This is a genomic window from Marinobacter sp. 3-2, assembly GCF_003751355.1.
GTDB lineage: Bacteria > Pseudomonadota > Gammaproteobacteria > Pseudomonadales > Oleiphilaceae > Marinobacter > Marinobacter adhaerens.
Genome location: NZ_RJUQ01000019.1, coordinates 57672 through 115342, shown reverse-complemented (window position 1 = coordinate 115342; position 57671 = coordinate 57672). Strand labels below are relative to the sequence as shown.

Below are 57671 nucleotides of genomic sequence, written 5' to 3'. Positions count from 1 at the left end.
GCCCTCGAAGAAGGGTGGTTCGAGCTCTGGCTGTCCGAAATGGAAGAGGCTGCTGCCGCCGACTGGCTCAAATCACGGGGCTATGAAGACCCCGGTGCTACGTTGGCGGAGCTGGCTGAACTTCGTGAAAACAGGACTGTTCAGAATCTACAGACCCAGGGGCGCCGGCGACTCAATCAGTTCATGCCAATGCTGCTAGAGGCGCTCACCCAGGTTGATAACCCGTCCGAGACCCTGTCCAGAGTGTTGCAGTTGGTGGAAGCCATACTGCGTCGCACGGCCTACATGGTGTTGCTACTGGAAAATCCGGGCGCCTGTACTCAACTGGTGCGGTTGTGCAGTGAAAGCCCCTGGATTGCCAGGCAGCTGGCGGAAACACCGCTCCTGCTGGATGAGCTGTTGAACGCCGAGAGCCTGTACAGCCCACCCGCGAAAGCAGAATTGCAGGATGATTTGCGCCAGCAGATGCTTCGGATTCCGTTTGAGGATCTGGAAGAGCAGATGGAGTCACTGCGGCATTTCAAGAAAGCCCATATCCTGCGGGTTGCGGCGTCCGAACTGAAAGGCACATTGCCGTTGATGAAGGTCAGTGACTACCTCACCTGGATCGCCGAGGTTGTTCTGGATCATGTGGTGGACGTAGCCTTCGCCAACCTGGTCAGCCGCCACGGCTATCCGCGCCGGGAAGATGGCTCCGCCTGTGAAACCGATTTTGCCATCATTGGCTATGGCAAGCTGGGCGGGATCGAACTGGGCTATACCTCCGATCTTGACCTGGTGTTTGTGCACAAAGCTGATCCGGAGCTGGCCACCGACGGTGAAAAGCCCATCGACAATGCGGTTTTTTACACGCGGCTTGGGCAAAGGATCGTCCACATCCTCAACACCCAGACGCCCTCGGGGCAGCTTTATGAGGTTGATATGCGCTTGAGGCCGTCCGGTAACTCCGGGCTGCTGGTCAGTACTTTGCAGGCTTTCGAAAAATATCAGCGCGAGGACGCCTGGACCTGGGAGCATCAGGCGCTTGCCCGGGCCCGGGGTGTTGCCGGATGCACGGAGACCCTTGAAGCTTTTGAATCCATACGCCACGAGATCCTTTGTCAGCCCCGTGACCGTGAGAAACTCCGGAACGAGGTGGTTGAAATGAGGGAGAAGATGCGGGCTAGTCTGGCCACGCCGGAAAGCCGGCAGGACGAGGTGTTTCATATCAAGCATGATACCGGCGGCATCGTTGATATCGAGTTTATCGTCCAGTACCTGATGCTGGCGTGGTCCGCTGAGCACCCGGAGCTGACCCAGTGGTCCGATAACATTCGCCAGATGGAGGAGCTGGGGCGCGCCGGGGTGATGGCTGTGGAAGATGCCGAAAAACTCAGGGAAACCTTCATCGCCCTGCGTTCCACGATTCACCGGCGGGCGCTTCAGAACCTCAATAGTCAGGTGGAAGGTGATGCCTTCTCACAAGAGCGTGACTACATCCGCGCCATGTGGAAAAAAGTGATGATTGAGGCCTGAGGCAAATTCAATTCCGGCAGATTTTCCTGCTAGAATGCCGGTTCCCCCGAAAAACGCTTTTTTAGGAGCAATGAAGAATGTCGATGGCTGATCGCGATGGCGTTATCTGGATGGATGGTGAAATGGTTCCCTGGCGGGATGCCAAGACCCACGTCCTGACTCACACCCTGCATTACGGCCTGGGCTGTTTTGAAGGTGTGCGGGCCTACAACACCGCGAATGGCCCGGCCATTTTCCGCCTTAAAGAGCACACGGATCGTCTTTTCCGTTCCGCCCACATCCTGAACATGAAAATGCCGTTCAGCAAGGACGAGATCAACGAAGCCCAGCGTGCGGCGGTCCGGGAAAACAATCTTGACGAAGCCTACCTGCGCCCAATGGCGTTTCTCGGTTCCGAGGGTATGGGGCTCAGGGCTGATAACCTGAAGGTGCACGTAATGGTTGCGGCCTGGAGCTGGCCTTCCTACATGTCACCGGAAGCGAAGGAAATGGGGATCAAGGTGCGCACGTCCTCCTACACGCGTCACCACGTCAATATCACCATGTGCAAGGCCAAGGCGAACGGCAACTACATTAACTCGATGCTGGCCCTGAACGAGGCCATTTCCGGTGGTGCCGAGGAAGCCCTGCTGCTGGACAACGAAGGTTACGTTGCCGAAGGCTCCGGAGAAAACATTTTCATCATGCGTGATGGTGTGCTGCATACGCCTGAACTCACCTCCTGCCTGGAGGGTATTACCCGTGCCACGATCATGGATTTTGCGCGCGAGCTCAACATTCCGATCAAGGAGCGCCGGATTACCCGCGATGAGGTCTACATCGCCGATGAAGCCTTCTTCACAGGCACAGCGGCCGAGGTGCTGCCGATCCGCGAACTGGATGGCCGTGTGATCGGTGCCGGCAAGCGTGGCCCGGTGACCGAGAAGCTTCAGGCTATGTACTTTGATGCAGTCAAGGGCAAGCTGGCTGAGCACAGCGGTTGGCTGACCCACGTAAAAGGCTGATTCCATAATAATCGTAGGCCGCCGTTTGCTGTTTCAGCCCGGCGGCTTTGTTGTTTAACACACCCTGTTTACTGGCGGGACGAGCAAATGGCAGACGTTATCAAGGTACCGGTATCTTTTGGCGAGGTGCTGGACAAAATCACCATTCTCGAAATCAAGTCCGAGCGCATCAAGGATGAAACGAAGGTCAAGAATGTCCGGCTTGAGCTTGATGAGCTGAGCGCTACCTGGGACGAGGCGTTAAAGGACAAGGCTGCTGAAATCGCCGATCTCCGCAAGCAGCTGAAAGCGGTCAATGAAGAGCTGTGGGTGATTGAAGACGATATTCGGGATCAGGAAGCCGCCCAGGACTTTGGCGCGAGATTTATTGAGCTGGCACGCGCTGTATACGTCACCAATGACAAGCGCGCTGCGATCAAAAAAGAGGTCAACCTGGCCCTGGGGTCTCGTTTCGTGGAAGAGAAGTCCTACCAGGACTACACCGCACGGAAGTGAAAATTTGGGTCAGATGAACGCTTTCATCTGACCCAGCTTTCAGCTTTGGCCGCCGGGTTAACTTCAACCCACCGATCCAGCATATTCGTGGCATCTGCAACCGTGATCAGCTCCATCGCCCCCTCGAACTCTGCTTTCGCCCCCCACCGGGCCTGTTCCACCGTTTTGCCGGTAAACTTCTCCAGTGCTTCAGGATACCGGTTCACACACCAGTCCAGAGAATTATAGGGCCCGGAGCGGTAAGGATTGCTTGCGGCAAACAACCCAAGGACATCGGTGCCCACCGCACTGGCGATATGTGCCGGCCCAGTATCGGGCGCTACCACGAGGTCGGCATGGGTCATTAACGCTGTCAGTTGCTTCAGGGTGTCCTTGCCGCAGATGTTGTGCGCTTTTTCCTTCATTGCGGCTTCGATGGCGGCGCAGTACTCGGCCTCGAACGGGGCGGGGCTGCCCACCAGAATCACCTTCATACCGTGCTTCTGAATCGCGTGATCAGCCAGCTGTGCGTAACGCTCAGCGGGCCAGTTACGCAGTGTGTGGCTGGCACACGGACTTATTACAAGGTTTTTGCGGTCATTAGCCAGTTGCTCACGCGCAAACTCATGGTCTGAATCCTTCAACGGAATCTGCCAGCGCGGCGGCGCGGCCTTGAGGTCCAAAGGTTCGAGGAAGCTGGCAAGGCAGTCTCGCACGTGCTGCTTCGGTGCCGGTTTGATCCGGTGGTTGATAAACAGGCTGTGAAGATCCTTGCTGCGGGCCTTGTCATAGCCAATCCTGACTCTGGCCGGAATGCAGGCAGCGGCGAGGTTGGCTCGGAAAGCCACCTGCATGTGAAGCAGCGCGTCAAACTTGCGACCCGTCATTTGTCTGCGAAGCTCAGCGTAGCCTTTGCGACCGGCCTTTTTGTCGAAAATAATGAATTCAACGCCGGGCAGATCGCCAACCAGCTTGGCTTCGATCTTGCCGATAACCCAGGTAATCTTCACGCCGGGAAGCTGCTCCTGGAGGCTCAGCACGACAGGTATTACGTGAGTCACGTCGCCGATGGCGGACAGGCGAAGAATGCAGATGGAGTTCATCAGGTATTGATCCGGTTCAGGTTGTGGCCTGGTGCTGTGGAGCTTTGTCGGCAATCATTGGTAAACTGGCCGCCATTCTAACTTACTCGCGCGTTTCCGTCCCGGCGTGAGTGGGTAGTACGTGCCTTCTTTCAATTTCGGTGACCGGGAACCCAGCATGGTGGAGTCTGAAATCTGTATCCGGGAAAGGGCTTCGGCAATGCTGATTCACCCGGATTACGAGGGCAGAGTTACCGAGGACTGGTTCAATTCCGCCTCTTGGGGCAATCAAGCCCGCCCGGTAAGCAGCGGGGGCCGCGGCGGCGCGTGGTTTTTGCAGGACGGTGAGGACAGACTGGTGCTTCGAGAATATCGCCGGGGCGGGTTTATGGCGAAATTTGCGCGATACGCCTATGCCTTCACCGGCGAGGAGCATGTGCGGTCCTTTGCAGAGTTCCGGTTGCTCAACAAGCTGGTTAGTCAGGGGCTTCCCGTACCCTGTCCTGTTGCGGCCTGGTATCGGAAACTGTCGCCAATTCAGTATCGGGCCGCCATCATCATTGAACGGTTGGAGAACACCACGCCCCTGGCTGACCTTATCTCGGAGCTGGACAATGAGGCGTGGACGTCCATTGGAGAAACCATTCGTCGATTTCACGACGCCGGCGTCATGCATGCGGACCTGAACTGCTTCAATGTACTGGTCCGGGGCAACGAATACTTTCTGATTGATTTCGACAAGAGCAGGTTGATGACTGGCAGTGCCCCGGCGCGCTGGAAAGAGGCCAATCTTGATCGCTTCTCGCGATCGCTGGTAAAGGTGGCCGGAGAAGACGCACGGGCAAAAGCCTGGAGTTATTTCATGAACGGATACAACAGGGGAATGGCCACTTGACCAATCCACAACAGGGCGGATCGCTTCCGTCGATACTTTGTCTTACGGATGCCTGTGATCGTCCGGAGACTGAACTCTTTATCGGGCTCAGAAAGGCCGGGTTCGACGTCGACGTCATGTGTAACCCCAAGGGCCGGAACTATCAGCGTCTGGTCGACGAGGGCATGGTTGCCTGCCCCATGGCCTTGAAGAACCGCTTTGACAAAGAGGGCACCGAGTCCATCCGCCAACAACTGGCCAAGAAAAACTACGAGGTCATTCATGCTTATAATCCCCGGGCCCTGGCCTGCGGACTACGGGCTTCCCGGGGCACGGATATCAAGATCGTCGCCTATCGTGGTGTGATCGGTAACATCAGTTTTCTCAATCCGGAATCCTGGATTACCTTCCTGCATCCTCGCGTCAGCAAGATTGTCTGTGTCGCTGATGCCATCAAGGATTACCTGGCCAGCCTCCGGTTTCTGTGGATGCACATTCCTGAACGGAAGCTTCAGAGAATCTACAAAGGGCACGACCTGGACTGGTATCAATCGCCCAAGGCCGACCTGACACAGTTTGGTGTTCCGGAAGATGCCTTCGTGGTGTGCTGCACCGGGAGAAATACCCCGAGAAAAGGCTTCGATGACCTGATTGAAGCGATCGATAAGCTGCCTGAGGATGTAGATATACATTTGCTGCTGGTGGGAGACGTTATTGATAACGAAGAGATTCAGGCGCAGGCCGCTGCCACTTCTCACCCCGAGCGGATTCACTTTACAGGTTACCGCAACGATGCGCCGGCCATAGCGGCGGCCAGTGATGTGTTTGTGCTTCCCTCGAAGGAAAGGGAAGGACTGCCCCGTGCCGTCATCGAGGCGATGGTCTACGGAGTGACGCCGGTAGTGACCAGTGTTGGCGGTATGCCGGAGCTGGTGGAAGATGGCGTCAGCGGTATTGTGGTTGAACCGAAAAATGCTCCCGGGCTTTCAGCGGCTATTGAGCGGCTTTACCGAGATCGTGAATTGGCGGCCTCTCTTGGGCAGGCTGCGAGGCAACGGATAGCCCGGCATTTTCACACCTCACAGACCGTCACTGAGACGGGTGAGCTATACAAATCGCTGACGGGCAGGGCTTGAATGCGCCGGTACCTGTTTTTTGTAAACCAACCCTATTCCTATTCAATACTGCGACCGCTGCAGGAAGAGATACGTCGCCGGGGCGATGAGGCTGCCTGGTTCGTCGCCGGGTGCTCAACAGCTCCACTTCAGGCCGATGAGCGCCGTCTCGTTTCCGTAAAAGAGGTCATGGACTACAACGCGGATGCGACCTTCGTTCCCGGTGATTGGGTGCCCTACTTTTTTCCCGGAATCAAGGTTGAGGTATTCCATGGCATGGCGCGCAACAAAAGGGGCCATAGCAGCGAAGATGAAAGTGACCATTACCGAATTCGGGGATGGTTTGATCTTTACTGTACGCATGCCCTTAAAGACACGGAAAAGTTCCGTGAACTGGCCGAGCGGTACCAGCATTTCGGGGTTGCTCACACAGGTTGGCCAAAGCTCGATCCATTGCTGTCGCGGAATGAAATAGGGAAGAGAAACCGTCTGGAAAATGAGTTGCCGGTTGTTTTTTACGCTTCAACGTTCAGCCGGTCCGTTACGTCAGCTCCGGATTTGGTGGAGAAGATCGGCGAGCTCTCCAGAAGTGGTCGCTGGAAGTTCATTGTAACGCTTCATCCGAAAATGGATCCCGCGGTAGTGGATCAGTATCGCAAGCTGAGTGGCGAGAACCTTCGCTTTGTCGAAAGCGATGAGGATTTGCTGCCCCTGCTTCCTGAGGCGGATGTGATGCTTTGCGATACTTCGTCCATCATGTTCGAGTTCATGTTCCTGGATCGCCCGGTGGTCACATTCAGAACCAAAATGCCGGGGCCCTATCTGATTGATGTCCAGGAAGTGGCGAACGTTGAGAAAGCTCTGGAAGAGGCGGTGCAGTATCCCGATCTGCTGATGAAAGAAACGCGAGCTCTTTGCGACCAGTTGCACAGTTTCCGGGATGGTCGTTCCAGCAAGCGAGTTCTTGATGCGGTCGAGGATTTCCTGATCAACAAGCGTAGCCAACTCAAGCCAAAGCCGATAAACCTGTTGCGCAAACTGAAAGTCCGGCGCCGGTTGCGGAAGGAACTTGCACGCATGGCACCTGAAAGCTCAGGATAGACCAAGCGAAGATCCCGACCAGGAAACGAACGATTTGATCAGCGCCGCAAGCCCAATCAATGTCTTTGTTGCGAGTACGCCCCTGCAACTGATCAGTTGCTCCGAGGCTCGTTATCACTATGGCTGCAGCTCCGAAAAAACACTGCTCATCATTGCTAGACCTGATAACCGCGAGACCGAGGGGCAAATGGCTTTCCTGGCCGAGGCGTTGGGCTGGCAGGGCATCGAAACCATCTATCTTAAAAAGAGTTCCTTTTACCTTCGTCTGGGGTCAGTTGCCAGGAGTCTCTCAAAGCGAACTATTGAAAGGTTGTTTATCGGAAACAAATCCAGCTGGATTCACGAAGTGTTTTATCGGGGATTCGACAGCGAACAGCTGATTTTCGTGGATGACGGCCTGGCAACAGTAACCTATTACCATGCCATTCACGACGAGGGCATCGCCTCCCGGATTTCACCGGCCAAGAAGCGACTTTTGCGAACCATGGGGATCAGGATCCATCGTGTTGTTCCGGAGGTGATCGCATTCTTCACCTTCTTTCCGTTACCGAACTCCGAGCTTGTCCAGGTGCGTGTTCACGATTTCCCGGTGTTTCGTAAAACTTTCAAAAAAACGCCCCGTGACAATAGCCAGACGCCCCTGGTCGGGTTCCTTGGCCAACCCTTTGGTGGTGAGGATCGGCTTCAGCAATTGAAACTGCAAATCCAGCACGTGGTGGAGCGTCATCCTGATAGCCGCGTGGTGTACTTCATGCACCGAAAGGAAAGCAGGGAAGAGTTGGAGGCTTTGCTGGCAGAATTTCCGCTCGAGATACGGCAGGCCGGTCGTCCGATCGAGGTCGAAGTGGCCCTGTCCGGGGAAATCTATCTCGCTTTCTACAGCTTTGCTTCAACCGCTCTGTTTACCCTGAAAAAGATATTCCCGGAAATCCGGGTGTTCCAGATCGATGATGCCGCTCTGGGCGCCCGGCTCCCTTACTATGACGAAATAAGGCGTATGTTCGGGAGCGTCGGCGTGGAAACGACGCTCCTTCGGGGGTCACGACTTTTCGAAGCGGGCCGGCCGGTCCAGAGTCCATAACCCTGCATATTTGTTGAACGTTACCTGTGCGTACGTCACAGCGGTAAGATAGCCCACAGCACCGTCCAGAAACCCGAACCGAATAAAGTACACCTGCACGAATGTCATCAGGCCCCGAAGGGTGGGGTAGACCATGGTGCGGGTCTTCTTGCCTTTGCGATGTTTCTCCAGTGAGCCAAGCCAGGCGTACTTGGCGCTTTTTTCCAGCGAGTGGCCGAAATCCCTGTGTGTATAGTGCGTCAGGCGGCCCCTTAGGGTTTTGATCTTGCGTCCGGACGGAATCAGTATCCGCTCGTGTACGAGGGCGTCCGAAAAGCTTACTCCCTCGCGACGGAACAGCCGGAGGGGGGCTCGGCCGCTGCGCCCGAAATCCAGGCGGCTGCCGTAGATCGTTACGGCCCAGGGAAGCTTGTACGCGTCCGCGTCAGGATCTGCCAGGTGATCGTTGATCTCCCTTGCCAGCTCGGGTGTGACACGCTCATCGGCATCCAGTGACAGCACCCACTCTCCTGTCGCTTTCTCGAGAGCTCGCTGTTTCTGGATGCCAAAGCCAGGCCAGTCTGTGACTTCGACAACATCTGCAAGCTCTCTGGCCAGTTCCACCGTTCTGTCAGTACTGCCGCTATCCAGAACGATAATTTCGTCGGCAACCAGCCTTGCGGACTTCAAGCAGTCGGTGATGTGGTCTTCTTCGTTTTTCGTGATGATAGTGGCAGACACCTTGCGGGCCCTGTTTCGAACATAGGACGCACTCAACTCTGTAAACATGGCCGAGGCGATGGAGCTAACAGCCAGCAGATAGAAGGTGAGGAACAAAGTCCGATTGAAGGTGGCTTCGGTCAGGCCAAAGAAAAAGTATCCAAGGGATACCATGCAGCCAGCCGCCGCAAGGTGCGCCGTGGCTGCGTGGCGGCTGGACAGGTTTCTGCCAAAGATGGCCAGCGGAATGAAAATAAGCAGGGCCCAGCTGAGAATGCCGGGAATACCGCTGGTTGCGGCATTGTTCAGCAGATCGTTATGCGCATGCCCCGTGCAACAGTCCAGGAAATGCTCTGGCAGATTGCCCGCGGCAACTTCCGATTCTATGCGGTGGGTATAGCCACCAAGGCCAGCGCCCGACCAGGGGCTTTCTCTGAGCATGTTCAGCGCCTGCCCCCAGACCTCCAGGCGAATTTCCATGCCGGAGTCCAGTTGGCCATCATGTAGCAGTCCATTGAGCGAGCTGGACATGCGGTCGCTGGTGATAATCGCGCCGGCGACGAGCATTGGCACAACAATCAACCCGGCAATTCGAAGTCTTTTACCGACTAGTGGTACCAGCGCAATCAGAAGGAAGGGTAGAGCGACCAGATTACTGCGGGTTTCCGACAACATGGAAATGAGAACGGCCGCCGTTCCACCGATAAAAAACAGTACCGCCAGGCCCCCCCGTTTTTCCCGGACAAAAAACATGGCAGCGACGATCGTCAACATGCCCCCCAGGAGGGCGAGATTGCCAAAGCTGATAGGGTTGATTCCACCGCCAAAACGGGAATTCAAGACCTGACCAAGCGCGCCCTGGCGGGCAGCAATGGTCACCAGAAAAATCCCGATGACAGACACGGCTACCAGTCCGATGGCGGCGAAAGTCGTGCGGGCGCCAATCCGTGCATAGCTGATGGCAACAATCAGGGGCCAGAACAGGATGAACCGGGCGTGCGTGCCAAGGGTTTTTCCACCCTCGTAATCAAACCCTTCAAGGGCCCAGGACAGAAAACTCACCAGCACGAAGAACCAGAAGGAAAAGTGAAGCAGCCTGAGCTCTTTGGGTTTGTCCCAGCCGTCTTTATACAAAGATTTGCGGGCACTGAGCACCATTCCGGCAATCGCAAGCAAGAGAGTCGCGCCGGCCAGGATGCTTGAGGACAGGAGCGCGCCGCCGAGCCCGATGATCAGCAGCGCATGAAAGGCGAGTCTGGGGTTCAACATACTCGGTCCGGATTATAGGGGTTGATTTCGCCGGGCGGCCGATGGCGCATACGCTTGTATTCCCATTGATACTGCTCGGGGATCTCTCGCACGCATTGCTCAATCGCGTGATTCATGGCACTGGTCGCGGCAACAGGATCCTTGTCACCGAGGCCCGGGCCGGTCTCACGTACAACGATCCGGAACCCGGAAGCGTCGGGCAGGCGCTCGGCATAAGTAATCAGCACGTTGGCACCGGTGCGCTGAATCAGCTTGGATACGAGAGTCATGGTTTTCACTTCCATGCCGAAGAAAGGCGCAAAGGCGTTGCCCTTTCCGCGGGGCGACTGGTCCGGCAGGATTCCGGCAACCCCGCCTTCCCGAAGAATCGAGGCGAGCCTGGCCAGGCCGCGGCGGTCGCCCCGGACCAGCTCCGAGCCAAGTCGCCCGCGTACCTTGATCATGTAGTCCTCGAACTCGGGCATATTCGGCGGACTATAGAGCGCTGCCATTTTGTAGCGTGAGGAAAAGAACAACCCGGCCAGCTCCCAGTTACCGAGGTGCGGCGCCAGGAGAATCAGGCCTTTGTCGCCGGCCATGGCCTCGTCGATAAGATCCAGGCCTTCGGTTTCCCGGATCAGGCCAAGGCATTTCTCCACCGGCCACTCCCACATCAAGGGCACCTCGAGCATGGTCATGCCGGTCTGGGCCAGGGATCTCTTTGACATAACCGCGCGTTCGGTGTCTGAAAGTTCGGGGAGGCAAATGGACAGGTTAATGTCGGTTACCTGGCGAGATTTGGTGGGCAATCGCCATACCAGATAACCGACGAAACGACCGACCCTCTGGGCACCGGCAAGGGATAGCCAGCCGGCAATCCTGAGCAGCCCGGCGATGATGAAATACTTGAGCTTGCTCATTTCCTGCCGTACCGATCCTCGTAACGAACAATGTCGTCTTCACCCAGGTAAGAGCCGGACTGAACTTCGATCAATTCCAGATCGATGACGCCCGGATTCTCCAACGAGTGCACCTGACCAACCGGAATGTAGGTGGACTGGTTCTCGGTGACCAGGTAGGTTTTCTCGCCGTTGGTGACCCGGGCCGTGCCGCTTACCACGATCCAGTGCTCGGCGCGATGGTGATGCATCTGCACGGAGAGCTTGGCGCCGGGTTTCACAGTGATGCGTTTGACCTGATAGCGGGCACCGTTGTCGATGGAATCGTAGACGCCCCAGGGCCGGTAGACTTCCCGATGGTTCATGTGCTCGTGGCGGCCATCGGTTTTGATCCGTTCCACCACGGTTTTGACGTCCTGAACACTGTCTTTATGGGCGACCAGCAGGGCATCCTTGGTTTCGATAACCACCAGGTTGTCCACACCAACGGTGGCCACCAGCCGGCTATCGGCACGGATCAGCGTGTTGGCGGTGTTATGGGTAATCACGTCGCCGGTCAGGCTGTTGCCGTCCGCGTCCTTGTCACTGACTTCCCATAGCGCGGACCAGGAGCCAATATCGCTCCAGCCGGCATCCAGGGAAACCACGGCGGCCTTGTCGGTCTTCTCCATGACGGCGTAGTCCACCGAGTCTGACGGGCATTCGGCGAAGCGTTCGGCGTTGATTCGCGTGAAGTGCAGGTCATCGGCGGTGTCTGCGATGGCGGCACGGCACGCGGCCAGGATATCCGGGCGATGGGCTTCCAGCTCCTCGAGGTACTGACGGGCACCAAACAGGAACATTCCGCTGTTCCAGAGGTACTCTCCGGAATCGAGGTAACCATTGGCGGTCGCCTGGTCCGGCTTTTCGACAAACTTGTCCACCAGGTAGCTGTCAGGGCCCAGCTCGGTGCCACGATGAATGTAGCCGTAGCCAGTTTCAGGATGGTTCGGGACAATGCCGAAGGTGACCAGTTTCCCTTCCCGCGCCAGCGGAATGGCTTTCTTCACCCCTTCCTGAAAGGCGGTGACGTCCTTGATCAGGTGGTCGGCTGCCAGCACCAACATCAGGGGATCATCGGCACCGTTTTCTGCAGCCTCGGTCAGCTGCAGCGCTGCCAAGGCAATCGCCGGCGCCGTATTCCGGCCGCAGGGCTCCAGAATGATCCGCGTATCCTCGTGGCCGGATTGCCGCATTTGTTCCGCAGCCAGGAACCGGTGTTCCTCGTTGCAGATCAGAAGAGGGTTTGCTGCGTCCATGCCCTCAAGCCGCGCAACGGTGGCCTGCAACATCGACAGGGGGCCGTTGGTCAGTTTCAGGAACTGCTTCGGATTCAGCTGGCGCGACATCGGCCAAAGGCGTGAGCCGGTACCGCCAGCCATAATGACGGGGTGAATCATCTGTACACTCCGGGCTTGAGTTAAAGAATGCCAAGAAAAACATCAAAATCAGGCGCGCCATCTTATCATAAGGCAACCATGATATTGTTTTGACCAGTCCGTAAACTGATTGCCCGATACCAGGAATTTTGATGAAGCTACCGTTATCCGTTTATTACATCACCCAGGACGAAGAACTGCGATTGCCGGAATCCCTTGCAAAGGTTTCCGGCTGGGTTGATGAGATTATCGTAGTCGATTCCGGAAGTATTGACCGAACCCGTGACATTGTTGAAGCGGCGGGTGCCCGTTTTGTTCATAACGACTGGCAGGGGTTTGCCTGCCAGAAAGCCTTTGCAGCAAGCCTTTGTCGTAATGACTGGGTGCTTGACCTGGATGCGGATGAGGTGCTGTCGGACGAGCTTGTGGCCAACATCCAGGACCTGTTTTCAAAGCCGATTGACCCGGCCATTGCGGGATTCCGGATGCGCTGGGTGCTGTCCCAGCCGGATCCCCGGCATCCGTTCCGCCATGATAAATCGAAGAAGATCCTCAGGCTCTACAATCGTAACAAGGCAGTGATTGAGCCCGAAAAAGACAGCAACAATGACCGGCCGCAGGTGAAGGCTGGCCGGGTTGTGGATTTAAAGGGCGATGTGTTGCACCGCACGCTGATTTCTCTGGAGCAGATGGAGCGCAAGTACTGCCAGTTGTCGACGGAGCAGGCCCGCTTTATCGCCGCAAAGGGACGGCGAATTTCCAGCCCCCGCCTGTTTGCCGAGTTTCCCCTGAAGTTCCTGAAATATTACCTGCTGCACCGCCAGATCCTGAACGGTTGGTTTGGTCTGAGCGTTGCCATTACCGCAGCCAACAGGAACTTCATGCGCCTGGCCAAGGCTCGGGAGATGCAGATGCTATCCGAATTTGAGAGGGAAAATACACGGTAGCTCTCTGCCGAATACAGCGGACATCAGGTGCCTCGTTGCTCGCCCATTGCCCTCAGGTATAGCGCTTCCGTTTGCTCCGCCATGGCGTTGATCGTGAGAGTTTTACGGGCAAATGCCATGGCGGGCTGCTCACTCTGTTTCAGTGTCTCCAGATCAGCGAGCGCTCGCGCTATCAGTTCGGCGAGGTCCTGATCCCGGTGGCCTGCACTGAGAGACGTTGCTGGAAGAATATCCCGCGGTCCGGACACCGGAGTGGAGACCACGGGGCAACCACTGAGAAGGGACTCCGCCAGTACATAGGGAAAACCTTCCCGTTCGGAGCTGATCACCGTCAATTCGGCCCTGTCGTAGATGGGCGCCAGATTCTCCCGGAACCCTGCGAGGGTTACCGAGGTTTCCAGTTTCAACTGGCGAATCAAGTGCTCAAGCCGTGATCGCTGGCTGCCCTCGCCAAAAATGGTCAGATGGCAGCGATGTGCCGAATCGCCGAGCATGGCCCAGGCCCTGATCAGCGCATCAAAGCCCTTGACGGATTCGAGTCGTCCGACGGCGATTACATTGGTGACTCCAGACGGTAGCTCCGGGCCGTCGTCTGTTGTTGTTCGTTCGCTCCCGGACTCCACGCCGTTGTAGATGAGGTGTTTCCGGTGGTGTCGCAGAGTAGCCAGAATCCTGGGGCTTACGGCAATGATCTCGTCGAGGCGATCAAAGGCCTTATGGCTGGACTTGGTGCCGTGCACCGTACCGATTCGCACTCGGGCAAGGCTTCCGGTTTTCGCCGCGAGCTGCGCAGCCTTGTTGCCCTGGGCGTGCAGAATATCAGGTGCTATTTCTCGAAGTCGCCGGCGGAGGGCCAGTTGGAGCCAGAGATTCCGTCGCCCGAGTTGAACTGGCAGTGGATGAAACTGGACGCCTGCAGGGAACCTGTCCCGGTAGGTTTTATGGCCGATCACATGGACGATATGACCGCGGTCTGCCAGTGCACCTGCCAGATCAGCGGTATGTTTTTCCATGCCGCCCCAGGTTGTGCCGGGCGTGGCAATCAGCAGGGCGATCGTTAATCGGGGCGGTGAGGTCATGATCGGCCTGCGGCATTTTGTAGCACCGTCTCGTAAACGGCCAGGCTCGCTTCTGTTTGTGCCTCCAGGCGGAACCGATAAGGGATCTCAATGGCCGGAGGCCCGGCATCCAACATCCGGGAAACGGCCTGTGCGAACTCCTCAACGTTATCCGGCGCCACCAGGCCTTCCCGGAAGCACGCCTGCAGTGTTTCCGCCGCCCCGCCACGATTATAGGCCACGACCGGTGTTCCCGAAGCCAGGGCTTCGGTCACTGTCCGGCCAAAGGGCTCGGGTTTGGTGCTCATGTGACAGACCACGTCGGAGAGCAGGTACAGGTTGGTCATGTCATTGCGCTGGCCCAGGAAGCTGACCTTTTCGGTCAGGTCCAGGCGAGACCGCTCCTTCTCCAGTTCATCCAGGAAATGCTCTTTGCCGGGCTCCGCACCACCCACAATAATACCGTGGCAATCGGGCCGCTCCCGCACCAGTTTCGCCATCATGGCCAGGAAATCCAACTGGCCTTTCCAGCGGGAAATCCGCCCCGGCATCATAATGATTTTCTTGCCGGCAAGCTGTGGATACTGACGGAACCAGCGGTCCAGCCATTGCTGTGGAAGCTCCCGCTGATGAAAGGCATCCACATCCACGCCCCGCTGGATGACGGTCAGCTTCTCTTCGGGTACCTGGTAGTTGCTCATCACGTAATCCCGCACACACTGCGACACGGCAATGATGTGATCGGCGCGAGTCATGATGGCGCTGTAGGGAGTCACGGAATACATGCCGTGGAAGGTGGACACAACCGCCGGGCGTTCCCGTTTCGGGATGCTTTTCAGGGCCAGGAAGATAATCCAGGCGGGCATGCGTGAGCGGACATGAACGATGTCCGGCTTCAGCTCAAGAAGCAGTTTTCGCATCGGCAGGATTTGCCCGAAGGACGCTGGATTCTTCCGGTGAATCGGCATGAAAATATGCCTCGAACCCTGTCCCCGCAGTTGTTCCGCCATGGGGCCGCCCTTGGAGACGACAAAGGATTCGTGGCCGCGTCGAACGAGGTCCGCAGCGAACTCTACGGTCCCCCTTTCCACGCCGCCACTGTATAGCGCCGGAAGTGCCTGAAGAATTCTCAAGGTTTAGTCCCCTTGTGCAGGCGTTGATTGGTTTTCTCGCTCTTTGGCAGGAGTCCTCGCTCCAGCACCCAGCGGGCCGCACGATTGGCCTCCCAGAGAGTCTTTTCATGGTCGGTTCTGCCAGCCATGACGCTGGCATGGTCTGTCCACTTGGCAACATAGCCGTCCCGGACCAGCCGTTCCACACCATCCACGACCCGGCTGCCGGTTCTGGCCGGCAGTTCGAACAGGCCGGTTGGCACCCCGGAGGTTGCGGCCTCACAGACCATGGACATGCTGTCCGGCGTCACCCAGACGGCTCTTGAGGCCGAGAGTTGGTGGCTTAGCCAGTCTTCGTGGGTCTGCCCGGGGTGGACGACGGTAATTCTCAGCCCGGCCATCTCTTCGAGGCGTTCCTGAAGGGGTTCAGGTGTTCGCCTGGAGGTGCTGATGGTCCAGCGCCAGTCGGGGTAATGGCCGATCAGATGCGATACCTGGCCCAGGACGACATCATCGTCCCAGTCGTAGTGCGGGGAAGGCCCGCCGATGAGCAACAGCGCCTCCCGTTTTTCGGTGATTCTGGCCAGGGGTGTAATGGTATTCAGAACCCCTTCCGTCAACAGCACTCGCTGGCTGGCCTGTACACGATCATGGGCCGGGATCAGCGCGCCGCTGACCAGAGACAGCGGGAACGCGGGCTTCATGATGACAAGCGTTCGGGCTCCACGAAGCTTGCGCAGAGCAAGAAGCAACCGGTGCGTGCCAGACCCGGCCGCAATGACCAGATCAGGGCGAGGCAGTGACGCCTCCATTCGTGGCGGTGCGCCCAGCAGTGCTCGCCAAAGCGGAATTTTCATGGTGGAGGCGTCGACCCAGTAGGTGCTTGCGCCGATCAGGACGCGAAGGCGGTTACCGAGCCCCTTCAGTTGGTTCCTGTGGCCAGGCTTGCTGTCTGTCAGAAGCCACACCACCGGTGTGGATGCATCCTGCGTTCTGGGCTCTGGTTTGGCCATGGTGTTCCGGCATGCACTGCCGGCCTCCGTATTGCCAGGGTTCTGCGTTACCGGCGTTTGTAGAAGCCGGGGTCATTCTCGTCCGGGCGGGTCTTGAATCGTCGATGCATCCAGAGATACTGATCCGGCGCTCGCCGCACCTCTCGCTCGATAGTCTGGTTGATCAGTGTTGCATCCTGAAGATCATCGCCGCTGGGAAAATTCTCGAGGGCCGGGTGGAAGTAAATGTCGTAACCCGGCCCATCGTCACGCCGGAAATGGCTGAACGGAACCACCTTGCAGCCACTGCGTTCTGCAATCCGGGAGGTGGCGGTAATGGTGCCCGCCGGTATTCCGAAAAACGGAGCAAAGACAATATCCTTGCGACCGTAATCCTGGTCCGTGGCGTACCAGACTGCCCGGTTTTTCTTCAGGCTGCGGAACAGGCCTCGCAGGTCTCTGGCGCCGAGCACGGTGCCATAGCGGCGTTCCCTGGCCCTTGTCATGACTGCGTTCATCAACGGGTTGTTATGATCCCGTTGCATGACATCGGCTTCAATGAACTCGGTTACCAGGCTACCGCCCAGATCCAGGGTGCTGTAATGCCCCCCCAGCAATAAGACGCCTTTGCCACCGGCCAGGGCATCCTCAAAATGCTCAAGGCCGTGGACTCTCGTGATGCCCGTCAGTTTGGCCGGGTTACGAAACCAGGCAATACCAAGCTCCAGCAAGCCAATCCCATTGGCAATGAAGGCTTTCCGAACCAGAGCCGATTGCTGAGCACTGGTGAGCTCCGGGAAGCACAACCTGATGTTCACTTCCGCGATGTGCCGACGACTTCGGGCAAGGCGAAAGGCCAGCAGGCCTGCCATTTTTCCCAGCCACCACTGAACGCGTATCGGCAGCCGGGACACACACCACATAAGGAAAATGCTCAGCCAGGTAGGCCACCAGCGCGGGTGGCGGTACGCCGAGTAGTCTGTGTTTCGCGGTAATTTGCGATATTTCTTTTTCACGTAATGCAGGTCCTGCGATGTCTTGGTCGATTGATGCTGGCACCGTGGCACTGGCGATCAATCGGAAGCAAATCAATAGGTTTTGCGCTATGATAGCGCACTGTTTTGCCCGGAGTCCTGTGTGCTGCAATTTATCTATTCCCAGCTTATTAGGCTGTTCCTGCCGTTCATCCTCCTGCGTCTCTGGTGGCACGGGCGCCGAGCTCCGGAGCTGAGGCGCAACTGGTACCAGCGCCTGGGCATCGTGCCGCGGGCAAGCGGTACGGTCGTCTGGGTTCATGCTGTCTCGGTAGGTGAAACCATAGCGGCTGCGCCAATGGTGCGGCGTCTGCTGGCCCGCAACCCGGGCATTACTATCCTGATGACGGCCATGACAGACACCGGCCTGTCTCAAGCGCGCAAGATGTTCGGTGATCAAGTCCAGTACGCCTACGCTCCTTACGATACGCCAGGTTCGATTCGTCGCTTCCTCGACCGCGCCAATCCCCGGATTCTGGTTATCATGGAGACCGAAATCTGGCCGAACATGATTCGCCAGTGCCGGGCCCGCCGCGTTCCCGTATTTTTGATCAATGCCCGGCTGTCAGAGCGTTCCGCTCGCGGTTACGAGCGCGTCCGCGGCCTGGCTGCGCCTATCATGCGCAGCATCAGCTGGGTGGCTGCCCAGGCCGAAAAAGACGCCGAGAGGTTTCGCCGGATCGGAGTTGCCCCGGCGAAAGTGGCCGTTACGGGAAGCGTCAAATTTGATGTGGATATTCCGGAGAATGTGAGAGCGGCGGCCGCGGCGCTTCGACAGAAGCTGGCGGGTCGGCCGGTCTGGATTGCCGGCAGCACTCATGGCAGTGAGAATGATGAGTTGCTGACCGCCCATGGCAGGGTTCTGGCAGACCACCCCAAGGCGTTGTTGATTCTGGTTCCGCGACACCCCGACCGCTTTGATCCGGTGGCGGAAAGGGCGCTGAAGGAAGGGCTGGCACTGGCCCGTCGGTCTCGTGGAGAAGACCCGGTCAAGGCCCAGGTATATCTGGGAGATACCATGGGTGAGCTGATGATGCTCTACGGTGCCAGCGACCTGGCGTTCGTTGGCGGCTCGCTGATTGAGCGCGGTGGCCATAATCCCCTGGAACCCGCCGGATGGGGTATTCCGGTGTTTTCAGGCCCGCACATCTTCAATTTTGAAACCATTTACCAACGCCTGCTGGACGATCGGGGCGTTAAGCTGGTTGCCGATTCAGATGATCTGGCCGCGCACGTGTCGTCTCTCTTTAGTGACGATACGGAACGGCAAGCAATTGGTCAGCGAGCGCTGGCCGTTGTTAACAAGAACCGCGGCGCACTCGACAAGGTGGTTGACGGCATTATCGAACGGGTCTGACCCGTCTCCCGAAAAAACAGGGCGAGCCCGCAGACCCGCCCTCGCTGTTACCGGGTCGGGTCGTCCAGGGTCTCTTCTTCGTTGGCCAGTGCCTCAATTCCCGGGGCAGCCGCGCTCAGCCAGTTGTTCAGCTCGATGAGGTCCTGGGGGCTCAGGGTGCCGGCGGCCTGTTTAAGCTGAAGGGAGTTGATCACGTAGTCGTAGCGGGCGTTGGCGTAATCCCGCAGAGCAACGTAATAGGCTCTCTCGGCATCCAGCACTTCCACAATGTTCCGGGTCCCCACCTCATATCCTGCACGGGTCGCGTCGAGTGCGCTGCGGCGGGAGACAATGGTCTGCTCCAGTGCGGATGCGGTTTCAACGTTATTGTTGACGGTCAGAAACAGACTTCTCGTATTTACACGAACATCCCGGCGAACGGTGTTCAGCGACTGCTCGGCAACGGTTACCAGTGAGCGCTGCTGGCGGACGCCTGCTTGAGTGCCTCCGCCGGAGTAGAGGGGTACATTCAGGGTAAGCCCGATGGTTCCTCGAGTCGTGGTGCCGTCCTGCTGGCTTGTGATCGGTGCGTTGGTGCCGTCAATGCCGTTCAGGTCTGTTTTGCCGTAGGAGGCGTTGAGGTCCAGCGTCGGATAGTGGCCGGCCTTGGCTTCACGAAGTCCGGCCTCGTTGGCGTTGAGCTCAAACAGAGCAGACTGGATTGACCAGTTCTGCTCCAGGGCGGTTGCTTCCCAGGCAGATGGATCCATCGGATCGGGGCGGCCCAGGGGGAAATTCTGGCGCAAATTGTCCAGTTCTTCGGCGTATTCGCCGGTCAGTCTCGCCAGTTGTTCGCGGGCCACGTTGAGCTGGTTTTCGGCGGCAATACGCTGGCTCTTGCTGTCGTCGTAGCTGGCACGCGCCTCATAGACCTCGGTTATGGCAATCAGGCCCACATCAAACCGTTCCTGAGCCTGCTCATACTGGCGCTGGATAGCGGCCTCGGTTGCCCGGGCGGTGGTGACTGTGTCCCGGGCCCGCAGAACGTTGAAGTATGCGGTTGCAACATCCAGGATCAGTTGCTGCTGGGCGAGGTTGTATTCGGCCCGGGCCGATTCGGTCTGGAACTTGCTGGCGTCATAGCGAAACCAGGCGTCAGCCCGAAACAGTGGCTGGGTTAACTGGACACCGTAATTCAGTTCCTGATAGCTGTTGTCCTGGCTCGGCCCGTCCACATCAATGTAGTTGCCCTCACCAAAGGCACCAATTTGCGGCAATAATGCGCTCTGGCTGACATCGCTGGCCGCCTGTTGAGCTTCAAAACTTGCTCTCGCGGCGGCAATGCCTGAGTCGTAGGACAGTGCTTTCTCATAGGTCTCGACCAGATCCATGGAAAGGGCGGGCTGGGCCGCCATGAGGCCAATAAGTCCTGAAAGCAATCGCTTCTTCATTATGTCTCCTGAATACGGTTACGCATCTTTGCCGGGTAAACGGGGTGCGTGTCGGATTCGCGGGCACGCGTGATCCCCGTTTTCATGGTCAGACGGGTCTGGTTGGCCATTATGGACAATAATTGCCCGCAGCTCTACACTTGCAAATGGCACCCATTCTGGGTGTCACGCATTACAGATTCGCGTCTTGACGGGGTGCTGGTCTGCTTTCCGAATCATGGGAGGTGACCGGCTGAGATTGCATCGCAGAACCCGCGACCTGATCCGGATAATACCGGCGTAGGGATTTAAGACCACAGTGCTGCCTGACCAGTGTTCCCCCAGAGGGAATCCGTGTCGAAAGCTCCGTCATACGCGACCCGAAATCCAACAATTGTTCCGGGAGCGAATGATGACCAACTTGCCTGATTACCTCTGCGATTCCGCCCAAGTGGATTCCGCCGCGATCAAACCCCTGCCAAGTTCACGTAAAATCTACGTTCAGGGAAGCCGACCCGATCTGCGTGTGCCCATGCGGGAAATCACCGTGCAGGACACGCCGACGGAGATGGGCGGTGAAAAGAATCCGCCGGTGGTGGTGTATGATACGTCCGGCCCGTACACCGATCCGGAAGCGACCATTGACCTTCGCAAAGGACTCAAGCCTTTAAGAGCCCAGTGGATTGCGGAGCGTGGCGATGTGGAGCAACTTCCCGGTTACTCCTCAGAGTTCACCCGCCGTCGCATGAAAGATCCGCAGCTCGACCCGCTGCGCTTTATGGACGAGCGCAAACCCCTGCGCGCCAAACCTGGCCAGAACGTCTCCCAGATGCATTACGCCCGCCAGGGCATTATCACCCCTGAGATGGAATACATCGCCATCCGGGAGAGCATGAAGCTGCAGGAAGCTCGTGCGCAGGGGCTTCTTGATGATCAGCACCCGGGTCAGTCCTTCGGCGCCAACCTGCCAGCTGAAATCACACCGGAGTTTGTGCGCGACGAGGTTGCCCGAGGACGTGCGATTATCCCCGCGAATATCAACCACCCGGAAATCGAGCCGATGATCATCGGTCGAAATTTTCTGGTAAAGATCAACGGCAATATCGGTAATTCTGCCGTCAGCTCTTCCATCGAAGAGGAAGTGGAGAAACTGACCTGGGGCATCCGCTGGGGTGCCGACACCATCATGGACCTGTCCACCGGCAAGAATATCCACGAAACCCGGGAGTGGATCATCCGAAACTCCCCGGTTCCCATCGGCACTGTGCCGATATACCAGGCACTGGAAAAAGTCGGCGGTGTGGCCGAGGACCTGACCTGGGAAATTTTTCGGGATACGCTGATTGAGCAGGCCGAGCAGGGCGTGGATTACTTCACCATCCACGCGGGCGTTCGCCTGCATCATGTGCCCATGACGGCGAAGCGCACCACCGGCATCGTCTCCCGTGGCGGTTCCATCATGGCCAAATGGTGCCTGGCGCATCACAAGGAAAGTTTCCTGTACGAGCACTTCGAGGATATCTGCGAAATCATGAAGGCCTACGATGTGTCCTTCAGTCTTGGCGACGGCCTGCGCCCCGGTTCCATTGCGGATGCCAACGACGCAGCGCAGTTCGGCGAACTGGAAACCCTCGGTGAACTCACCAAGATCGCCTGGAAACACGATGTGCAGTGCATGATTGAAGGCCCCGGCCATGTGCCCATGCATCTGGTGAAAGAGAATATGGACAAGCAGCTCCAGTGTTGCGACGAAGCGCCGTTCTACACCCTGGGCCCGCTGATTACCGATATTGCGCCGGGCTACGATCACATCACATCCGGTATTGGTGCCGCCATGATCGGCTGGTATGGCTGCGCCATGCTTTGCTACGTCACACCCAAGGAACACCTGGGGCTGCCCAACAAGGACGACGTGAAAACCGGCATCATCACCTACAAGATCGCCGCCCACGCCGCGGACCTGGCGAAGGGGCACCCGGGTGCCCAGATTCGCGATAATGCGCTCTCCAAGGCCCGTTTCGAATTCCGTTGGGAAGACCAGTTCAACCTCGGTCTGGACCCGGATACGGCTCGCGCCTACCACGATGAGACTCTGCCAAAGGAATCCGCCAAGGTGGCGCATTTCTGTTCCATGTGCGGACCGAAGTTCTGCTCCATGCAGATTTCCCAGGAAGTTCGGGATTATGCGAAGGAGCATGGCCTGGACGAGGTGTCGGCAGTGGATGCCGGTATGCAGGAGAAATCTCGCGAGTTCGTGGAGTCCGGGAGTAAGCTTTACGACAAGGTTTGAACTTGAAGTAATACCCAACTAAAGGCTATCGTTCCAAGTCGATTCAACGACCGGACAAAAAATGGCCAAACTGTTCCAGTTCAACGCCGACGACGTCAACGTCGAAAAACGTGAAACCGTCTTCCAGGGCTTCTTCCGCATGGATAAGCTCTGGTTGACCCATCCGCGTTTTGACGGCCGGGACATGCCGGTGTTTACCCGAGAACTCTTCATTCGTGGCGATGCCACCTGTGTACTTCCCTACGACCCGGAACGGGACGAGGTAGTCCTTCTTGAGCAGTTCCGTCTTGGTGCCCTGGGCCGTGATCAGTCGCCGTGGCTGCTGGAGCTGGTAGCTGGTATGAACGAAGACGGCGAGAGCCCTGAAGAAGTCGCTCAACGCGAGGGCCAGGAAGAGGCCGGACTTACCTTTGAGCCGCTGGAAAAAATCTGCGATTACCTGGTGTCACCCGGCGGCAGCACGGAAATGATTCACCTTTACTGCGGGCGTGTCAGCACCGCAGATGCCGGTGGTCTGTATGGTATGGAACATGAGCATGAGGATATCCGTGCCCATGTGGTGTCATCCGACGACGCCATAGCGATGATCCACGATGGTCGCATCAACAACGCGGCAGCCATTATAGCCCTGCAGTGGCTCGAGCTGAATCGGGCCCGTTTGAGGAAAGGGTGGCAGTGATGGGCGAGTGGACCATGAAACCCAGGCGGTATGTTCCGGATCTCAGGCAGCTCGGTGCCCTGTGTGACGGAAACTATCAGCGGCTCCGTAAGCTGAGGCAGCTGGAGGTGGACGGCAAGCCCGTGTGCGAGTTCGAGCTGCATCGGGAGAACCACTACCTGGGACGAGTCCGGATTCAGGTGCTCCAGACCGCAAAGTTCACCGAAACCCTGTTGCTTGAGCAGGTCCATAATTCCGGTCGTTGGTTAAACAACCCTCAAATGACCGTACGGGTCTACCACGACGCCAGCATGGCGGAAGTGATCAGCTGCTACCGTGATCGCCAGATTGCTCCCGTCAACGATTACCCCAATCGCTTCATGCACCATCCGGATGAAAAGGTCCAGGTCAACGGCTTCCTCGCCGATTGGCTGGATTACTGTCTCAGGTTTGGTCACCTGCCCATGGAACATGCAGCCTGGTCTGCCGGCGAAGGCGTCGACTGACGAGGTCCGATACACGCTTATCCTGTACTAAAGTGGTGTGGCTATGGCGCACCGATGTGCCATAGTTGTCAAAAATTGCAATATATCGTCTAAGCCTTGCCAGAATGTGACCCGGGTTCGATTCGAAAGTGATAAATCTGTGAATCGGCGTCGTACACTTGTGATCAGACCACGTATTGCCAGCGAGTAGATCCAGAACGCCATGACCACGAAGGAAAAAAACCGGCCACTGCGGGTACTGCAGCTGACTGATCCGCACCTGATGGCGCGTGCCGACGGAGATCTGTTGGGCGTCAGAACCCGGGAAAGCCTGCAGGCGGTTATTGCAGAGGTATTGAAAGTGCACGGTCAGCCGGATCTGATTCTGGCTACCGGGGATCTCGCTCAAGACGGGTCGGTGGAAGCGTACCGAGTCTTTGGTGAGAGCCTGAAGTCTTTCTCCTGTCCCTCAGTCTGGATCGCTGGTAATCATGATCATATTGATAACCTGCTCCAGGTTTCTCGCGAGTACAACGCTTCTGATCGTCACGTGATTCAGGGTGGCTGGCAGTTTGTGATGCTGGATTCCTCTGTGCCCGGCAAGGTTTTTGGCGCTCTGGCTGAATCCGAACTGGCGTTCCTCTCGGAGACGCTCGAGCAACATCCGGACATACCGGCAGTGATTGCACTCCATCATCATCCGGTGGATATCGGCTCCGACTGGATGGAGAAAATTGGCCTCACCAATCGCGATGCGTTCTGGCAGGTGCTAGATCGATTTCCTCAGGTCAGGATCGTGTTGTGGGGGCATATCCATCAGGAGCACGAGCGCGAGCGCAACGGCGTGCAGCTGTTGGCCACGCCGTCCACCTGCATCCAGTTTACTTCCGGTTCCAGTAAGTTCTCGGTTGAGGATTTACCGCCCGGGTACCGCTGGTTCGAATTCCACGATTCCGGCGACTTCGCAACGGAAGTCCGCCGGGCCGAAGATTTCCAGTTCGAGCTGGATCAGAACAGTTCCGGTTACTGAATAGTTTCCCTGAGTTCCCGAGCGGCGGCGACCATGCTTTTCAGGGCAGGGCGGACCTCCTCCCACTGACGGGTCTTCAGGCCACAGTCCGGGTTCACCCATAGCCGCTCTGCCGGTATCCGCTCTGCCGCCTTTATCATCAATGATCGAATCTGCTCGCTGTCGGGAATATTCGGTGAGTGTATGTCATAGACACCGGGCCCGATGTCGTTCGGGTAATGGAAGCCACGGAAGGCATCGAGAAGCTCCATGTCCGACCGGGAGGTCTCGATGGTAATCACATCAGCGTCCATCCGGGCGATGGCTTCGATAATGTCGTTGAACTCCGAATAGCACATGTGGGTGTGGATCTGGGTTTCGTCTCGAACGCCGTTGGCAGATATCCGGAATGACTCGATGGACCAGTCCAGATAGTTCTTCCAATCGGCTTGCCGCAGCGGCAAGCCCTCCCGAAGGGCGGCTTCATCGATCTGGATAATTCGGGCGCCCGAGGCCTCCAGATCAAGCACCTCCTCCCGGATGGCCAGTGCCAGTTGAAGGCAGGTCTCTCGCCGTGGCTGGTCGTCCCGCACGAACGACCAGTTGAGGATGGTGACAGGTCCGGTCAGCATGCCCTTCAGAGGCTTTTTCGTGAGCGACTGGGCATAGCGGATCCATTCGACGGTCATGGCTTTCGGGCGAGATATGTCTCCGAACAGTATGGGTGGTTTCACGCATCGGGAGCCGTAGGACTGAACCCACCCGAACTGACTGAAGGCATAGCCGTCCAGTTGTTCGCCGAAATATTCGACCATGTCGTTTCGTTCGGCTTCGCCGTGAACAAGCACATCGAGCCCCAGGGCCTCCTGCTCGACAATGCAGCGACGAACCTCTTCGCGAATCCGGGCGTTGTATTGCGGCTCCGTTAGCTCACCCTTTCGGAACTGCAAGCGGGTCTGGCGGATATCCCGTGTTTGGGGAAAGGACCCGATGGTGGTTGTCGGGAAGCGGGGTAGGCCAAGCTTCCGTTGCTGTATGGCGATGCGGTCCGGGAAACGGCTTTGCCGCTGACCCAGTGCCGGGCTGACGTCGGCGAGACGTGCCTGCACAGAAGCGCTGTGAACTTGTTCGGATGTTACCCGACTGTTGACGGCTACCGTCGATTCCGCCAGTTGTTCGCGAACGGCCGCTCTTCCATTGTTCAACGCTGTGGCGAGAGTCTTCAGTTCATCCAGTTTCTGGACGGCGAATGCCAGCCAGCTGCGGATTTCCGGGTCCAGCTTGTCTTCACTCGTTAGATCGACAGGCACATGAATCAGTGAGCAGGATGGCGCGAGCCAGAGGCGATTCCCCAACTTTTCATAGACCGGTTCGAGCCAGTCGAGGGTCTTCTCCAGATCCGATCGCCAGATATTCCGGCCATTGATAACGCCCAAAGAAAGTTGCTTGTGGGGCGGTAGCCAGTCGACCACACGGGGGACTTCCTGTGGGGCACTGATGGCATCGAGGTGCAATCCGGCCACGGGTAATTCACAGGCCAGCTGCAGATTTTCTCGCAATTCACCGAAGTAAGTGGTTACCAACAACTTCGGCGTGCTTGTCTTGAGGTGGTGATAAGCGAGGCTGAAGGCGTGGCGCCAGTCCGCATCCAGGTCGGTCACAAGCGCGGGTTCGTCTACCTGAACCCACTCAACGCCATGGTCTGCTAACAGTTCCAGAAGCTCTGAGTACACGGGCAGTAAAGACTCCAGCAGCAACAGTCGGTCGCTGTCGTCTTTGGCTTTGCCAAGCCAGAGATAGGTGACGGGGCCGATAATCACCGGCTTTGGTGTTAATCCTTGGGCTCGCGCCTCGTCGATCTGATCGATTAGTCGGTTGCCATTGAGTCGAAAGCGGGTGTTCTGGTGGAACTCGGGCACGATGTAGTGATAGTTGGTGTCGAACCATTTGGTCATTTCCCCTGCCTGAACACCACAGCAGGCTGATTCCTGCCCGGAACGCCCCCGGGCTACCCGGAAATAACGGTCGAGTTCGCTGCCTTTGGTGTCGTTCACCCGCTCGGGCAGGTTGCCCAGGGTGACACTCATATCCAGTATCTGATCGTAAAAGGAGAAGTCTCCGACGGGCACCCGGTCCAGTGGGCGTTGGTTCTGCCAATGCCTGCGCCGGAGATCGGCACCGGTAATCTGCAGATCTTCCTCGCTTATCCGGCCTTTCCAGAAGGCTTCCTGGGCAAACTTCAGCTCACGGCGGGCCCCGATTCGTGGGAAGCCGAGATTGTGGGTGGTTACCATGGTGTGTCCTCTGCTTGATTCTGTGATTTTGAAGAAAGTGCAGAATATCCACCTGGCGGAATGAAAAATAATGGTATTATTTCAGAGATCAATGAATATTGTTCATGCGAAGGGTAATAATGATCGAGCGAAGCCATCTGGAAATTCTCCGGGCAGTGAATCGGCAGGGGTCTTTGACGGCGGCCGCCGAGTGCCTGCATTTCACGCAATCTGCCCTCAGCCATTCCATCCGTAAGCTGGAACACCAGTTTGGTACCGACATCTGGGTGCGGGAAGGGCGGCAGTTGCGACTGACACAGTCGGGGGAATACCTTCTTTCGCTGGCCAACAGGCTGCTGCCGCAGATGGAGCACGCGGAGATGCTGATCGGCCAGTTTGCCAGGGGGCAGCGTGGCACGCTGCGTATCGGAATGGAGTGCCATCCCTGCTATCAATGGCTGTTGAAAGTAGTCGGGCCCTATCTGGAGGGCTGGCCCGGGGTGGATGTGGATGTAAAACAGAAATTCCAGTTTGGCGGCATTGGCGCCCTGTTCGGTCACGACATCGACATGCTGGTAACTCCGGACCCCCTGCAGCGCCCGGGCCTGGTTTTCGAGCCGGTGTTCGACTACGAGCAGGTGTTGGTGGTGGCCGCGGACCATGCTCTGGCGGACAAGGCCTGGGCTGAACCCGGGGATCTGGAGAAAGAAACCCTGATCACCTATCCGGTGGAAATCGAACGTCTGGATATCTACACGCGGTTCCTGCTTCCGGCCCACGCCAGTCCCGCGCGGCACAAAACCATCGAGACCACCGATATCATGTTGCAAATGGTCGCGGCAGGGCGCGGGGTGGCCGCGCTCCCACGCTGGCTGGTCGAGGATTACGATGCCCGGATTCCGGTTCGGCCGGTTCAGCTCGGGGAAACGGGGATTCCGAAACAGATCTTTTTAGGACTTCGTGAGCGGGATCGGGAGGTGGATTACCTGAATTCGTTCATGAAGCTGGCACGTGAGGTTCGCTGGAATTAACCTCTTCAGTTAAACTGCGCAAAAAATTCGTTCAGGAAACCAGACTATGAGTGAGATACCCGCAGACCTGAAATACATTGAGACCCATCAATGGGTTCGCGTGTCAGACGATGGCACGGCGACTGTCGGTATTACGGATTTTGCCCAGGAGCAACTGGGTGATGTGGTATACATCGGTGTTCCGGATGTGGGCGCAACGGTTAACGGTGGAGAGGAAGCCGGAGTCGCTGAGTCTGTGAAGTCGGCTTCGGATGTGTTCAGCCCGGTGACCGGTGAGGTTATCGAGGTGAATGAGAGCCTTGAGGACGAGCCGGAGAAGGTCAACGAAGATCCCTACGGTGACGGCTGGCTTTACAAGGTGCGGCTTGAGGATGCTGGTGAGCTGGATGGCCTGATGGATTCTACAGCTTATGCGGAGCATGTGGCGGCCGAGGAATAACACTTCCGCTTGGGAGGCTGGCCTGACGGTGCGGGCCTTCCAAAACACGCTGTGAATACGTCCCTGTACGCTTGGCTCCGCCATCCCTGGCTCCGCACAGTTTTGGAAGGCCCGCCCCGTCAGCCCGTCATACATCGGTATCAGTTTCAACTCATCTTGTATAATCCCTGTCTTTCCTTTCCAGGTGGTCTTTATGAATTTTCCGGTTCTGTATCTTCGAAAAGGCGCAGAGCGCCGTCTCCGTGCTGGCCATCTATGGGTTTACAGCAATGAGGTGGACACCCGCCGCAGTCCGCTGACGGAATTCGAGGCCGGTGTTCAGGCGGAGCTTCGGGCGTCGAACGACAAGCCTCTGGGTACAGTGTTCGTTAATCCCCATGCGCTGATTTGTGGCCGGCTGATCAGTCGGGATCCGGGCCACGGTATGACGCCCCAGCGGTTGACCCAGCGGATGGAGGCTGCGCTTGCGCTCAGAGAACGGCTTTTCGACAAGCCGTTTTACCGTTGGGTGTTTGGCGACAGTGACGGGCTTTCGGGGCTGGTGATTGACCGGTTTGATTCCACGGTGGTGGTGCAGATTTCCACGGCCGGTATGGAAGCGATGAAGGAGGCGGTTGTTCGGGCAGTCCAGCGGCTGGTGCACCCTGAGGCGATCATCCTCAAGAACGATGGCAAGATGCGCAAGGTGGAGGGGCTGGATACCTACGTGGAGCAGGCCCATGGCGCTGCGGTGAGTCTGCTGGAGGTGGAGGAGAACGGTGTCCGGTTCGAGGTGCCGTTGGAGGGCGGCCAGAAGACGGGCTGGTTTTACGATCATCGGATGAACCGTGCCCGTTTGCAGGCCTATGCGCCGGGCAAGCGGGTGCTGGATGTGTTCAGTTATGTCGGTGGCTGGGGCATTCAGGCCGCTTGTGCCGGGGCCACCCAAGTGACCTGTGTCGACAGTTCGGCCAGTGCCATTGATTCGGTTCACCACAACGCCAGGCTCAATGGCCTCGACAATGTGGAAACCATTGAGGGGGATGCCTTCGAGGCCCTGAAGGCGCTGGCGGATGAGAAGGAGAAGTTTGATGTGGTGGTTCTCGATCCGCCGGCACTGATTCCCCGGCGCAGGGACCAGAAGGCGGGGGAAGAGGCCTATGCCCGGCTGAACCAGCTCGGTCTGCGGTTGCTGGAGCGCGATGGGATACTGGTTTCCGCGTCCTGTTCGATGCATCTCTCGCAGGAGAAGCTGGTGGACATCATTCGAGGCAGCGGCCGCAAGATCGACCGCTTTGTCCAGTTGCTCGAGCAGGGGCATCAGGCTCCGGATCACCCGGTGATTCCGGGCATCCCCGAGACCGATTACATCAAATCCTGCTTTGTTCGTTCACTGACGGGATTCTTCTAATCCTGCCATTAACCCCGAAGTGACATGACTTTCCAGCCGTTGTCCCGGGCATATTGCTCCAGGGTCGGGTCCGGGTCTACGGCCACCGGGTTGTCCACTTTTTTCAGCAGCGGCAAGTCATTGTGGGAGTCGCTGTAGAACCAGGCCCCCTCAAGTGTCCTGTTATGGGCACTCAGCCAGTCATCCAGTCGCGTGACCTTGCCATCCTGAAAGCTCGGAGTGCCGGCCACTTCGCCTGTATAACGGCCGTTGACAAGCTCGGGCTCGGTGGCGATCAGATGTTCGATGCCGAGGGCCTCGGCAATGGGTTCAGTCACAAAACGGTTGGTGGCGGTGATAATCATCAGGGTGTGACCCTGCTCCCGGTGGCTGTCTAGCAGCGTATTCGCAGTGGCCTGCATCATGGGGCGCACTTTTTTCTCCATAAAGGCTTCCCGCCACGCCAGTAGCTCTTCCATGTTGTGACTGGCCAAAGGCTGAAGGGCAAACCCCAGGTAGTGCAGAATATCCAGCTCGCCGTTCAGGTATTCCTGATAGAAGCGGTCGTTGGCAAGGCGGTATTCCTCGGCATCGACAATGCCTTCCTCCACCAGAAATTCGCCCCAGGCGTGGTCGCTGTCTCCGGCTAAAAGGGTGTTGTCGAGATCAAAAATTGCGAGCGTCAAGCGGCTACCTCCGGTGATCACAGGGCTTGCAGTAAAACGTCAAGTCTATCATGACCTGTCCCCAACGGCTCCGTTTGCCGAACCCTTGGGATTCTGTAAGAATGAGAGCAACTTGGACAAATCCGACCGGTGAATTTTGTACCGGTCAACCGACTTTTGAGAGGACTGTGCCGTGATCGATTCAGACGGTTTCAGACCCAACGTCGGAATCATTCTGGCCAATCACAGAGGAGAAGTTCTCTGGGCAAGGCGAATAGGGCAGGACTCCTGGCAGTTTCCCCAGGGTGGCATCAAACATGATGAATCCCCCGAGGATGCGCTGTACCGGGAGCTTGGAGAGGAAATCGGCCTCTGTGCAAACGATGTGGAAATCATCAGCTGCACGCGAGGCTGGCTGAGGTATCGACTCCCGAGGAGGATGGTACGCCAAAACTCCCACCCCGTTTGTGTGGGCCAAAAACAGAAATGGTTCCTGCTGAGGATGTTATCGCCGGACGCGCAGGTTTGCGTGGACGGTACGGATTCACCGGAGTTCGACGGCTGGCAGTGGGTAAGCTACTGGTATCCGTTGGGGCAGGTGGTTTCATTCAAGCGAGAAGTGTATCGACGCGCGCTGAGAGAGCTTGCGCCGCGACTGTTCTACAACATGGAGCAGTGGCATAGGGCGGAGCAGAATCGGCGTTTACAGGAACACCAGAAATGACGGACTGACACCGCCATGCTGAGCATTCTGCGAAGTCTAGTACAAGAGGTAAACAGCGCCCGCGATCTGCAGGAGGCGCTGGATATCATTGTATCGCGGGTGCAGAAAGCCATGGGAACCGAGGTCTGTTCCGTCTACCTGCTTGACCCTGCCACCAACCGCTACATTTTGATGGCCACCGAAGGCCTTTACCGCAAGGCGGTTGGCCAGGTGAGCCTGGCCTATTCAGAGGGTCTTGTCGGCCTGGTGGGCTCTCGTGAGGAGCCTATCAACCTCGAGGATGCGCCCTCCCATCCACGCTATCGTTACTTCCCCGAGACTGGTGAGGAGCGCTTCCGCTCGTTCCTGGGTGTTCCGATCATTCACCATCGCCGGGTGTTGGGTGTGCTCGTTGTCCAGCAGAGGGAGAGTTCCCGGTGCTTTGATGAGGGCGAAGAGGCATTCCTGGTAACCGTTTCCGCTCAGCTGGCGGGGGTCATAGCCCATAGTGAAGCCACCGGCGCCATCAGTGGCCTGTCCCTGACCGGTGAGGAGGCACACGATGTTAGTTTTAACGGCGTGCCGGGTGCTCCAGGTGTTGCCATCGGCAATGGCGTTGTCGTTTATCCATCGGCTGATCTTGATGTGGTTCCGGAAAAGCCGACTGACGATATTGATCAGGAACTGGCCCTGTTCGGAGCGTCGGTTAAGGCGGTAAGGGAAGATATCGAGCGGGTTGCCAAGCGGTTGGCTTCGCAGCTGCGTCCTGAAGAGCAGGCCCTGTTCGATGTTTATCTGAGAATGCTGGGCGACGATGCCATGCCTGGTGAGGTGTCGAACAAGATCAGGGAAGGGATCTGGGCCCAGGGCGCTCTCAAGCAGGTGGTCCAGCAGTACATCCGTCATTTCGAGATGATGGACGATCATTACCTGCAGGAACGCGCTGTTGATATCCGAGACCTGGGCCGCCGTCTGCTGTCTCATCTGCAGGAAGGCGAGCAGAAACACCTGAACTACCCCGAGCGCACGGTCCTGGTCAGCGAAGAGCTGACACCTGCCATGCTTGGCGAGGTCCCCAAGGGGCAGCTGGTGGGTCTGGTGTCGGTCAAAGGCTCCAGTAACTCTCATGTCGCCATTCTGGCACGCGCCATGGGCGTGCCGACTGTTATGGGGCTGGTCGATATTCCCGTAAACCAGCTCGACGGCAAGGAGCTGATCGTAGACGGCTTTGAGGGCCAGATTTTTGCTTCGCCATCGGCAGACCTCCGGTCCTACTACCAGGCGATCTGCGACGAAGAAGACGAACTTATTCGCGGGCTTGAAGTTCTCAAGGACAAGCCCTGTGAAACCACCGATCACCATCGGGTCTCACTTCTGGTGAACACCGGGTTGATGACCGATGTGGTGCGCTCGCTCTCGCACGGTGCCGAGGGTATCGGTCTTTACCGGACCGAAGTGCCCTTCATGATTAAGGACCGCTTCCCCTCAGAGCAGGAGCAGCGAGAGTATTACCGGGAGCAGCTCGAAGCCTTCGCGCCGAGCCCCGTTACCATGCGGACGCTGGATATTGGCGGCGACAAGGCGCTGACCTATTTCCCGATCCAGGAGGAAAACCCGTTCCTGGGCTGGCGGGGTATCCGGGTTACCCTCGACCACCCGGAGATCTTCCTGGTTCAGGTTCGGGCCATGCTCAAGGCCAGCGAGGGGTTGAATAACCTCCAGATCATGCTGCCAATGATCTCCAACATCTCGGAGGTGGAGGAGTCCCTGCACCTGATTTACCGGGTGTACCACGAGGTTCGGGAAGAGGGTTACGACATTCACATGCCCAAGGTGGGCGTGATGGTCGAAATCCCCGCTGCCGTTTACCAGATCCGGGAGCTGGCGGACCGGGTGGACTTCCTCTCTGTTGGTTCCAACGACCTGACCCAGTATCTGCTGGCGGTGGATCGTAACAATCCCCGGGTTGCCCAGCTCTATCACTCGTATCACCCGGCGGTACTCCAGGCGCTGGTGCGAATCGCCCAGGACGCTCACTCGGTGGGCAAGCCCGTTGGCATCTGCGGTGAACTGGCGGGTGATCCCGGCGGTGCGCTGCTGTTGATGGCCATGGGTTACGATTCCCTGTCCATGAACGCCGCCAGCTTGCCGAAGGTCAAATCGGTGATTCGCAGTGTCAGCCGTGAGTGGGCCATTCAGCTATTGGAAGATGTGTTGTTGCTGGACTCGCCTCACGTGATCAAGAGCTGTGTCGACCTGGCGTTGCGTAATGCCGGCTTCGGCCGTTACCTGCGCCCCGGCAAGTCAACGGCCATGGCGGTATCAGAGGCCGCCGTTTCCTGATCGCAGGTGCGGGTTTGGGCAATATAGGGTGCGCACTCTAAATACGGTTGTTATCTTGAGAATGGAATTATCCGGCGGCCTGCCCGACGGGCCCGCATTCTTAATCCGGAAAAGGGAAGGCTATGAGCTCGCCAATTGACCATAAACCCGCTCCCCGCATCGGGCTTGCCCTTGGTGGCGGTGGTCCTCTGGGCGGCATTTATGAAATCGGAGCGCTCCGGGCGCTGGATGAGGCACTTGATGGTCTCGATTTCAACAACATCGATGTTTATGTTGGTGTAAATGGCGGCTCTTTTGTGGCGGCGAATCTCGCCAACCAGATGACCACGGCGCAACTTTGCCGGATTTTCGTGCGCAACGAGGCGGAAGTGCACCCGTTCCATCCGGAAGTATTCTATCGCCCGGCTTTCCGGGAGATTGGCAGTCGATTGCTGGCAATTCCCGGCCTGGTTTCCACGGCGGTAAGCCGCTTCGTCAACAACCCCTACGATCAGAGTCTGCTGGAAGCCATGACCATCCTGGCCCAGGCAGCGCCGGCCGGGCTGTTTGATAACGAAGGCCTGCATGAGTATCTCAAACGGGCCTTCACCATGCTCGGGCGCACCAATGATTTCCGTCAGCTCAAGCGCAGCCTCTACATCGTGGCTGCCGATGTTGAGAGTACCGAAGCGGTCTGTTTTGGCGCTCCCGGTTTTGACCATGTGCCCATTTCCAAGGCTATTCAGGCCAGCACTGCCTCGCCGGGGTTGTATGTGCCAGTGGAAATCGATGGGCGGTATTATGTGGACGGTACACTGCGCAAGGGTTTGCACGCCTCCGTGGCTTTTGAAGACGGTGCCGACCTGGTTTTCGCCGTGAATCCCCAGGTGCCGATTGACGCCAGTGCGGCGGTCCGGGCCGGCTCCATGAAGCCGGGCGAGCTGACCCGCTCAGGTATGCCAAACGTTCTGTCACAGACCTTCAGGACCATGGTGTACTCAAGGATGCAGTCGGGCATTGCCCAGTATGCCCGGGATTATCCCGACAAGGATATTCTGCTGTTTGAACCCACCCGAGACGACGCCAAGCTGTTCTTCTCCAACGTATTCAGCTTCCAGTCCCGTAGAATGGTGTGTGAGCACGCCTATCAGATGACACGGCGGGATCTTCTGAGTCGTGCAGATCAGCTGGAGCCCAAGCTGGCGAAATATGGCATCAAGCTTCGCCGGGATCGCCTTGAAGACGAGCAGCGGACGATCAGTACCAGTCTATACGGCGAAATGCTGCCACTGTATGTGGCCAAGGGCAGGAAGAAAAAAGCCGAGAAGGGCCGGTTGGCGGGTGGCTTGACTAACGTTTCGCACCTCTTTTCAAAGGCGCAATAATGTTCAGTAGGCGAGGGGGCAGATGACTGTGTCATCTGCCCCCTCGCTCACGCCTACAGAATGTACCGGCTCAGATCCTCGTCTTCGGACAACTCTCCAAGCTTTTCATCCACGTATTCGGCGGTTACCTCGAAGCCATCGGTAACCTTGTCACCGGCATCGAAGGACAGGGTTTCAAGCAACCGCTCAAGGACGGTATGCAGCCGACGGGCACCGATGTTTTCAGTGCTCTCGTTCACCTTCCAGGCAACCTCGGCGATACGTGCAATGGCATCCTCCCGGAAGGTCAGTTTCACACCTTCGGTCAGCATCAGCGCTTCGTACTGCTGCACCAGGGAGGCATCCGGTTCGGTCAGGATGCGTTTGAAGTCCTCGGGTGTCAGTGCCTGAAGCTCAACGCGGATCGGCAAGCGGCCTTGCAGCTCCGGAATCAGGTCCGAGGGCTTGGACAGGTGGAACGCGCCGGAAGCGATGAACAGAATATGATCGGTGCGCACAGAACCGTATTTCGTACTCACGGTGCTGCCCTCGATTAACGGGAGCAGATCGCGCTGGACGCCTTCGCGGGAAACATCCGACGAAGTATTCTCGGATCGCTTGGCGACCTTGTCGATCTCATCCACGAACACGATGCCATTCTGCTCGACGGCCTGAATGGCTTTCTGTTTGATCTCTTCTTCGTTGACCAGCTTCGCAGCTTCTTCTTCCTTGGCCCGCTTGAGGGCGTCCGAAACCTTCATCTTCCGTGTTTTGCGCTTGTCGGAAGACAGGTTGGAGAACATGCTCTGCAGCTGATTAGTCATCTCCTCCATGCCCGGAGGCGCCATAATTTCGACTCCGGCGCTGGAATTGCGCAGGTCGATCTCGATTTCCTTGTCATCCAGTTCGCCCTCCCGGAGTTTTTTCCGGAACAGCTGGCGAGTGGATGAGTCGGAACTGCGTTGGCTGTCCTCACCGAAATCGCGGGGCGGCGGGATCAGTGCATCCAGGATGCGCTCTTCCGCCGCGTCCAGTGCCCGTTCTTCGTGACGCTTCATTTCTGCTTCGCGGAGCATCTTGACGGCCATATCCGCCAGATCACGAATGATGGATTCCACGTCGCGACCGACGTAGCCGACTTCGGTGAATTTGGTGGCCTCCACTTTCAGAAACGGGGCATCGGCCAATTTTGCGAGGCGCCGGGCAATCTCGGTTTTACCCACACCCGTGGGACCGATCATCAGGATGTTCTTGGGAGTGATCTCATCGCGCAGGCTGCTGTCCAGCTGCATCCGGCGCCAGCGATTTCTCAGGGCGATAGCCACCGCCCGCTTGGCTTCTTCCTGGCCCACGATGTGTTTGTTGAGCTCGTGGACAATCTCACGGGGAGTCATTGCAGACATGGTCGCTCCGGATCAGTCGTTTTTGGAGAGCACTTCAAGGGTGCGATTGTGGTTGGTGTAGATACAAATGTCGGCGGCGATATCCAGACCTTTCTCAACTATCTCGTGGGCGGACAGGTCTGTGTTTTCCAGTAAGGCCCGGGCTGAAGCCTGGGCAAAGGGGCCGCCAGACCCGATGGCAATCAGGCCCTGTTCCGGCTCAATCACATCCCCGTTGCCGGTGATGATCAGCGAGGCGGTTTTGTCCGCTACAGCCAGCAAGGCCTCGAGCCGGCGCAGCGCACGGTCAGTTCGCCAGTCTTTCGCCAATTCCACCGCAGCCCTGGTGAGGTTGCCCTGGTGTTTTTCAAGCTGGGCTTCGAATCGCTCGAACAGGGTGAAGGCATCGGCGGTACCGCCCGCGAAGCCGGCGATCACTTGGCCGTTGTAAAGGCGGCGAACCTTCCGGGCGTTGCCTTTCATTACGGTGTTGCCGAGGGAAACCTGGCCGTCGCCACCCATGGCAACTTCGTCATCGCGCCTGACGGAAAGAATGGTAGTCATTTGGGCTCCAATTGCCTGATTGAAATTGGTATCCCGTTGTTATGGAGGCTTCTGGTGCGAATTCAAGGTGTTCGCACCAGGCCCGAAAGATCAGCCTTCCTTGGGGATCTTACGGACTAATGGCTGGATATTCAGAGAAACCAGTTTGTCGATAGCAGAATTCATCTGGCTTCTGGATGTGAAAGGGCCAACGTTGACACGGTACCAGACGGAGCCGTTGTCCAGATCAATCCTCTGGGTGCTTGCCCGCAAACCCTGGAAAGCGATCTGGGCCCGCTGTCGTTCCGCGTCTTCCTTGCTGCGGAAGGAGCCGGACTGAAGCAGATAATTGAAATCCGTTTGCGTCGGTCCGGGCGTGTATTCTTCGACTTTGGGCGGTACTACCTCGGATTCCGGCAGCATCTCGTAGAACCGGAACCCGGGCTTGTCTTCTTCCTTGGCTGTTTCCGCAGGCGTCTTTGCAGATTTCTGGGTCGGCTTCTCACTGACTGCTTGCGGTTGCGAACCCGGGTTTGCAGGCAGGGAGTTCAGATAAAAGATAAACCCGATGAAGCCGCCCACGGCAGCCAGGGACAGAATCCACTTGAGTGACAAACTGCCGTGCTGGGCACGGGCGCTGGCCTTGGGTTTTGGACGGGCCGCTTTTGGCTTTGTCTGCCTCGCCGGTTTCGTGCGCGACGTGGCCGACTCTTTGGCGGGCCTGTCCTTGCGGGCGTAATCTCGGGACATTCGTGTTACATCTCTTCCGGTGCGCTGACGCCCAACAGGTCCAAGCCGTTGGCAATAACCTGCCGGATGGCAAGGTAGAGGCTGACCCTGGCATCACGAATCGCCGTATCTTCGATCAATACCTTGTGGGCGTTGTAATACGTATGGAACTGGCCCGCCAGGTCCCGCAGGTAGTGCGTGAGATGGTGCGGCTCACGTTGCGCGGCGGAATTGGCAATGAGCTCCGGATACTTGGCCAGCTGGTTGGCCAGGTCCTTTTCCTCGTCAAGCGTCAGCAGTGAGAGGTCGCCAATACATTCGTTGCGGCCGCGCTCTACACCTTCCTCGGCCAGTTTTCGAAGCACGCTGCAGATGCGCGCGTGGGCATACTGAACGTAATAGACCGGGTTTTCATTGGTCTGGGAGCGAGCCAGATCGATATCGAAGGTCAATTGTGAATCGACGCGGCGCGCGGCCAGGAAGAATCGGGTGGCATCGCGGCCAACTTCATCAATCAGGTCCCGGACTGTTACATAGCTGCCCGCGCGTTTGGAGATTTTTACCTCCTGGCCGCAGCGGGTCACCATCACCATCTGGTGCAGCACGTAATCAGGCCAGCCTTGAGGAATGCCGGCATTCAGTGCCTGCAAGCCGGCGCGGACGCGGGTAACGGTTGAGTGATGATCGGCACCCTGTTCGTTAATCACGGTGGTGAAGCCCCGTTGCCACTTGTCCAGATGATAGGCGACATCCGGCAGGAAGTAGGTGTAACCACCATCCTTCTTGCGCATGACCCGGTCCTTGTCATCGCCGAACTCGGTGGTCTTCAGCCACATGGCGCCATCCTGCTCGTAGGTGTAGCCATTTTCCTGCAGGCGCTTGACCGTCGCTTCGACCTTGCCGTCTTCGTACAGGGAGGATTCCAGGAAATAGACATCGAACTGAACCCCGAAGGCTTTCAGGTCCAGATCCTGCTCCCGCCGCAGGTAGGCGACGGCGAATTCGCGGATGGCATCGCGGTCCTCCGGATCCGCCTTGGCGGTCACTTCCCGATCGTCTGCAGTAACGGTGTCGCCGGCAAGGTAGGCCTTGGCAACATCAACAATGTAATCGCCCCGGTAGCCGTCCGCCGGCCAGCTCTCGTCGTCCGGCGTAAGACCTTTCACCCGCGACTGGACTGAGAGCGCCAGGTTATCAATCTGCGCCCCGGCGTCGTTGTAGTAGAACTCCCGGGTTACATCGTAACCGTTGGCTTCCAGCAGCCGGCAAAGGCAGTCGCCGATTGCCGCGCCCCGGCCGTGCCCAACGTGGAGGGGGCCTGTGGGGTTGGCCGAGACAAACTCCACCTGAACTTTTTCGCCCTGGCCCTGATTGTTGCGACCGAAACGATCGCCTTCATCCAGTATGGTATTGACCACTTCGAAGGCACTCGCAGTGCTCATAAAGAAGTTGATAAAACCGGGCCCGGCAATCTCCACCTTCTCCACCGCACTGCTCTCAGGCAGGTTCTCGATCAGAGCCTCCGCCAGTTTGCGGGGCGCGCAGCCAGCCGCTTTCGAGGCAACCAGGGCAATGTTGCAGGCATAATCGCCGTGGGACTTGTCCTTGGTATTGCCCACCTGTGGAGTGAAGGACTGGTCCGCAGGCAGCGTGCCATCGGCTTGGAGTGCTGCCAGTGCAGACTGGAGCAGATCGGAAACGGTCTCTTTCATGCTGTCAGATGACTCGGTTTACAGGAGAATTGGATTCGGGGCAGGAGGCCCGTTGAAAACAGAAGGCGGCTATTATCGCGGAAAGTTTGGCTGCAAGCAAAAGGCTCGGGATTCCGCAGTCTCGGCTCAAATTATCCTGTTTCCTGCGGATCAACATCAATCATCCATTTGACCCCGGCAGGCAGCTTTCTCTGGTCCAGTTCCTGACAGATTCCGGTAAGCAGGCTGTTCAGCTTTTTCCGGTTGCGGGCGTTGAGGATCAGTTGCGCGCGATGCTTGTCGGCGCGCCGGGCAATCATGGCTGGCAACGGTCCCCAGGTTTCGATGCCTGTGGTATTCGCGAGGGGCTTAATTGTATCCAGCACTTGCAAGCTTTTCTCCATGGTGTCGCCTTCTGCCCTGAAGATAGCCATGGCGCGGAATGGCGGGAATTGGCCTTCTTCCCGCTCTTTCAGGAGTTGGTCGGCGATGTCGAGGTAGTGGCCTTCGCACAGTGTCTTTAACAGCGGGTGGTCGCTGTGGCAGGTTTGCACAAGCACTTTGCCGGGCTTTGTGCCCCGTCCGGCGCGGCCACTGACCTGCAGAAGGGTCTGTATGAGTTGCTCGGGGGCGCGAAAGTCCACGCTGAACAGCCCACCATCCGCGTTTACCACCACCACGAGTGTGACATTCGGGAAGTCGTGTCCTTTCGCCAGCATCTGGGTGCCCACAAGCACGCACGGTTTGCCGGTGTTTACCTGGTTCAGGATGCCCTGGATGCTGCCTTTGCGCTGCGTACTGTCGCGATCCACTCGCACCACCGGTGTATCCGGGAAAGCCGTGGCAAGAATGTCCTCCGTTCTCTCGGTGCCCTGCCCAACCGGTTTGAAGGCCTCACTCTTGCACTTTGGGCACTGCTCGGTCGCCGCCGTCTGGTAGTCGCAGTGGTGGCATCTCATCGCCCGATCCCGGCGGTGGTAGGTCAGGCGAGTGTCGCAGCGCGGGCATTCAACCATGTGGCCGCAGTCAAAGCACATCATGACCGGGGCAAACCCTCGCCGATTGACGAAAACCAGCGCCTGCTCACCTTTTGCCAGAATCTGTTCGATGGCATTCAAGGCAGGGCGGGAGAGGCCGCCCTCCAATGGGCGACTCCGGATATCCAGCAAGCTGATGACCGGGGGCGCAGCATTGCCGGCGCGCTCTTCAAGCTTTACCAGATGGTATTTGGCCTGCTCTGCATTATGAACGGATTCCAGCGACGGAGTGGCGGATCCCAGAATTACGGGGCATTTGTTCAGGTGTGCGCGGTAGACGGCCAGGTCCCGGCCGGAGTACCGAAAACCTTCACCCTGCTTGTAAGAGCTGTCGTGCTCTTCATCGACAATGATGGTTCGCAGGTTGGTGAACGGTAGCAAAGCAGCCGATCGCGTACCTACAAGGATAACGGGCTCGCCGTTCCGCACTTTCAGCCATGTCGTCAGACGTTCACTGTCGTTCAGCGCTGAGTGCCATACGACAATCCGTGCGCCAAAATAGCGCTGGAATCGGGCGACCGTTTGGGGCGTCAGATTGATCTCCGGAACCAGTACCAGGGCCTGATCCTGATTTCCCAGGTGTTCTTTCAGGTAATGAAGGTAGATCTCGGTTTTTCCGCTACCGGTGATGCCGTACAGAAGGAAGGCGGAAAACCCTTCGTCCGGGGTAGCCAGCTGCTCTGCGGCAGATGTCTGCGCCTCGGATAATCTGGGTCGGCGGGCCAGCAGCTCGGGGGCTTCATTGAAATCCGCCGGTCGGGCTGGCGAGACAACCTCGATCAGTTGCTTCTCCTGCAGTGCCTTGAGTTGCGCCCGGTTGAATCCCGCCCTCAGAATATCGGTTGTCGGGGCGCCGTTGGATCGCTGGTTCAGCCAATCCCAAAGGGCTTTTTGTTTATGCGCATTCGCGGGAATCGTCGAGCCGCTGTCGATTGCCAGCCACCACTGATCCTTTTTTTCCTCTGCAATGCGCCCTCGTCTTAGTGCTGGGGGCAGGGCAGTAAACAGGCATTCGCCGAGCGGATGCTGGTAATAGTCGCTTGCCCAACTGAGAAGCTTGAAGGTTTCCACGGGCAATGCAGGCCAGTTTTCCATTGCCCCTGCCACAGCCTTGAGAGTGATGCCGGGAGGAGGCTCAACGCCCACCTGAACAACAAGACCCGTTGCCTGCTGCCGGCCAAAGGGTATTCGCACCCTCTGACCAGGCGTCAGTTCAAGGCCTTCCGGGATAATGTAATCGAAGAGTCGACGCAGGGGACGATTCAAGGCAATGCGTGCGATCAACGGCACTGAGTGCTCCACGGGATGACGGGTGTCACGGTTTTTCCTTATCCTGTCTAGTCGGCGGCCTGCCGCGAAATCCAAGGTGGGCGAGTCCGGAAGTCAGTGTGGTGCTTGCCTGCAGAACTAATTGCAAGTAAGATTCGCGGTCTGTTTCCGGCAGGGCATGATTGTGCCCCGTCTTCTCAATTGATTCAAACGTGCGGTGCCTGGCGCCTGGGCAGATTCGATGCCCCGTGATCAGGTAGCGGCATGACCTAACGAGGTTCGCCATGAAAGAAGGTATCCACCCGAAGTACGAAGAGATTACTGCGACCTGCTCTTGCGGTAATACATTCAAGACTCGTTCTACCTACACCCATGATCTGCAGCTGGATGTGTGTTCCCAGTGCCACCCATTCTACACCGGCAAGCAGAAAGTTATGGATACCGGTGGTCGTATCGACCGTTTCCAGAAGCGTTTCGGTGGTCGCATCGGCGCCAAGAAAGACTGATCGAGCTGGATTCGGGAAAAGCGCCTTCGGGCGCTTTTTTTGTGCTCGGTTGTCAGAGTGTATCTATAAGATACATACGCAATTAGCCCTATTGACTGTTCACAAAATGTTCATGAGGCACTTGTCGTTTCCGGGCTGGCGGGCCATAATGGCGCGCTCCGCCGAGTAGGGGCCTTCGATTCGGAGTTGATCTGAGGCTCTCTGGCTTCGGCGGTTCACTACCTTTAAACGTGACAAACGGAACAGTGGCAATGTCTCAAGATCTGAAAGAAGCAGCCCTTGAATATCACGCCAAGCCGCGGCCTGGTAAGCTGAGTGTCGAAATCACCAAGCCAACCAAGACCTCCCGCGACCTTTCCCTGGCGTATAGCCCCGGGGTTGCCGAACCGGTCCGCGAGATCGCAAAGGACCCGGAGAACGCATACAAGTACACTGCCAAGGGCAACCTGGTGGCTGTCATCTCTGATGGTTCTGCGATTCTTGGTCTGGGTAACCTGGGTCCGCTGGCAAGCAAGCCGGTTATGGAAGGCAAGGGCGTACTGTTCAAGCGCTTTGCCGGAATTGATGTCTTCGATATTGAAGTCAATTCCGAGAGCCCGCAGGCGTTTATCGAAACAGTTGAGCGTATTGCAGATACCTTCGGTGGTATCAATCTGGAAGACATCAAAGCGCCCGAGTGCTTTGAAATTGAGCGCGCGCTGATCGAAAAGTGCAACGTGCCCATCTTCCACGATGACCAGCATGGTACTGCCATCGTAACTGCAGCCGGCATGATCAATGCCCTCGAGCTGCAGGGCAAAAAGATTGAAGAGGCGAGGGTGGTCTGCCTGGGTGCCGGTGCTGCCGCCATTGCCTGCATGAAGATTCTGATCAGCTGCGGTATTCGTTCTGAGAACATCTTCATGCTTGACCGCAAGGGTGTGATCCACTCTGGTCGTGATGATTTGAATCAGTACAAGGCAATGTTCGCCAACGACACGGACAAGCGCACTCTGGACGACGCGATTGATGGTGCTGACGTATTCCTGGGGCTGTCCGGTCCGGATCTCCTGACTGCTGAACAGCTCAAGAAAATGGCTCCCAAGCCGATCGTTTTCGCCTGCTCCAACCCGGATCCGGAGATTAGCCCGGAAATTGCCCTGGCAACCCGCGATGATCTGATCATGGCCACCGGTCGCTCTGATTATCCGAACCAGGTTAACAATGTGTTGGGTTTCCCGTTCATTTTCCGTGGAGCGCTGGACGTTCGTGCCACCGCGATCAACGAGGAAATGAAGGTGGCGGCCGTCAATGCAATCCGTGAGCTGGCCAAGGAGCCTGTGCCTCAGGAAATTTGCGAGGCATACGGTGTGGAGAGTTTCGAGTTCGGGAAAGAGTACATCATTCCCAAGCCGATGGACGTCCGCTTGCTGGAAGTTGTGCCGGCCGCCGTTGCTCGCGCTGCCGTGGATTCCGGCGTTGCACGTAATCCATACCCTGCGCACTACCCGCTGAAGTCAATGGACGACATTATCTGATCTGTCATCCAGGGTATAAAAAAACCGGCGGTGATCCCGCCGGTTTTTTTGTGCCTGCTCCTGATCTCAGAAGATTCGCCTTGACAGGTCGTCTTCCTCGGAGCCTCCATTGCGGTCGTTCTCGGTTTCGGATGTCAGGGGCGGTGGCGCATCCTCTTCCCGGAAGACCTCGAAAATGCCATCCTCGCCCGGTCTTGCGCGCTGTCCGGTTTCGGGGTTGATCCGGATATTGACGATGCCATTGGGTCGAGGCATGAAGGAAGAGGGTGCCCCTTCGAGCGCTACTTCCATATAGTCCAGCCAGATGGGGAGCGCGGTGCTGGCGCCAAACTCGCGTCTGCCCAAAGGTGCCGGTTGGTCGAATCCGACCCAGGTGGTTGTGGCCACTTCGTGATTAAAGCCGGCAAACCAGGTGTCTTTCTGTTCGTTGGTGGTGCCGGTTTTACCGGCGATGTCATCCCGGCCAAGGGCTAGCGCCCGTCTGCCGGTACCGCGACGAATGACGTCCTGCATCATTGAATGCAGAATAAAGACCGAGCGTTCGTCCGCCAGTCTGGGCATAACCCGAACCTCGGGCGAGTCCTCACTTGTTTCAGAGACATTGGCGCCGGTGTTTGGCGAGCCTTCTTGCTCGCCCGATGGTTCCTGTGCTGTATCGTCGTCGCAGTCTTTGTCGCACAGAACGGTTTTCGGCGCCTGGTAAATGGTCTCACCGCTAAAGTCAGTGATAGTCTCGATGAGGTAGGGTTCAACGTCGTAGCCTCCGTTGGCAATCACGGCCATGCCTCGGGCAAGTTCCATGGGAGTAAGCTGCCCGCTGCCCAGGGAGAGTGACAGATCGTCCGGCATGTTTTCTACCGGGATTTCCAGTTGTGCCAGGTAATCCAGCGTGTTCTGGATGCCCAGGTCGCGCAGCAGTCGGATTGAGACCAGGTTGCGTGAGCGATAGAGTGCTTCCCGCAGGCGGGTTGGGCCATAGAACTGTCCGGAGGAGTTCTGGGGGCGCCAGGCAGTCTCCAGTTCCGAGTCATCGAAGACAATCGGCGCATCGTTGTAGATGGTCGCCGGTGTCATGCCGCTTTCCAGAGCGCTCAGATAAAGAAAGGGCTTGAAGGTGGAACCAGGCTGTCGTCTTGCCTGTATGGCACGGTTATATTTGCTCTGACCAAAACTGTAGCCTCCGCTCAGTGCCTCAATGGCGCCGGTTTTGGCTTTCAGTGAAATGAGCGCGCCTTCAACCCTCGGGATTTGAGCAAGCGCAACAGAGGCTTCAGCGAGCTGCTCCGACTGCTCAGTCGGGGATTCGTTCCCGTTGGCTTCTGGCTCTGGCGAGGCCGATTCCGGGTTCTGGGCGCGCACATAGATAACGTCGCCGGGAGCCACAACATCGGAGGGCTTCTCAGGCTCAGGGCCTGTGAGATTTTCAGTTTTGTAGCGCCTCGCCCAGGTCATGGTTTCGAAAGCCATGGTGGCGGGGCCGATGCGGCGCGCGTGCACCGCCACTTTGCCGGATTCGTCGTCAACCTCTGTGACGATTGCGGGAAGCAGGGACTCCACGCGAGGGTAGTTCAGGATCAGATCTGATGGCTCACTCTCGGCGAGGGTTTCCTGATCAATCTGCCCAATGGGGCCCCTGAAGCCGTGGCGCCGATCATAGGCTTCAAGGCCGTCTCTTAATGCCTCTGTGGCAACCTGCTGTTTCTTGCCGTCAACTGTGAGGGTGACGGTGTAGCCATCGGTGTAGGCGTCCTCGCCGAACCGCCGAACCATCTCGGATCTCGCCATTTCGGCAACATAGTCGGCGTCGACTTCAGTCTCCGTGCTGTTGTAGCTGGCAGTAATGGGGGCGGAAACAGCAAGTTCGTGGGCATCCGGAGTGATGTATCCCAGGTCGCGCATTCGTCCGAGAATCCAGTTGCGCCGGATCATCGCACGGTCCGGATTGGCCAGGGGGTTGAATGCCGAGGGCGCTTTTGGCAAGCCGGCGAGCATGGCCATCTGGGCCAGGGACAGTTCCGAGACCGGCTTGTTGTAATAAACCTGTGCAGCGGCGGCAATTCCGTAGGCCCGATTGCCCAGATAGATCTTGTTCAGATAGAGCTCGAGAATGCGGTTTTTATCCAGTTCACGTTCGATCTGAAGAGCCAGAAGTATCTCGTTGAACTTCCGGATAAAGGTTCTGTCCCGTGACAAAAAGTAATTTTTTGCAACCTGCATTGTGATGGTACTGCCCCCGGACTGGATCTCGCCGGTAGAGACCAGTTCGATTGCAGCCCGCGCCAGGCCTTTGATGTCGACCCCGAAGTGCTCGTAAAAACGCGAGTCTTCAGCTGCCATAAAGGCTTGTAACTGAATTGTTGGGATCTGTTCGATTGTGATGGGTGCCCTTCTCTTTTCACCGAATTCTGCTATTAATCTGTTGTCTTTGCTATAGACCCGTAATGGCGTCTGAAGCTTGATGTCCAGAAGCTGATGTACCGGCGGAAGGCCAGGGCGAAGGTAAAGATAGAAGCCTGAGGTTACGATAACGGCGACACTCAGTCCGGTAAGAAACAACCAGGCAAAAAGGCGAGATGTGCGCAACAAATGAGACATTTTTTTCTGACAACTGTTGGATATAGGTCTATCATTTGAGAAATTGCTTTAGGATGGAAGAGGTGCTTCACCGCTGCAATAGTTCTCAACTAAAGAAGAACACGCATTGTAGACGGAATGGTGAAGAAATTCTCTTAAATAAAAAACACATAAGTTACGTAACCGGGTGCATCTAACCAGGTATAGGGTGAGCGCGTGTTTGGATTAGGAAAGAAATCCAGTGCAGTGCTGGGCGTGGATATAAGCTCCAGCTCGGTCAAACTTCTGGAGCTATCGAAGCAGGGCGACCGTTATAAGGTCGAAAGCTACGCGGTGGAGCCTTTGCCGGCCAATGCCGTGGTGGAAAAGAATATTACGGACGTAGAAGCTGTGGGCGAGGTAATGAAGCGCGTAGCTTCCAAGTCCCGTTCTGGTGTCAAACAGGTGGCTGTTGCGGTCTCTGGTTCTGCGGTTATTACCAAGCTTATCCAGATGGATGGCGGCCTGAACGAATTCGAGATGGAAGATCAGATTGCCCTTGAGGCCGATCAATATATTCCATACCCGCTGGATGAAGTGGCGATCGACTTCGAGGTTCAGGGACCTTCCGAGAACAACCCCGACCAGGTGGATGTGCTTCTGGCTGCTTGCCGGAAGGAAAACGTCGACATCCGCGAGGATGCACTCGAGATTGCTTCACTGACTACCAAGGTGGTTGACGTTGAAGCCTATGCCCTTGAGCGTGCCTACGCACTGATCGAGCCTCAGCTGGACTCTCAGGGAGAGGAGCTGGTGGTAGCGATCGTGGACATTGGCGCGACCATGACCACGCTGAGTGTTCTGGCCGGTGGCAAGACCGTTTATACGCGAGAGCAGATTTTCGGTGGCAAACAGCTGACCGAGGAAATCCAGCGCCGATACGGTTTGTCGCTCGAGGAAGCCGGTCTTGCGAAAAAACAGGGCGGACTGCCTGACGATTACGAGTCAGAAGTGCTTACGCCGTTCCGCGAGGCTGTCGTGCAGCAGGTTGCCCGCGCGCTTCAGTTCTTCTTTGGTGCCAGTCAATACAATGCCGTCGATTACGTGGTTCTGGCCGGAGGCACGGCCTCGATTCAGGGGCTCACTGAAATGGTCGAAGAAAAAACGGGAACGCCGACCATGGTCGCGAATCCTTTTGCAGATATGGCGGTAGGTTCGAAGGTGAACGCGTCGGCACTGAGTAATGATGCGCCCTCCCTGATGATTGCCTGCGGCCTGGCAATGAGGAGCTTCGACTGATGGCAAAGATTAACCTACGACCATGGCGCGAAGAGCTTCGCGCCGAGAAACAGAAACAGTTCGTGGTCATGATTCTGGGCGCTGCGATTATTGCTGGCGGCCTGGTCTTCCTCTGGAAAACCGATATGGATAGCCGGATTGCCTACCAGCAATCCCGCAACGCCTACATCGAGACCGCCACCAAAAAGCTGGATCAGCAGATCAAGGAGATCGAAAACCTCAAGCGCAAGCGGGATGAGCTCCTTGCCAGAATGCAGGTTATACAGGATCTCCAGGGCAAGCGACCCGTGATCGTGCGCGTCTTCGACGAACTGGTGCGGACATTGCCCGATGGCTTGTTCTACACCGATCTCAAGCGAACCGGCGAGCGCGTTGATATTGTAGGGATGGCAGAGTCTAACAGTCGGGTTTCCACGCTTATGCGCCAGTTCGAGGACTCCGAATGGTTCACGGATCCCAACCTCTCGAATGTCTCCGCAGCTGATAGTCGCCGGGCCGGTTACAGCCAGTTCAATCTATCGGTTAAACAGAAAACGCCCGAGCCCGAAGGGGAGGATAAGTAATGAGCCTCGCGGACTCTCTGAAAAGTCTCAATGAATTTGATATCAACGACCTTGATGTCAATAACGCGGGTATCTGGCCTGCTCCAATCAAGTTCATCGTAGTTCTGATTATCTTCGGGCTGATTGCCGGAGGTGGTTACTGGTTCTTTATCAAGGATCAGTATGCTCAACTTGAGCGTGTAGAGCGCACCGAGCAGGAACTCCGGAAAACTTATGAAGAGAAAGCCTATCAGGTTGCAAACCTTGAGGTTTTCAAGGCCCAGATGGCGGAAATGGAAGAAACCTTTGGCGCCCTGGTAAGACAGCTGCCAAGTGAGACCGAAGTGCCAGGATTGCTTGAAGACATTACGAATACGGCTTTGGGTAGTGGTTTGGCACTTCAGGAAGTGAAGCTGCAACCGGAACAGCGTCGGGACTTCTATTCCGAGCTGCCAATCAATATTCGGGTGTCCGGTTCTTACCATGAGCTGGCATCATTTGTCAGCAGCGTTGCCAGCCTTCCACGGATCGTAACGCTACACGACTTGACGATAAAACCAACTGGCGGAGATGCGGACCGGCTTGATATGCAGGTTTTGGCTCGTACTTACCGCTACCGGGCTGGAGAATGAGCATGACAGGAAAGCATGCGGTAAAAGCCTGGCTGGGTGTGTGTCTGGTGTCTCTCCTGACAGCATGCTCCCAGGGCAGCGGATTTTCAGATCTTGATCAGTTCATGGCCGAGACGCGGGCAAAACCGAGAGGGTATGTTGAGCCCTTGCCGGAGTTCAAGGCGTACGAAGCTTTCAGTTACTCAGCGGCAGATCGTCGGGCGCCCTTTGAGCCGCCGATTGATGTCCAGCTCACTATGGTGGACGAACAGCCGATCAGTGATGTGGAGCCGGATCTGGATCGTCCCAGAGAGGTTCTCGAGAATTTTGACCTGAAAGCACTTCAAATGGTCGGCACGCTTCAGGGTGCATCGGGTAATCTGTTTGCTCTGATTGAAGACGATACCGGCGGGATCCATCGAGTCCGCACGGGAAATTACATGGGGCAGAACTACGGTCGCATTGTGGGCGTTAGTGAAACCCGTATCGAGCTCATTGAAATCGTTCCCAATGGCCGGGGTGGCTGGGTAGAGCGTCCTCGCTCCCTGACCCTGGAAGAGGGCGCAGGCTAAGGAGCGGCTGGATGAAAGTTGAAAGAAACATGCACGTACAAAAAAGTTTAGGGTCGAGGCTAGCGATGTTCAGAAAACTCAATGTATACGTCAGCGTGATTGCTTTTGGGTTGTTATCCGGCCTGGCCAACGCGGTCACGCTGGAAGACGTGTCGTTTTCGTCGCTACCGGGCGAGCGGCTTGAGGTGACACTGCAATTTGATGGGGCGCCACCGGAACCCTCCGGTTACACCATTGAGCGCCCCGCTCGGATCGCGGTGGATCTTCGGGATACGACCAGTGGTCTTGATAGCCGAAGCGTGCCTCTGGGGTCGGGTAATGCCCAGAGCATGACCGTGGTCGAAACCAAGGATCGAACACGGTTGATTTTCAACCTTGTCGAGCTGGTGCCCTATGACACAGTTCGTTCTGGTAACTCCCTGGTCATGACGATTGGTGGGCAGTCTGAGGGAGTTGTTGCCAGCGCCTCAACCTCCTCTTCACAGAGCAGTGGAACAACCAACGCGGCACCATCCAATACTCTTGCCGGCGTCGATTTCCGTCGTGGCAAAGACGGCGAAGGACGTGTGCTTGTGGATCTTGGCAGCTCCAGCACGCCAGTCGACCTGACAGAGCGTTCCGGCAAAATTCGTCTTACGATGAATGGTATTGCGGTGCCTGCAGATCTGCGGCGCCGGCTCGACGTGACGGATTTCGCCACGCCGGTTACTCGCATTGACACCTTTGTGGAAGATGGCAATGCCGTTGTTGAGATCAGCCCCCAGGGCAACTACGACTACATCGCTTACCAGTCTGGCACTCAGTTTACCGTCAGTGTCGAGGAGCTGAGTCAGGAAGAAGCGGAATCCCGCCGGGAAGAGAAGTTCCCGTATACCGGCGACAAGCTGTCCCTGAATTTCCAGGATATCGAAGTGCGCTCGGTGCTCCAGTTGATCGCCGACTTCACCGGACTGAATCTGGTGGCCAGTGACACCGTAGGTGGCAGCATCACTCTGCGACTTCAGAATGTACCCTGGGATCAGGCGCTTGATCTGATCCTGAAGACCAAAGGTCTTGATAAGCGTCAGATCGGTAATGTGTTGCTGGTAGCCCCTGCCGATGAAATTGCAGCTAGGGAGAAGCTGGAGCTCGAGACCAACAAGCAGATCGCCGAATTGGCACCGGTTCGCCTGGATATTATTCAGGTAAATTACGCAAAGGCAGCCGATATCGTTGGGTTGATTCAAGAGGACGAAGAACTGATCTCTGATCGCGGTTTCGTTTCCTCGGATGTCCGCACCAACACCATCAGTGTTCGTGAGACTGCAGAAAAGCTTGATGAAATCCGCCGCCTGGTCTCTACATGGGATGTGCCGGTACGGCAGGTCTCTATTGAGGCCCGGATTGTGCGTGCCCAGACCAACGTAGCTGAGAACCTTGGTGTTCGCTGGGGTGGCGCAGCATATGACATTAGCGGAGACAACATCTTTTCGGTCGGCGGTGGTCTTGATGGCGTGCAAGATGCCCGTGATTCCGCCGCGACTCCGGGATCTTTCCAGACGTCTTTCCCCGGCGCACTTGCGGTAGATCTGGGAGTGAGTGGTGACGGAGCGTCCTCCTTCGCAATCGGTTGGGGCAGCGACGACTTCCTGGTGGATCTTGAACTCTCGGCCCTTGAGAGCGATGGTCAGGCTGAAGTGGTCTCCCAGCCACGCGTTGTAACTGCCGATCGCCAGACGGCGTCGATCAAGTCTGGTGAGGAGATCCCTTATCAGGAAGCGTCCTCAAGCGGTGCGACGTCTGTTTCATTCAAGGAAGCCGTGCTCTCGCTCGAGGTCACGCCGCAGATTACACCTGATGACAAGATCATCATGGACCTGGTGGTCAATCAGGACTCCCGGGGTGAGGTGACTGCTGGTATCCCGTCCATCAACACCAACTCGGTAACAACACAGGTTCTGGTCGGCAATGGCGAAACAGTGGTTCTTGGCGGAATCTTCCAGTCGGAAGTTGCGACCCAGACCACCAAGACCCCGTTCCTGGGAGATATTCCTTACCTGGGTCGTATCTTCAAGCGCACCGAACACATTGACGAGCGTAGCGAACTGTTGATCTTTATTACGCCGAAGATCATCAAGAACGATCTGCTTCGTTAATCTGTGCAGTAAAAAAGCCGCCGCTTAAAACCGGCGGCTTTTTTGTGCCCGAAATTGGCCCGAGACGGCTCCTGAACTTATGCAATCACGGGCCCTGTGATATTCTCACCCGCCTGAACAAAACTGAGCGGAAGTTATGTCTTTGCCGAAACGCGTTGTCCTGGTTGGCCCCATGGGAGCAGGGAAAAGCACGATTGGCCGGATGCTCGCCAAAGAGCTCGGCTATCGTTTTCTTGATTCTGATCGCATCATTGAAGAGCGGTGCGGGGCTAACATTCCGTGGATTTTTGATGTTGAGGGCGAGGATGGATTCCGTTTGCGGGAAACAGCCATGCTGGACGAGCTGTCCCACGAGGACCGAACCGTGCTGGCTACTGGTGGCGGAGCTGTGATGCGCCAGGAAAACCACCCGATTCTCAAGAGAGATGCAACGGTCATCTATCTGAAAACATCCATAGAGCAGCAGGTAGAGCGAACACGCAAGGACCGCAATCGGCCTTTGCTACAGAACGACGACCCTGAGGCGGTCTTGCGGAAACTTTTCTCAATCCGCGATCCGCTGTATTCAAGTCTCGCGGACATCATCATGTTCACGGACAGAAAGAGTCCCCGGCTGGTGGTGCGTCAGCTGGTCAATCGGCTGAACCCGAAAACGCCGCGTCACAAAAGGCAGATACGTAAGGAAGGTCGCAACCATGTCTAATCGGTATCGGGAGCTCTCGGTAGAGCTCGGTGAACGCAGCTACCCCATATTTATCGGTGAGGGTCTTCTCGGCACTCAGGATCTGTCAGCTTTTGTTTCCGGGGCGCAGGTCATGATCGTTACCAATGAGACTGTGGCACCACTCTATCTTGAGCGGGCGAAAGCCTGCTTTCCGGGAAAGCGGGTTGATACCGTCGTACTTCCGGATGGCGAGAAGTTCAAGGATTGGCAGACTCTTAACAGCATCTTTGACGGTCTCCTTGAACATCGCCACACCCGAAAAACCACTCTGGTTGCCCTCGGTGGAGGTGTGGTCGGGGATATGGCTGGTTTTGCAGCAGCCTGTTATCAACGTGGTGTGCCGTTCATCCAGATTCCAACGACGCTGCTTTCCCAGGTCGACTCTTCTGTAGGTGGGAAAACCGGCATCAATCACCCGCTTGGCAAGAACATGATTGGGGCTTTCCATCAGCCGCAAGCGGTGTTGATAGACACGGCAAGTCTACAGACTTTGCCCGCCAGAGAGGTGTCAGCGGGGCTGGCGGAAGTTATCAAATATGGCCTGATCCGGGATCAGGGCTTTCTTGGCTGGCTTGAAGAGCACATGGATGCATTGGTCAGTCTTGATCCGGAGGCGCTGGCAGAAGCCATCTTCAGGTCCTGCGCTTGCAAGGCCGAAATTGTTGCACTCGACGAGCGCGAAGGTGGCCTCAGGGCGATTCTGAATCTTGGTCACACCTTCGGCCACGCGATCGAAACCTATGCCGGTTACGGCAACTGGCTGCACGGGGAAGCAGTAGGCACCGGTATGCTGATGGCCGCCGAATTATCCGCGCTTGAAGGGATGATCAGCCGTGATGATTGTGATCGTATAAACCGACTGATCCTCCGGGCCGGTTTACCGGATAAGCCCCCGGTTGCAATGACGGCCGATGATTTTATGGGTCTGATGGCTGTCGACAAGAAGAACGTGGATGGCCTTTTGAGGCTGGTCCTGCTTCGTTCGGTTGGAGACGCCGTGGTCACATCCGAAGCGAGTCCTGAAAACCTTGCTCTCACCTTTGCACGTTTTTGCAGCTCGACATGATGACGGCCCGAAGGCATCAATGATTTGGTAGCGGACCAGAAGACAAGGAAGACCCGTGACTGAAGAAAGCTTGAACAGTCTTGATGGCGGAGGCCTGTTCCCCAGGTTGCAGCAGCGCTACAGCCTCCGTGCCAACCCGCTGGAAATGGAGACGCCGTTCTTTCCGGATGCCATGCGTCATCACGCTCTGGAAGCGTTGCGCCATCTATGCGGCTTCGGTGATATGGCTCTGTTATTGACCGGAGCTGCTGGCTCGGGCAAAACCCGAATACTGGCGGAGCTGATCCGCAGCGAATCATCCAGACTCGACTTTCACCGTATACCGGCGGCAGCGCTGACCAGCGCCCAGGCCCTTGCCCGGGACCTGAAAGCGGTTTCCCGCTCAAATCTCGGCCCGGAAGACAGCCCCCGAGACCTGGTTTATGGCTTTTTCAAGTGGTCTGAATCGCGGGTCCGAAAGGGCCAGCGTATGGTCCTTTTGATTGACGATGCCGACCGGGCGCCGACGGAGTTGCTAAGGCTTATCCTGTCCGCCTATCTGGCTTCAGAGCGTGGCTCCTCTGCCGTTCCGGTGTTTGCCGGAACGGATAGCCTGGTCCAGTCGATGGGCCTGGATGATGCGAGCACAAGTGTCCACCAGATACATCTGCGGCCTCTCACCAGGGATGAAATCGTTGCCTATCTGGAACCACGGGTTCACGCTGCCGGCGGCAAGGCAGGGGAACTTCTGAGTCCGGCCCGGGTCTCCAAAATTCACGCCCTGAGCCAGGGTAGCTTTGCGCGACTCAAGCGTGTGACTCCGGGCGTTTGGCTGGACATGGTGGCCTCGCCGAGTGTCGATCGCCCTAAGCACGTTCCGTGGAAGCGGTTCCTTTTGCCCGGGCTGGCCCTTGTGCTCCTTGCGGGCTCCTGGTGGTTTGTGTCGCGCCAGTATGATGAATCCGTGGCCGGCGAGACTGTAAAAGCCCCGGAGCCGGTGAGAAAGAGCATAACCATTGGGCCTGAAACAGAGAATTCAGTGCCAACCCCGGAAGAGCCGTCGCAGGACCAGCCTGCCGTGGAGCCTGAAACGGTATTGACAGAGCCGGTAACCGAGCCGGAAGCTGACCAGCCAGAGCCAGAGCCAGAGCCAGAGCCAGAGCCAGAGCCAGAGCCAGAGCCAGAGCCAGAGCCAGAGCCAGAGCCAGAGCCAGAGCCAGAGCCAGAGCCAGAGCCAGAGCCAGAGCCAGAGCCAGAGCCAGAGCCAGAGCCAGAGCCAGAGCCAGAGCCAGAGCCAGAGCCAGAGCCAGAGCCAGAGCCAGAGCCAGAGGCCGCGCCGAGCTTCACTCCGGCAAACCCGGCGTATTTTTCGGCGATTGATCAGGTTCGGGCGCGTGGAGGCTGGACCATTCAACTGGTGGCCGGCAATCTCGAACAGACTGCTCTGAACGTTATTTCCCGCTATTCACAGCTTGGTGATCTGGTCTACACCCGCGGGGAAAGGCAAGGCCAGCCCTGGTTTATGGTATTCTATGGGGAATTTCCTACCCGGGAGGCGGCCAATGCCGCGGCAGCTGGTTTGCCAGAGGAGCTGGCTTCCAGGTCACCCTGGGTGCGTCCGGTCGACAATTTATAGCGCCGCTGTTTCGGCGCTAACTCGTTGTTCCATAACCTTGTCGACTGGTAATCCCGGTTTCGGCTTCCCACAATAACGTCACGCCGATTTGAGTACGTATTTCTACGTGTGTAAAATAGCCAGCCCCCATTTTCAGTGTCGAAGGGTGGTTGTTTGGCTGTGCGCCAATTAACTCTTTGATTGAAAAGCATTTCTACGCGAGAGAACGCTTATGATGACAGGTTTGTATCATCCCGATGAATTCAGGGACAACTGCGGATTCGGTCTGATTGCCCACATGAAGGGCGAGGCCAGCCACAAGTTGTTGCAAACTGCCATCGAGTCTCTGACCTGCATGACCCACCGAGGTGGTATCGCTGCAGACGGAAAGACCGGCGATGGTTGTGGCCTTCTGATCCAGAGCCCGGATGGCTTTCTGAAAAAAGCCGCCAAGGCAGCGTTTGGCAAGGAGCCGGGTGATCTTTTTGCTGTCGGCCAGGTCTTCCTGAACCCCGACGAAGCCAAGGCCTCGGCTGGTCGTGCGGCCATCGAGAAACGGTTGACCGAGCAGGGCCTGGAGATTCTCGGCTGGCGCGAAGTGCCGGTCGATGACAGCTGTCTCGGCCCCATGGCGCTTGATTGCCTGCCCCGTATCGAGCAGGTCTTCGTGGTGCCCGGTGGCAAGTCGGAGCGTGATTTTGCGATCAGTCTGTTCGTGGGCCGTCGCCACGCCGAAAGCGATATGGCCGACGATCCCGAGTTCTACATCTGCAGCCTGTCACACCGCACACTGGCCTATAAGGGCCTGATGATGCCGGCAGATCTGGCCAACTTCTACAAGGATCTGGGTGACCCCGATCTCGAGACCGCTATCTGTGTTTTCCATCAGCGGTTCTCCACCAACACCATGCCACGCTGGCCGCTGGCCCAGCCGTTCCGGTATCTGGCCCACAACGGTGAGATCAACACCATCGACGGCAACCGTAACTGGGCCATCGCCCGGGCCGCCAAGTTCAGCTCTCCGGAATTGCCGGATCTGCAGACCCTGCAGCCTCTGGTGAACCTCACCGGTTCTGACTCTTCAAGCATGGACAACATGCTGGAAGTGCTGCTTGCCGGCGGTGTTGACCTGTTCCGCGCGGTCCGCATGATGATTCCGCCAGCCTGGCAGAATGTCGATAGCATGGATTCAGAGCTGCGTGCGTTTTACGAGTACAACTCCATGCACATGGAGCCCTGGGATGGTCCTGCCGGTCTGGTCATGTCGGACGGCCGCTATGCCGTCTGTATGCTCGACAGGAATGGTTTGCGCCCGGCTCGGTGGGTCATCACCAAGGATGATTTCATCACGCTGGCCTCAGAGATCGGAACTTACGGTTATCAGCCGGACGATGTGGTAGCCAAAGGCCGTGTCGGACCGGGTCAGATGCTGGCGATCGACACAGAGTCCGGTGAAGTCCTGCACACCAAGGACATTGATCAGCGTCTCAAGACCGCTCAGCCCTACAAGCGCTGGCTGCGGGAAAACGCTCTCCGCGTCGAGACCACTCTGAATCAGGACACTCCGGATTTCAGGCTGATGAATTCCGACGAGCTTCTGGTGCACCAGAAGATGTTCATGGTCTCCTTTGAAGAGCGTGACCAGGTATTGCGTCCGCTTGCGGAGAACGGCCAGGAAGCGGTTGGATCCATGGGCGACGATACCCCGATGGCCGTGCTCTCGAGCAAGGTACGCCACGTGGCGGACTACTTCCGTCAGAAGTTCGCCCAGGTGACCAACCCGGCGATTGACCCGTTGCGTGAGTCGATTGTCATGTCCCTGGAGACCTGTCTGGGTGCCGAGCGTAACGTATTCGAGGAAACCGCCGATCACGCAGACCGCATTATTCTGACCACACCGGTTCTGTCGCCTGCCAAGTTCCTCAAGATTGCCAACAATGAGCGCCCGGGCTTCGAAGTCGCGCGTATTTCCATGAGCTACCGCCCGGAACAGGGATTGGAGCAGGCGATTCGCCAGGTTTGTGAGGAAGCGGAACAGGCCGTCCGGGATGGTAAGGTGCTGCTGATCCTCACCGACAAAGATTTGAAGGAAGGTGAGCTGCCGGTCAATGCCCTGATGGCAACCGGTGCGGTCCACCACCATCTGGTCAAGAAAGGACTGCGTTGCGATTCCAACATCGTTGTTGAAACCGGTTGGGCTCGCGATCCCCATCATTTCGCCGTGCTCTTCGGTTTTGGTGCAACAGCGGTCTATCCGTATCTGGCTTACCAGGTTCTGAACGACCTGATCCGTACCGGCGAACTGCTGATGGATCCGATTGATGCCAAGAATAACTACCGGAAGGGCATCAACAAAGGGTTGCTGAAGATACTGTCGAAGATGGGAATTTCCACCATCACTTCCTATCGTGGCGCCCAGCTGTTTGAGGCGGTCGGTCTGGCCGATGATGTCGTTGACCTGTGCTTCAAGGGTGTGCCCAGCCGAATCAAGGGTGCCGGGTTCTACGATTTCCAGCAGGACCAGGAGCAATTGGCGTCCGTGGCCTGGAAGCCGCGCAAGCCCATCATTCAGGGTGGTCTTCTGAAGTATGTCCATGGCCAGGAGTACCATGCCTTCAACCCGGATGTGGTCGGCAAGCTCCAGGAGGCGGTGACCAGTGGCGACTATGGACACTACAAGGAATACGCGGGTCTGGTTAACGAGCGTCCGGTTGCGACGCTCCGTGACCTTCTTGTCTTCCGGAAAGACATCAAGCCGATTGATATTTCGGAAGTAGAGCCGGTTGAAAACATCTTCCCTCGCTTTGATTCGGCCGGTATGTCACTTGGTGCCCTGTCACCCGAGGCCCACGAAGCCTTGGCGGTGGCCATGAA

General features: G+C 57.2%; 47 protein-coding genes and 1 riboswitch (2 of these 48 cut by a window edge). Of the genes, 30 read left to right on the top strand and 17 right to left on the bottom strand.

The window, feature by feature from the left end; all coding sequences use genetic code 11:
* From glnE to EDB94_RS19255, 3 genes are all read left to right on the top strand, one after another.
* Nucleotides 1-1515 carry the 3' portion of a bifunctional [glutamate--ammonia ligase]-adenylyl-L-tyrosine phosphorylase/[glutamate--ammonia-ligase] adenylyltransferase gene (gene glnE, locus EDB94_RS19265; protein ID WP_108019271.1) on the top strand. It extends 1392 nt beyond the left edge of the window, so the window shows 1515 of its 2907 coding nt (coding positions 1393-2907); its start codon lies off the left edge, out of view; its stop codon occupies nucleotides 1513-1515.
* A gap of 77 nt (nucleotides 1516-1592) precedes the next feature.
* Nucleotides 1593-2519 (top strand): branched-chain amino acid transaminase, encoded by a 927-nt coding sequence (locus tag EDB94_RS19260; protein ID WP_008170880.1) that lies wholly within the window; start codon nucleotides 1593-1595, stop codon nucleotides 2517-2519.
* 87 nt (nucleotides 2520-2606) lie between these two features.
* The gene (locus tag EDB94_RS19255; protein ID WP_108019270.1) at nucleotides 2607-3014 is read left to right on the top strand and encodes a DUF6165 family protein; all 408 of its coding nucleotides are present in this window, start codon (nucleotides 2607-2609) and stop codon (nucleotides 3012-3014) included.
* A gap of 23 nt (nucleotides 3015-3037) precedes the next feature.
* On the opposite strand, the gene EDB94_RS19250 is transcribed toward EDB94_RS19255, so the two are convergent.
* Nucleotides 3038-4096: a glycosyltransferase family 9 protein gene (locus EDB94_RS19250; protein ID WP_062786576.1), complete on the bottom strand. Its 1059-nt coding sequence runs from the start codon at nucleotides 4094-4096 to the stop codon at nucleotides 3038-3040.
* A 157-nt stretch (nucleotides 4097-4253) separates the two neighbouring features.
* On the opposite strand from EDB94_RS19250, the gene EDB94_RS19245 reads away from it, so the two are divergent.
* From EDB94_RS19245 to EDB94_RS19230, 4 genes are read left to right on the top strand one after another with little or no spacing between them, the layout of a single operon-like run.
* On the top strand, nucleotides 4254-4970 hold the full coding sequence (locus tag EDB94_RS19245; protein ID WP_062786574.1) for a 3-deoxy-D-manno-octulosonic acid kinase: 717 nt from the start codon (nucleotides 4254-4256) through the stop codon (nucleotides 4968-4970).
* On the top strand, nucleotides 4967-6085 hold the full coding sequence (locus tag EDB94_RS19240) for a glycosyltransferase family 4 protein (protein ID WP_108019269.1): 1119 nt from the start codon (nucleotides 4967-4969) through the stop codon (nucleotides 6083-6085). Before EDB94_RS19245 ends, EDB94_RS19240 begins: the two co-directional genes overlap by 4 nt.
* Nucleotides 6086-7165 (top strand): CDP-glycerol glycerophosphotransferase family protein, encoded by a 1080-nt coding sequence (locus EDB94_RS19235; RefSeq protein WP_108019268.1) that lies wholly within the window; start codon nucleotides 6086-6088, stop codon nucleotides 7163-7165. It begins immediately after the preceding gene.
* Between the two features lie 34 nt (nucleotides 7166-7199).
* On the top strand, nucleotides 7200-8246 hold the full coding sequence (locus EDB94_RS19230) for a polysialyltransferase family glycosyltransferase (protein WP_108019267.1): 1047 nt from the start codon (nucleotides 7200-7202) through the stop codon (nucleotides 8244-8246).
* On the opposite strand, the gene EDB94_RS19225 is transcribed toward EDB94_RS19230, so the two are convergent.
* Genes EDB94_RS19225 through EDB94_RS19215 form a run of 3 tightly spaced genes read right to left on the bottom strand, consistent with a single transcriptional unit; the run spans nucleotide 8205 to nucleotide 12531 of the window.
* Entirely contained in the window at nucleotides 8205-10214 is a 2010-nt protein-coding gene (locus EDB94_RS19225; protein ID WP_108019266.1) for a glycosyltransferase, read from the bottom strand. The genes EDB94_RS19230 and EDB94_RS19225 overlap by 42 nt on opposite strands.
* Complete coding sequence (locus EDB94_RS19220) at nucleotides 10208-11113, bottom strand: lysophospholipid acyltransferase family protein (RefSeq protein ID WP_014576002.1); 906 nt, start codon at nucleotides 11111-11113, stop codon at nucleotides 10208-10210. Before EDB94_RS19220 ends, EDB94_RS19225 begins: the two co-directional genes overlap by 7 nt.
* The gene (locus tag EDB94_RS19215; RefSeq protein ID WP_014576003.1) at nucleotides 11110-12531 is read right to left on the bottom strand and encodes a mannose-1-phosphate guanylyltransferase/mannose-6-phosphate isomerase; all 1422 of its coding nucleotides are present in this window, start codon (nucleotides 12529-12531) and stop codon (nucleotides 11110-11112) included. The genes EDB94_RS19220 and EDB94_RS19215 overlap by 4 nt, the downstream gene beginning before the upstream one ends.
* A gap of 131 nt (nucleotides 12532-12662) precedes the next feature.
* Here EDB94_RS19215 and EDB94_RS19210 point away from each other — a divergent pair, with 131 nt between their 5' ends.
* Nucleotides 12663-13457, top strand: a complete 795-nt coding sequence (locus tag EDB94_RS19210; RefSeq protein WP_008170849.1) for a glycosyltransferase family 2 protein — start codon at nucleotides 12663-12665, stop codon at nucleotides 13455-13457.
* Between the two features lie 23 nt (nucleotides 13458-13480).
* Here EDB94_RS19210 and EDB94_RS19205 read toward each other — a convergent pair whose 3' ends face one another.
* Genes EDB94_RS19205 through lpxL form a run of 4 tightly spaced genes read right to left on the bottom strand, consistent with a single transcriptional unit; the run spans nucleotide 13481 to nucleotide 17635 of the window.
* Complete coding sequence (locus EDB94_RS19205) at nucleotides 13481-14536, bottom strand: glycosyltransferase (protein ID WP_108019265.1); 1056 nt, start codon at nucleotides 14534-14536, stop codon at nucleotides 13481-13483.
* Nucleotides 14533-15648: a glycosyltransferase family 4 protein gene (locus EDB94_RS19200; RefSeq protein WP_108019264.1), complete on the bottom strand. Its 1116-nt coding sequence runs from the start codon at nucleotides 15646-15648 to the stop codon at nucleotides 14533-14535. The genes EDB94_RS19205 and EDB94_RS19200 overlap by 4 nt, the downstream gene beginning before the upstream one ends.
* Complete coding sequence (locus tag EDB94_RS19195) at nucleotides 15645-16640, bottom strand: mitochondrial fission ELM1 family protein (protein WP_108019263.1); 996 nt, start codon at nucleotides 16638-16640, stop codon at nucleotides 15645-15647. Before EDB94_RS19195 ends, EDB94_RS19200 begins: the two co-directional genes overlap by 4 nt.
* A 47-nt stretch (nucleotides 16641-16687) precedes the next feature.
* Nucleotides 16688-17635: an LpxL/LpxP family Kdo(2)-lipid IV(A) lauroyl/palmitoleoyl acyltransferase gene (gene lpxL / locus EDB94_RS19190; protein ID WP_108019262.1), complete on the bottom strand. Its 948-nt coding sequence runs from the start codon at nucleotides 17633-17635 to the stop codon at nucleotides 16688-16690.
* 121 nt (nucleotides 17636-17756) lie between these two features.
* Here lpxL and waaA point away from each other — a divergent pair, with 121 nt between their 5' ends.
* Complete coding sequence (gene waaA / locus EDB94_RS19185; protein ID WP_041644938.1) at nucleotides 17757-19010, top strand: lipid IV(A) 3-deoxy-D-manno-octulosonic acid transferase; 1254 nt, start codon at nucleotides 17757-17759, stop codon at nucleotides 19008-19010.
* A gap of 47 nt (nucleotides 19011-19057) precedes the next feature.
* Here waaA and EDB94_RS19180 read toward each other — a convergent pair whose 3' ends face one another.
* A complete protein-coding gene (locus EDB94_RS19180; RefSeq protein ID WP_108019261.1) occupies nucleotides 19058-20440 on the bottom strand; it encodes a TolC family outer membrane protein in 1383 nt (460 codons plus the stop codon).
* A gap of 181 nt (nucleotides 20441-20621) precedes the next feature.
* Nucleotides 20622-20744, top strand: a riboswitch (TPP riboswitch).
* An 87-nt stretch (nucleotides 20745-20831) separates the two neighbouring features.
* Between EDB94_RS19180 and thiC the strand changes: the two genes are divergently transcribed.
* From thiC to cpdA, 4 genes are all read left to right on the top strand, one after another.
* Nucleotides 20832-22709 carry a phosphomethylpyrimidine synthase ThiC gene (thiC, locus tag EDB94_RS19175; protein WP_108019260.1) on the top strand — a complete coding sequence of 626 codons (1878 nt, stop codon included), beginning with the start codon at nucleotides 20832-20834 and terminating at the stop codon, nucleotides 22707-22709.
* Nucleotides 22710-22770: 61 nt separating this feature from the next.
* Nucleotides 22771-23388, top strand: coding sequence for an NUDIX domain-containing protein (locus tag EDB94_RS19170; RefSeq protein WP_108019259.1), 618 nt, complete (start codon nucleotides 22771-22773; stop codon nucleotides 23386-23388).
* On the top strand, nucleotides 23388-23873 hold the full coding sequence (locus tag EDB94_RS19165) for a DUF1249 domain-containing protein (RefSeq protein WP_008170830.1): 486 nt from the start codon (nucleotides 23388-23390) through the stop codon (nucleotides 23871-23873). The genes EDB94_RS19170 and EDB94_RS19165 overlap by 1 nt, the downstream gene beginning before the upstream one ends.
* A gap of 202 nt (nucleotides 23874-24075) precedes the next feature.
* Nucleotides 24076-24882, top strand: a complete 807-nt coding sequence (gene cpdA, locus EDB94_RS19160; RefSeq protein ID WP_062786539.1) for a 3',5'-cyclic-AMP phosphodiesterase — start codon at nucleotides 24076-24078, stop codon at nucleotides 24880-24882.
* Here the strand turns inward: cpdA and metE are convergent.
* Nucleotides 24876-27155 carry a 5-methyltetrahydropteroyltriglutamate--homocysteine S-methyltransferase gene (gene metE, locus EDB94_RS19155; protein WP_108019258.1) on the bottom strand — a complete coding sequence of 760 codons (2280 nt, stop codon included), beginning with the start codon at nucleotides 27153-27155 and terminating at the stop codon, nucleotides 24876-24878. The two genes, cpdA and metE, sit on opposite strands and share 7 nt — an antisense overlap.
* 119 nt (nucleotides 27156-27274) lie before the next feature.
* Here metE and EDB94_RS19150 point away from each other — a divergent pair, with 119 nt between their 5' ends.
* From EDB94_RS19150 to EDB94_RS19140, 3 genes are all read left to right on the top strand, one after another.
* Nucleotides 27275-28165, top strand: coding sequence for a LysR family transcriptional regulator (locus EDB94_RS19150; protein ID WP_108019257.1), 891 nt, complete (start codon nucleotides 27275-27277; stop codon nucleotides 28163-28165).
* Between the two features lie 46 nt (nucleotides 28166-28211).
* Complete coding sequence (gene gcvH / locus EDB94_RS19145; protein WP_008170823.1) at nucleotides 28212-28604, top strand: glycine cleavage system protein GcvH; 393 nt, start codon at nucleotides 28212-28214, stop codon at nucleotides 28602-28604.
* 193 nt (nucleotides 28605-28797) lie between these two features.
* On the top strand, nucleotides 28798-29994 hold the full coding sequence (locus tag EDB94_RS19140; protein ID WP_108019256.1) for a class I SAM-dependent rRNA methyltransferase: 1197 nt from the start codon (nucleotides 28798-28800) through the stop codon (nucleotides 29992-29994).
* A gap of 8 nt (nucleotides 29995-30002) precedes the next feature.
* Here the strand turns inward: EDB94_RS19140 and EDB94_RS19135 are convergent, their stop codons facing one another.
* Nucleotides 30003-30659, bottom strand: a complete 657-nt coding sequence (locus tag EDB94_RS19135) for an HAD family phosphatase (RefSeq protein ID WP_108019255.1) — start codon at nucleotides 30657-30659, stop codon at nucleotides 30003-30005.
* Between the two features lie 172 nt (nucleotides 30660-30831).
* On the opposite strand from EDB94_RS19135, the gene EDB94_RS19130 reads away from it, so the two are divergent.
* From EDB94_RS19130 to EDB94_RS19120, 3 genes are all read left to right on the top strand, one after another.
* On the top strand, nucleotides 30832-31362 hold the full coding sequence (locus tag EDB94_RS19130) for an RNA pyrophosphohydrolase (protein WP_041644941.1): 531 nt from the start codon (nucleotides 30832-30834) through the stop codon (nucleotides 31360-31362).
* Between the two features lie 15 nt (nucleotides 31363-31377).
* Nucleotides 31378-33684: a phosphoenolpyruvate--protein phosphotransferase gene (gene ptsP, locus EDB94_RS19125; RefSeq protein WP_014576019.1), complete on the top strand. Its 2307-nt coding sequence runs from the start codon at nucleotides 31378-31380 to the stop codon at nucleotides 33682-33684.
* Nucleotides 33685-33806: 122 nt separating this feature from the next.
* Nucleotides 33807-35048: a patatin-like phospholipase family protein gene (locus EDB94_RS19120; RefSeq protein ID WP_008170814.1), complete on the top strand. Its 1242-nt coding sequence runs from the start codon at nucleotides 33807-33809 to the stop codon at nucleotides 35046-35048.
* Nucleotides 35049-35101: 53 nt separating this feature from the next.
* On the opposite strand, the gene hslU is transcribed toward EDB94_RS19120, so the two are convergent.
* The 5 genes from hslU to EDB94_RS19095 form a co-directional block, all read right to left on the bottom strand.
* Nucleotides 35102-36430 (bottom strand): HslU--HslV peptidase ATPase subunit, encoded by a 1329-nt coding sequence (gene hslU, locus EDB94_RS19115; protein WP_008170812.1) that lies wholly within the window; start codon nucleotides 36428-36430, stop codon nucleotides 35102-35104.
* Between the two features lie 12 nt (nucleotides 36431-36442).
* Nucleotides 36443-36973 (bottom strand): ATP-dependent protease subunit HslV, encoded by a 531-nt coding sequence (gene hslV / locus EDB94_RS19110; RefSeq protein WP_008170810.1) that lies wholly within the window; start codon nucleotides 36971-36973, stop codon nucleotides 36443-36445.
* Nucleotides 36974-37063: 90 nt separating this feature from the next.
* Nucleotides 37064-37702: an SPOR domain-containing protein gene (locus EDB94_RS19105; RefSeq protein WP_062786528.1), complete on the bottom strand. Its 639-nt coding sequence runs from the start codon at nucleotides 37700-37702 to the stop codon at nucleotides 37064-37066.
* Nucleotides 37703-37707: 5 nt separating this feature from the next.
* Complete coding sequence (argS, locus tag EDB94_RS19100; RefSeq protein WP_108019254.1) at nucleotides 37708-39393, bottom strand: arginine--tRNA ligase; 1686 nt, start codon at nucleotides 39391-39393, stop codon at nucleotides 37708-37710.
* Between the two features lie 131 nt (nucleotides 39394-39524).
* On the bottom strand, nucleotides 39525-41699 hold the full coding sequence (locus EDB94_RS19095) for a primosomal protein N' (RefSeq protein ID WP_085986433.1): 2175 nt from the start codon (nucleotides 41697-41699) through the stop codon (nucleotides 39525-39527).
* Between the two features lie 263 nt (nucleotides 41700-41962).
* Between EDB94_RS19095 and rpmE the strand changes: the two genes are divergently transcribed.
* Together rpmE and EDB94_RS19085 are read left to right on the top strand one after the other, a co-directional pair.
* Nucleotides 41963-42184: a 50S ribosomal protein L31 gene (gene rpmE, locus EDB94_RS19090; protein ID WP_008170804.1), complete on the top strand. Its 222-nt coding sequence runs from the start codon at nucleotides 41963-41965 to the stop codon at nucleotides 42182-42184.
* 251 nt (nucleotides 42185-42435) lie between these two features.
* Nucleotides 42436-43701, top strand: coding sequence for a malic enzyme-like NAD(P)-binding protein (locus EDB94_RS19085; protein WP_053114367.1), 1266 nt, complete (start codon nucleotides 42436-42438; stop codon nucleotides 43699-43701).
* A gap of 66 nt (nucleotides 43702-43767) precedes the next feature.
* Here the strand turns inward: EDB94_RS19085 and EDB94_RS19080 are convergent, their stop codons facing one another.
* Entirely contained in the window at nucleotides 43768-46296 is a 2529-nt protein-coding gene (locus EDB94_RS19080; protein ID WP_108019253.1) for a penicillin-binding protein 1A, read from the bottom strand.
* A 195-nt stretch (nucleotides 46297-46491) separates the two neighbouring features.
* On the opposite strand from EDB94_RS19080, the gene EDB94_RS19075 reads away from it, so the two are divergent.
* The 9 genes from EDB94_RS19075 to gltB form a co-directional block, all read left to right on the top strand.
* Complete coding sequence (locus EDB94_RS19075; protein ID WP_062786515.1) at nucleotides 46492-47553, top strand: pilus assembly protein PilM; 1062 nt, start codon at nucleotides 46492-46494, stop codon at nucleotides 47551-47553.
* Nucleotides 47553-48116 (top strand): PilN domain-containing protein, encoded by a 564-nt coding sequence (locus EDB94_RS19070; protein WP_053114373.1) that lies wholly within the window; start codon nucleotides 47553-47555, stop codon nucleotides 48114-48116. Before EDB94_RS19075 ends, EDB94_RS19070 begins: the two co-directional genes overlap by 1 nt.
* The gene (locus tag EDB94_RS19065) at nucleotides 48116-48727 is read left to right on the top strand and encodes a type 4a pilus biogenesis protein PilO (protein ID WP_008170795.1); all 612 of its coding nucleotides are present in this window, start codon (nucleotides 48116-48118) and stop codon (nucleotides 48725-48727) included. The genes EDB94_RS19070 and EDB94_RS19065 overlap by 1 nt, the downstream gene beginning before the upstream one ends.
* Nucleotides 48728-48729: 2 nt before the next feature.
* Complete coding sequence (locus EDB94_RS19060; protein WP_008170793.1) at nucleotides 48730-49278, top strand: pilus assembly protein PilP; 549 nt, start codon at nucleotides 48730-48732, stop codon at nucleotides 49276-49278.
* Between the two features lie 65 nt (nucleotides 49279-49343).
* Nucleotides 49344-51413, top strand: coding sequence for a type IV pilus secretin PilQ (gene pilQ / locus EDB94_RS19055; RefSeq protein ID WP_181259072.1), 2070 nt, complete (start codon nucleotides 49344-49346; stop codon nucleotides 51411-51413).
* Between the two features lie 136 nt (nucleotides 51414-51549).
* Nucleotides 51550-52116, top strand: coding sequence for a shikimate kinase AroK (aroK, locus tag EDB94_RS19050; protein ID WP_108019251.1), 567 nt, complete (start codon nucleotides 51550-51552; stop codon nucleotides 52114-52116).
* On the top strand, nucleotides 52109-53203 hold the full coding sequence (gene aroB / locus EDB94_RS19045; RefSeq protein WP_108019250.1) for a 3-dehydroquinate synthase: 1095 nt from the start codon (nucleotides 52109-52111) through the stop codon (nucleotides 53201-53203). The genes aroK and aroB overlap by 8 nt, the downstream gene beginning before the upstream one ends.
* Before the next feature lie 55 nt (nucleotides 53204-53258).
* A complete protein-coding gene (locus EDB94_RS19040) occupies nucleotides 53259-54818 on the top strand; it encodes an SPOR domain-containing protein (protein ID WP_123499307.1) in 1560 nt (519 codons plus the stop codon).
* Between the two features lie 211 nt (nucleotides 54819-55029).
* Nucleotides 55030-57671, top strand: partial view of a glutamate synthase large subunit gene (gene gltB / locus EDB94_RS19035; RefSeq protein WP_108019248.1) — the 5' portion only. Its footprint extends 1807 nt past the window's final position; only the first 2642 of its 4449 coding nucleotides appear in the window; its start codon is at nucleotides 55030-55032; its stop codon lies off the right edge, out of view.

Coding starts and splice junctions, on each gene's coding strand:
- EDB94_RS19260 (WP_008170880.1), top strand. CDS start 1,593: ATGTCGATGGCTGATCGCGATGGCGTTATCTGGATGGATGGTGAAATG.
- EDB94_RS19255 (WP_108019270.1), top strand. CDS start 2,607: ATGGCAGACGTTATCAAGGTACCGGTATCTTTTGGCGAGGTGCTGGAC.
- EDB94_RS19250 (WP_062786576.1), bottom strand. CDS start 4,096: ATGAACTCCATCTGCATTCTTCGCCTGTCCGCCATCGGCGACGTGACT.
- EDB94_RS19245 (WP_062786574.1), top strand. CDS start 4,254: ATGGTGGAGTCTGAAATCTGTATCCGGGAAAGGGCTTCGGCAATGCTG.
- EDB94_RS19235 (WP_108019268.1), top strand. CDS start 6,086: ATGCGCCGGTACCTGTTTTTTGTAAACCAACCCTATTCCTATTCAATA.
- EDB94_RS19225 (WP_108019266.1), bottom strand. CDS start 10,214: ATGTTGAACCCCAGACTCGCCTTTCATGCGCTGCTGATCATCGGGCTC.
- EDB94_RS19220 (WP_014576002.1), bottom strand. CDS start 11,113: ATGAGCAAGCTCAAGTATTTCATCATCGCCGGGCTGCTCAGGATTGCC.
- EDB94_RS19215 (WP_014576003.1), bottom strand. CDS start 12,531: ATGATTCACCCCGTCATTATGGCTGGCGGTACCGGCTCACGCCTTTGG.
- EDB94_RS19210 (WP_008170849.1), top strand. CDS start 12,663: ATGAAGCTACCGTTATCCGTTTATTACATCACCCAGGACGAAGAACTG.
- EDB94_RS19205 (WP_108019265.1), bottom strand. CDS start 14,536: ATGACCTCACCGCCCCGATTAACGATCGCCCTGCTGATTGCCACGCCC.
- EDB94_RS19195 (WP_108019263.1), bottom strand. CDS start 16,640: ATGGCCAAACCAGAGCCCAGAACGCAGGATGCATCCACACCGGTGGTG.
- EDB94_RS19180 (WP_108019261.1), bottom strand. CDS start 20,440: ATGAAGAAGCGATTGCTTTCAGGACTTATTGGCCTCATGGCGGCCCAG.
- thiC (WP_108019260.1), top strand. CDS start 20,832: ATGACCAACTTGCCTGATTACCTCTGCGATTCCGCCCAAGTGGATTCC.
- EDB94_RS19170 (WP_108019259.1), top strand. CDS start 22,771: ATGGCCAAACTGTTCCAGTTCAACGCCGACGACGTCAACGTCGAAAAA.
- EDB94_RS19165 (WP_008170830.1), top strand. CDS start 23,388: ATGGGCGAGTGGACCATGAAACCCAGGCGGTATGTTCCGGATCTCAGG.
- cpdA (WP_062786539.1), top strand. CDS start 24,076: ATGACCACGAAGGAAAAAAACCGGCCACTGCGGGTACTGCAGCTGACT.
- metE (WP_108019258.1), bottom strand. CDS start 27,155: ATGGTAACCACCCACAATCTCGGCTTCCCACGAATCGGGGCCCGCCGT.
- EDB94_RS19150 (WP_108019257.1), top strand. CDS start 27,275: ATGATCGAGCGAAGCCATCTGGAAATTCTCCGGGCAGTGAATCGGCAG.
- gcvH (WP_008170823.1), top strand. CDS start 28,212: ATGAGTGAGATACCCGCAGACCTGAAATACATTGAGACCCATCAATGG.
- EDB94_RS19140 (WP_108019256.1), top strand. CDS start 28,798: ATGAATTTTCCGGTTCTGTATCTTCGAAAAGGCGCAGAGCGCCGTCTC.
- ptsP (WP_014576019.1), top strand. CDS start 31,378: ATGCTGAGCATTCTGCGAAGTCTAGTACAAGAGGTAAACAGCGCCCGC.
- EDB94_RS19120 (WP_008170814.1), top strand. CDS start 33,807: ATGAGCTCGCCAATTGACCATAAACCCGCTCCCCGCATCGGGCTTGCC.
- hslU (WP_008170812.1), bottom strand. CDS start 36,430: ATGTCTGCAATGACTCCCCGTGAGATTGTCCACGAGCTCAACAAACAC.
- hslV (WP_008170810.1), bottom strand. CDS start 36,973: ATGACTACCATTCTTTCCGTCAGGCGCGATGACGAAGTTGCCATGGGT.
- EDB94_RS19105 (WP_062786528.1), bottom strand. CDS start 37,702: ATGTCCCGAGATTACGCCCGCAAGGACAGGCCCGCCAAAGAGTCGGCC.
- argS (WP_108019254.1), bottom strand. CDS start 39,393: ATGAAAGAGACCGTTTCCGATCTGCTCCAGTCTGCACTGGCAGCACTC.
- rpmE (WP_008170804.1), top strand. CDS start 41,963: ATGAAAGAAGGTATCCACCCGAAGTACGAAGAGATTACTGCGACCTGC.
- EDB94_RS19085 (WP_053114367.1), top strand. CDS start 42,436: ATGTCTCAAGATCTGAAAGAAGCAGCCCTTGAATATCACGCCAAGCCG.
- EDB94_RS19080 (WP_108019253.1), bottom strand. CDS start 46,296: ATGTCTCATTTGTTGCGCACATCTCGCCTTTTTGCCTGGTTGTTTCTT.
- EDB94_RS19070 (WP_053114373.1), top strand. CDS start 47,553: ATGGCAAAGATTAACCTACGACCATGGCGCGAAGAGCTTCGCGCCGAG.
- EDB94_RS19065 (WP_008170795.1), top strand. CDS start 48,116: ATGAGCCTCGCGGACTCTCTGAAAAGTCTCAATGAATTTGATATCAAC.
- EDB94_RS19060 (WP_008170793.1), top strand. CDS start 48,730: ATGACAGGAAAGCATGCGGTAAAAGCCTGGCTGGGTGTGTGTCTGGTG.
- pilQ (WP_181259072.1), top strand. CDS start 49,344: ATGTTCAGAAAACTCAATGTATACGTCAGCGTGATTGCTTTTGGGTTG.
- aroK (WP_108019251.1), top strand. CDS start 51,550: ATGTCTTTGCCGAAACGCGTTGTCCTGGTTGGCCCCATGGGAGCAGGG.
- aroB (WP_108019250.1), top strand. CDS start 52,109: ATGTCTAATCGGTATCGGGAGCTCTCGGTAGAGCTCGGTGAACGCAGC.